Below are 57,671 nucleotides of genomic sequence, written 5' to 3' on the forward strand. Positions count from 1 at the left end.
GTAAAGAAACATTACATTTATTAATATTTAAATTAAACAATACATAAAATTATCATATGCAACATTACATTAACACTGATTTTGTACGATTTATCAGCGAGTAATTTTGTGATGGCGATCGATTGCGTTCATTTATTCTCGAGAAAAACGTATCGCACAGCGTTTTGTGTTGCTTGTCACAAAACGGGAAATATTCACCAGTGCCTTTTGCCAAATAAAGAAAGTTATCCCCTCCAATAAGGGGAAGGCCACTTCTCATTGCGAGCCTCCGGGTTACATCATTAACGCCATACTTAAATGCGCTGTCGCTTCATGAAGGGGGATTTGCACCCAGCAATGGTTTTCTTCATCACAAAAAGTGACCTCATTGTCGCTACCGTCGATAAGCAAAATAAAACGTGCCCCCTGGCGTTGCGCGTTCTTCTGCCGGGTCGATAAGCGTAGCGTGGAGCAATCATTGACAATGCTCAAATGCGGAAAATTACGCCTGAGTCGGCGGCCAAGCAGTATTGCCTGATCCCGTGCCCGTTCCTGGCTGGGTATGATGACAACATCGACATGCTTAGCGTAATCGCTGCTTTTTTTCGTCGCGGTGAGCAACTGCATAATCGGTTCCAGCATAAAAGCGAAGCCACATGCAGAGACAGGATGCCCAATTAGCCGGCTGGCACTATTGTCGTAACGCCCGCCCCGACACAGTAATTTATTGTGATGCAACGAATCCGCATACCATTCGAAAAGCTGGTCGTTATAGTCATTTACGGGGAAGAGATTTTTATCGTGGGTAAAAGGAATATTCAGTGCAGTCAGTGAGTCGCAAAGATGCGTAAAACGCTGACGGGATTGTAATGACAGGCATGCTTCAAGTTGCGGCGCTTTTTCTGCCAGCCGCAGCATCAAATTATCTTTATCACTCAGTAAACGCTCTGGATGTTGCTCCAGGCAAGCTAACTGCCTGGCATTAAGCAGTGATGCCAGCGGCTGATAGTATTGCTGCAAGTGACGGCGAAATTGAGTGAATTCCTCTACATTGCCTAATGAATTAATATTGAGTTCGACAAACGGCAACAGTTGTAGCGATTTGAAAAAATCATATTGTAAGGAAATAAGTTCAATCTCAATGCCGATATCTGGATAGCCAAACGCTTCCACACCCAATTGATGAAATTGGCTGATGTTCTGCTGGTTCTGACGACGGAACATTGCCCCCAGATACCATAATCGTGTGCCAATTTGTAAATTCTGATATTGCGATAAAAGCCGTAGACATCCCATCGTTCCATCGCCACGAAATAACGCCTGATGATTAAGCATTAGCTCATCACTTTCACCGGAAAAAGACCTCGTAGCGTTTTCTTCCAACCTTTCAAGAAGCGGCATACGGATCTCCTTGTAGCAATACTGCTGCAATAAATACTCTGCTTTTTTTTCCAGCCACTCCCAGTCCGCGGCGGGGTTCTGGTAATGCTTACGTGGGCGCCCACTTTTCCGTGGCCGCAGATTTCGCTGATATTTTTCTTCCAGCGACTGAGAGTAAGGCGTCGTTGCCAGTAGGCAGTTTTGCACCAGTGATGACTCAATACGCGTAATGACGGCTGGAACAATCATCCCCAGGCAAAAGCGCTGATAGGCACCTGAACGCTGCGCGGCATTTTCTCCGAGGCGCAGGTACTCCTCATGGGGAGTGATCCGCACTTCGGGGGAATCAGCAAAACTATGATGAGGTGTTTCATCTACACAATGGCATTCAACGTATTTTTTTGTCAGCAAGAAATAGGCATTGGGTTCGACGGGGCAGCAATTGTATCGACTATCCCAAAGCGTACCGTGGCGTTGGTGACGGTGGTTGAAGTAGTGGGTGTAACCTTTGGCGATATATTGCATAAAACGCCCGAGGCATTCTTTATCAGGGGCGGACAGAAATAAAAATATTTTCTTTGATGAAAGTGAATACGCATGTAATTTTATTGCATAGATACTCATTGCGGTATCGACGCATTGATAAAAGTACTGGTAATCCTCTTCACCTTTAAAAATAGTTTCATCATTATGCCCGCACAATTGCACGAGGTGAGGAATTCCATCGATAAATAATCGGTTTTTTCGTGGCATAGGAATAATGTGTAAATAATCTTTAAGTGGGCTAAATAGTGTTTTTATTAGTGCATAAGCCACGTCTGTTAATATATAAGAATTTCTAAAGAATCTTACAGGAGCTATCAAAAGACAACAAGAAGCCCTTTTGATAGCCCATTTCGCTTATTTCTGGTTAAGCTCATCAAGTCGTAATGCAATATCTTGAATCGCTAGTAAATTTTGCTGGTTATTTTGTAAATCCCAAAGCCGAATTTGTTGATCAGCATTAATGGTCAGAATAAAACGACAACCACTCTTAAGGGCATTTTGATGCTGTCGTTTAAGTTTGGTACCGCTACAATCAGTGAGGACACGTAAACCAGGCAAGTCTCGACGAAGCGCGCAAGCCAGCACTTGCACCTGTATACCCCCATCCTCCAGCTCACTGGTAATCACAACATCAGGATGGAATTGCCACTGAGGATTCAGGCCGTCATAAACCGTCTGCAGCAGAAGCAACAATCGTTCGATACCTATGGCAAACCCACAGGCGGGCAATTTCTTACCATTAAATAACTCAGCCAGACCATCATAACGACCACCACCGCAGACTGTCCCCTGAGAACCTAAGTCATCGGTAATCCATTCAAAAACAGTGCGTGAATAATAATCCAACCCGCGCACCAGTCGTGGGTTAATGTGATAGGTTATATCGGCATTGTCGAGCAGAGTCCGCAACGTATTGAAATGCCGCTGTGAATCATCTCCCAAAAAATCCAGTAAACGAGGTGCGTTTTCTATCATTTCTTGCATTTCAGGGTTTTTACTATCGAGGATACGCAGAGGGTTTACGTCCAGGCGCTTGATGCTGTCTTCGTCCAACACGTCTCTATGTTGAGTAAACCAACTCACCAGTTCCCTGCGATGTGCCTGGCGTTCTTCCGGCGTCCCTAATGAGTTAATTTCCAGCCGGACGTTCTGTGATATGCCTAAATCTTCAAATAGATCGCGCACCATAAAGATCAGTTCAGCATCAACATCAGCACCGGACATTCCGAAGGCTTCGACGCCAAACTGCGTGAACTGGCGTAACCGCCCTTTTTGCGGACGCTCGTAACGAAACATCGGCCCCTGATACCACAAACGCTGTGACTTGTTGTAACACATGTTATTTTCCAGGACCGCCCGCATACATCCGCTGGTCCCTTCCGGGCGCAAGGTAATATGCTCACCGCTTTTATCGGTAAAGTCGTACATTTCTTTTGAGACGATATCGGTCGCTTCACCCACCGCACGTTCAAAGAGCGCAACGGGTTCCAGGAGCGGCAGACGCATTTCCTGGTATCCATAACGAAACGCCATTTGATGAAATTTACGCTCCAGCCACTGCCACATCGGTGTTTCGTCAGGCAGCACATCGCGCATACCTCGTATGGCCTGAATTTTGCTCATGACAACTCCTTGCTTAATAAAGAAAAAGATTGTTCAGTCAAATTGTGCTGCGGGACACCCTTGTTCAGGCGATGGCGCCGGGCAACATAAAGAAGGTAAAGAGGGATGGTAATCATCTGTAAAATAATTCCCCATACCACGGTAGAGGCACTCTCTGTCATTAACGCCAGCGCAATAAAGCTCAACGCAACCAGACTAAGGCAGCAATAAGTCCAGAAACTGGCATCTCCTCCCCGGCGATGAACAACCATCATGACCGGCAGTGATACTGCAGCAAATGCATAGGGGAGTAAGCTGGCAGAGATGGCCAGGGTAATCACGCTCTGGAACTGGTTCTGCAGATTTGGCGACAATGTGAATAGCAGGAGTGCAGTCATCAGCGCTGCAGTAAAAACTAACCCACACCAGGGAACACCATGGCGGTTAGTACGGGCAAAAAAAGCAGGGAGCAAATTATCTTCCGCCGCAGCCCTGGGCACTTCCGTTTGCAGGATTTGCCAACCTGGCATCGCACCGAGGCAAGCGATAACAACCATGGCTGAAATAATCGCCCCAGCCGTACTGCCCCACATGGCTTTTGCGCTGTCGGCAAAAGGAGAGGAGGAGTTCATCAGCACATCATGGGGGAGCAGCCCCATCATGACATTGGTTGAACTGGCATAACATAACCCAGCGAGCCCCAACCCTAACAAGGTGGCCAGCGGTATAGTGCGGCGAGGGTTTTTCACTTGGCTAAACGAGACAGATGCAGACTCAATCCCCAGAAAACCCCATAATGAGATGGTTGCCGCGTTAATGATTGCCTGATGATCACTGACGCCACTAAGATTCCAGGCTGCCTGATAACGAGCAACGTCAAAATGCCCCCAGCCCATGACGCCGATGCTGAGGATCACCAGCACCATGCAACTGCCCGTAAACATTTGCATATAACCAACCCGCTTCGCGCCACGTAATCCCCAAAGAACAGAGCACCAAAGCAGCACAATGCATGCCGTCGTGCCATAAAATGGGTTGTGTAATACCGGGAAGAAGAAAGAGAGATATCCCACGCCGGCTAACAGCAGCGCGCAGTTGCCAATCCACGTTGACAACCAATAGAACAATGTCATTTGTAGGCCGATAAAGGGGCCAAAGCTGGCAGTAATACTGGCTATGATGCCGCCATTGCGCGGAAATAACTCACTCATTTTGCAAAAAATGAGCGCCAGGGCAGCAATCGCTAAAAACGCGAGCCCCCACCCCCAGACAGAGATTGAACCTATTCTCGCGAGCGTGGCAGGCAGCATAAACACACCGCTACCCATCATATTCGATGCTGTCATCATGGTCAGCGCAAGCAGGCCCATTTGGTTTGTCTTCGCGCAACATTTATCCATGCCAGTCCTCATTTAATAGATCATGGTGAGATGAACGGGACTTCTCCCGCGCATGTTCAGGGCCAAAGTTTGTCGTTACAACCCATCGGTAAAGCGGTAATCTCGTTGCAGGCTCTGTAAGAACAGAGCCTGACAGACGCAACCGATAATGATTGGTCTCGGCATCGGTTGCGGCGCTCCTGAGGGCAGTGATGATTATCACTGCCCTTTCTTCATGCGGCCTGTTGGTTCAGGTCGGCAATGACATCGTCAATCAGCTCATCAATCTTGCTGGAGTCAAGGTGGTGGGCAGTGGTAATCAGGTGAGCGATGTCACCGGAGGTGGCCAGACAGTGCTTCTTCCAGACGGCTTCTGACGGGCAAGGGAAAACCACGGTAATTGAGTTTTTATTGCGCCAGGCATCAATACCCGCAGCCTGTAAGCGATCGACTGCGTACTGCGCCATATTCAGGCTATGTTCAATGCGGCGTTGCCAGTCGCTCCAGGAGTGGCTGCGAATCGCTTCCCACATCATTAGCGGTGTGTGGCCGTTACGAGAACCAGAAATGGTTTTATCGTGTGCAGAGATGTAATCAATTTCGACAGAAATCCGGTCAACGTTTTTCCTTTTCGCTACCACAATGCCGCAGGGAATAGGCGAGCCAATCATTTTGTGGCCGGAAACGCCAATAGAATCAATACCATCAGCGAAGTTAAAAGGTTGCGGATCGTTCACAAACGGCAAAATCATACCGCTCAGCGCAGCATCAGCGTGTAGATAATAATCGTCACGTTTGATACCCAGCTGACCAATCCGTTGTTGGATCTCAGCAATATTATCAATAGCACCACGAACGGTTGTGCCGATATTTGCAAAAATAATCGGATGTTCTTCGTTGTCGCGTTGAATTTTACGAATCAAGTCATCATAGTCCATCTCGCCATTCGGTTGTGATTCCACCAGACTTGATTTAATGCGCAACAACTTAACAATTTTCGCAACGGAATAATGAGTATCTTTCGAGTAATAAAGCGTACCCTCTGGAAACAGTTCACGCCCCAGATAGCAGCCAAACATATTACCTTCCGTTCCCCCATTGGTAACGTAACCCCAGCTTTCTTCAAATGGGATTTTAAAAATCTTGGCGAAATACTCCATTACCTCTTTTTCAAAATCAAACGAGTTCAGCAAATAATTACAATACTCCCCCCAATCACCACAATTGTTTATAGAGAAACGCATAAACCGTTCCAGTATTGTGTAATCGAAGTCGGCTGACTCCGGGTAACCTATATTAAAATACTGATTTTTTACGCAATATGACCAAAAAGCATCAAGCTTATTCTGATCGACAATAGATAATGTCATTTTAAACTCCCGTGGATGAAAATAATACAGTTGGATACGTTTAGATACGTTTATCTAAATAAAGAATATCCTGACCTTTCTTACTACGTCCGGCGGCAACAAAAGAGAATAATGGAATAGTTACCATCATCATCAAGATGCCCCAGAATATGGAGTCGCTGCCAGAACCAAGCAAAGCAAAGATGCAGTAAATCATGCCAATAACAACCAACGTGCAGTAAAACATAAACGATCTTCCACGATTGGCTTTCTTTGAAACAAGAATAATTGGAAGCGAAATCAGGGCATACATATATGGCAGAAGTGAAGCAAACACCGACATTAGGATTACGGCCTGGAATTGCTTCGCCAAATTCGGAGATGCCGTCAAAAGCAAGACAATACTCATTAATACACCGGTAAAAATGAGGCTTTTCATCGGGACATCTTGCTTGTTGGTTTCTTCAAAGAATTTCGGGAAAAGTCCTTGTTGAGCACCTGCGCGCGGGCCTTCTGACTGAAGTATCAGCCAACCTGAAATGGAACCAAAGCAGGCAATGATGCTCAGTGCGGAAGCAATGTTCCCTGCCGTATTACCGAACATATAGCGTGCGGCATCAGCAAAAGGTGCGGCTGAATCTACCAGAACGTTATGTGGTACCAACCCCATAATAACGGTGCAGCTACCGACATAACATACGGAAGCGATTAATAATCCCATAACGGTAGCCCGAGGAACCGTACGTTCAGGATCTTCGACCTGACCGGTAGAAACGACTGCAGATTCAATACCAAGGAAGCCCCATAGTGCAATCGACGCAGCAGAAATTATTGCTGAGGAATCACTATGACCCGTTCCATTATAAACTTCAGTATAGAGCGACGGGTTAAACCAGAACCACCCAATAAATCCTACGCCTAAAATTACAATTAACCCGCAGGTTGCGGTAAACGATTGTGCCCGCCCTGCAACTTTGGCACCAAAACTAGCAAGAAAAACAAATGCCCACAGAATAATAATTGCGGCAATACAACCGTAAGTTGGATTTTTAAGCTCTGGGAAAAAGAAACTGAGATAGCCGACACCTGCGACCAATAATGCAACGTTACCTACCCATGCGCTGATCCAATAGCACATTGTTGTCTGAAACCCAATGAATGGGCCAAAGGCATCACTGGCATAAGCAACGATACCGCCGGTACGAGGTGTAATTAGACTGGTTTTAGCGAAAACTAGCGCAAGTGCAATAACACCGATGATGGTAAATACCCATCCCCATATTGAGATGGAGCCTATTCCTGCGAGATTAGTTGGCAACATAAATACGCCAGACCCCATCATATTTGATGCGGTCACTAACGTTAGGGCAATGACTCCCATTTTATGAGCAGAGCCTGAGCTTACTGTTCCCATAATGGTTTCCTATTAATTTAAAATTTTGCAATAAGTGGAAATTCGTACTGAATTCGTGGGCCATTGTTATGAATAGAAATGTCCATTATTGTGACAACAATCAAAAATAATAATGAATCAATTTTTTTTGAGAGGTACTCCTGCTCATTTTTTAACCGTTTTATTAGTAATTGACTCTGTCCCCTTTTATTCGACCTGAATAAAGCAAAGGCGACACTAAAATAATCAGGAAAAAAATCACGACGATCGTTTATTAATAATGTACTTTTTTGTTGATGGTGTTGTTTCAATGTTAACAATTATGAGTAATTTAAAGACACCTATTTATCACGCCAAAAACGGGCATTTCTGATATGGATAAAGTAGAAGGGTGTGATTCAAAAGAGGGAACATAATTTATGTTACAACGGATAGAACGATGACTCCCTGTGGGCTACGCCTTACAAAGCAAAAACCCCGCCGAAGCGGGGTTCTGTAAAGAGTGAAGCTGACCGATAAGCCGCGTTATTTTGAGCATAGCGTCGTGGACAGTCATTCATTTAGCCTGCCCAGAAAGCAAAAACCCCGCCGAGGCGGGGTTCTGTAAAGAGTGAAGCTGACNGATAAGCCGCGTTATTTTGAGCATAGCGTCGTGGACAGTCATTCATTTAGCCTGCCCAGAAAGCAAAAACCCCGCCGAGGCGGGGTTCTGTAAAGAGTGAAGCTGACTGATAAGCCGCGTTATTTTGAGCATAGCGTCGTGGACAGTCATTCATTTAGCCTGCCCAAAAAGCAAAAACCCCGCCGAAGCGGGGTTTTATAAAGAGTGAAGCTGACCGATAAGGCGGCTTCGTTCAACTGTACGTCAGGCATCTACGGCGCTGGAGTTGTCTTGTGTCGCAGACTGTATCGCACTTTGTGTGGCAGATAAAGCAGGTTAACAGACAAAAGAAAGGCCGGGGCAAAACCCAGCCGTTCAACTCACAGATTGAATTTGCCAAAGCAGGGTTACCCTACCTTTCGACCTTGCCGGAATGCTTCGCGCGCTTCGTTCAAGCTCATGATATTAGCTCCACCAGCATAATCAGGATCACTGCTCTGAACTGAATCATTTTCCCAGTCACAGACAGGGCATAATTCAAAACTTCCCTCTCCGCTAAACTCGAACAGCTCACAACAGGGGCATAACATCTTCGCCTCAAAAATTTGCGACTTATTCATCTCGAAAGCCGGGTTTTCCATTGGCTTTACGCCATTCTTTGACTTCTTGAACAACACCTTCAGGACTATCTTCGCGGTCATCACGGGGATAGTAAATGAGGTCCGATCCGTCAGGGTGTTCAGTCAAGCGCTTAAACTCCAATATGTTTTTAATGTCTTCGCTTTCAGAAGTATTCGCTACATCGAATAACTTACGGACAAATTCCAAAAATTCACTTTCTGTATAGTCGTTAATGCTGCTCACTTACTCACCTCGATGGATCTCAATGTGGCGTTTTGGCGTTACTACGCCCATGTTGTCGACGTCGTACACTTCACCACCTTCACTTATCGGCCTGATATGGTGGATATTGTATTTTATTTTGCCACCAACTTGTTCAGATTCTCTTGGCGCTGGAGCTTTACCTGCCCGAATATTTCCCAAGTTTCCTCGTTTAAATTGTTGGCTCAATTCAGGGTCTTTTGAAACTTCTAGCCAGAACGCTTCCCTGAATCTATCAAAGTTGGAGAATGTACGCCCACGCAGTTTATCGGCAATCTGAGATGGTATCGGTGATCCGTTGCCTTGATTCGCATCAGCTAACCAGGTGCCTGTGACCTTCTGGCCTTTGCCTGTGACTTGTCCCGGATTGTTTCGAATGTAGATATAAATCGGTGGGATATCTGATACCGGAAGGATCAGAATGTAATCCGCAAAATTTTTCTCATCCGGTGCAGGGGTTGTCGTACTGCTGATCTGTGTTCCATCGGGTAACGGATTAACAAGGATGGTTCCCGGTAGCCTTGGCGGTGTCTGGTTGCCTGTGTTTGATGGAGTGTCAACTCCCGAACTGTCCGGGGTCCAGATAAGGGTAACGGGGTTTTCTTCCTCAGTGGTGAAAGTGTAAGCCTCATAGCGGCGGTCCCATTCCATCTTACGGACTCGCACCATATCTTTACCCGGTGGCGTGTGATATCCACGCGGTACGGGATTTCCGTTGGTGTCATTCTCCCACGAATAGCGAACACGCGTAGGGGCTTCCCGCATTTGTGCAAGCCGCATACGGTCGATGAAGTCCTGTTCTCCTTCATTGAGTTTGCCAGGCATCATGCCTACTAAGAATCCGGCAACGGAGGCACCAGCGCCACCAGCGGCAATTTCCGCACCTCGTACAGCCCATGTTCCATATGTAGCAAATCGCCCGGCAACTTGTTCCAGAACGCCAGCACCTGCGGTGGCTGTTTGTGCTCTGGTCGCACTGGCAGCGGCTGCGACTGCGGCCTGATATTGCACCTCTTCGTGATTGCCGTTGAGCCACTTATACAGGGCGCTTCGCTTTTTCGGTTTTGGAATATCTTCCGGGGCTTGTGGTTTTTTCTTTGCTGTTTGTGCGTGTTGTGGGGCATCTGAATCTGTTACGGCGTCAACAGCAGGCGCTGCCCGGAAAAGGCCCATCTCTGCAAAATTAGTATGCGGTTCTTGTTGCTTCCCTGCATCAGTATTCCCTGAGCCACGCTCGCGGGATTTAGCGAAGACTGGGACAGGCAGCAGTGCAGCGGGGCTAGCCGCTGGTGATGAACTTGAGGAAACGATTGTCGGCGGTGTGGTTGCTGTTACTGGTGCCGACGTTCTGGAATCACTGCGCGATTCATAGGTTTGTACGGTTATTTGCGGGATGATTTTTGCATTACAGGGGCAACTGCTGAAGCTGTCCAGACTGCCTGCCACAAGGCGACCATCCGTTTTAATCCATCCAATGCCACCGACAATGCGGTAAGTATTGCCATCTTTACCACATGATACCCGGTCACCCATCCGGGCAACAGAAGTCCCATTGGTTCTTCTGTTTGGTGCTCCTTCCAGTACACGACCGCCACAAGTGGTGGGATCGTACATATGAAGAATGTATCCCTTAGCCATAATTCCCTCTACTTACAGTGCATTAATTCACATACAGCACGCATTGTACAAATAACATCCACACGCAGGAAGTTGTTTTCACTTAAAGTAAAACTATGTTTTAAATAATTTTCAGAGTGAATATTTCCTGATTTTTGATTCACTTTGTGAAGCATCAAAGGTTTTGCTATATGGGCAATGCTTCGACCTGGTGGCGTAGGTGAAGGTGTAAATACTGTTGCCACACTGGCCGAATCGCAGCCCAGGGACATGTAAAAAAAGCCACCTGAAGGAAGTCGGAAATGAAGGCAGTAGCGGTTGCCACGCTTCAGGATATTCGGGATGGAACTGCCGTTGGTGTGCCTCGTCTGTGTCACATTTTCACCGATGAAGGCCAGAGAGACACTAATGTAGTGTTTTAAACGAAGATGAAGCTGACCAATAAGCCGCGTTATTTTGAACATAGCGTCGTGGACAGTCATTCATTTAGCCTGCCCAGAAAGCAAAAACCCCGCCGAAGCGGGGTTTTATAAAGAGTGAAGCTGACCGATAAGCCGGGTTCTGTCGTGGACAGTCATTCATCTAGGCCAGCAATCGCTCACTGGCTCAAGCAGCCTACCCGGGTTCAGTACGGGCCGTACCTTGTGAACCCCTATTTGGCCTTGCTCCGGGTGGAGTTTACCGTGCCACGGACTGTTACCAGCCGCGCGGTGCGCTCTTACCGCACCCTTTCACCCTTACCTGATCCCACTTGCGTGGGCCATCGGCGGTTTGCTCTCTGTTGCACTGGTCGTGGGTTTCCCCCCCAGGCGTTACCTGGCACCCTGCCCTATGGAGCCCGGACTTTCCTCCCCTCCGCCCGTCTCCCCCGAAGAGGACGACGACGAAGCGGCGACTGTCTGGTCAGCTTCGGCGCGCAGTATAGAGGGTTCGTGCGCCTTTGTCACCCCGCACTACGCATTCCGATTGCCAGCGTGGCAGCGATATTCCTTGAAGCGCGGTAAATATTATCCGATGCTCCGCGGAAAGCGTCCTCCAGCGTGCCGATACGGGTTAATACGCTAAACACCGCATCAATGCCATATTGATGTACCACGTCCACATCGCGTGTCAGGCTACCGGCAATACCAATTACGGGTTTGTGGTACTTCTTCGCCACATTTGCCACACCAATCGGCACTTTGCCATGCACACTCTGGCTATCGATACGTCCCTCACCAGTGACCACCAGCGTACAATCGTGAATATGTTCTTCCAGATTGAGCGCCTGAATCACAATTTCGATACCACTGCGCAGCTCCGCGCCTAAAAAAGCCATTAACGCGGCCCCCATACCACCAGCCGCTCCCGCGCCAGGCACGTCTTTCACATCCACCCTGAGCGATTTTTTAATGATATCGGCATAGTGGGAGAGATTACGGTCCAGCTCAACAATGTGTTCCTCTGCCGCCCCTTTCTGCGGCCCAAAGATGCGGGATGCGCCAGTATCGCCCGTCAGAGGATTCGTCACATCACAGGCGACACGGATTGAACAGGTTTTTAAGCGCGGATCCAGCCCTGAAACATCGATGGCACTGAGACAATTCAGGCTGCCGCCGCCGTAACCGATTTCAGTACCGTTGGCATCACAGAGTTTTGCCCCCAGCGCCTGCACCATACCCGCACCGCCGTCATTGGTCGCGCTGCCGCCAATGCCGATAATGATACTTTTCGCGCCGCTTTCCAGCGCCTGCAAAATTAACTCTCCGGTACCACAAGATGTTGTCACTAATGGATTGCGTTTCTCAGGAGGAACCAACGCCAGGCCGCTGGCTGCCGCCATTTCAATAAACGCGGTTTTACCGTCACCGGACATGCCCCAGCAGGCATTCACTTTTTCGCCCAGAGGCCCCGTCACCAGGGCTGAACGTTCAGTCCCCTGCGTCGCGGCTATCATCGCTTTCACTGTTCCTTCACCGCCATCGGCAACCGGAACAGACACATATTGCGCATAGGGGAAAATTTCCCGAAATCCTTTTTCTATTGCCTGCGCTACCTCGGAGGCAGACAGGCTTTCTTTATAAGAGTCTGGGGCAATTACGATTTTCATAGTTATGTAGCCTGACTGTGCCGCGCAAGGCAAGAAATACAGGGCGCGCATCCGCGCCCTTCTTGTTAGCGAGTGACTTCCACTTTCGCCAGTTTTTCGTAGTAGCATGCCAACGCACTGTGGTCAGCCGTTCCCAGCCCGTCAGCGCGCAGCGCTTGCATCATCTCCATTACCACTGCGGTCAGCGGCAGCTGTGCGCCCACGCCGTGTGAAGTATCCAGCGCATTCGCCAGATCCTTGATATGCAGGTCGATACGAAAACCGGGTTTAAAGTTACGATCCATCACCATCGGCGCTTTGGCATCCAGCACGGTGCTGCCCGCCAGTCCGCCGCGAATAGCCTGATACACCAGATCCGGGTTCACGCCCGCTTTGGTCGCCAGGGTCAGCGCTTCAGACATCGCCGCAATGTTCAACGCCACAATAACCTGGTTCGCCAGCTTGGTGACGTTACCCGCGCCAATTTCGCCGGTATGCACCACGGAGCCCGCCATCGCTTTCAGCAGATCGTAATACTTGTCGAAAATCGCTTTATCGCCGCCAACCATCACCGACAACGTGCCATCAATCGCTTTCGGTTCGCCGCCACTGACCGGTGCATCCAACATATCCACACCTTTCGCTTTCAGCGCTTCGCTGATTTCACGGCTGGCTAATGGTGCGATGGAACTCATATCGATCAACACGGTGCCCGGTTTCGCCCCTTCAATGATGCCGCCTTCACCCAGCGCCACTTCCTTCACGTGCGGAGAGTTCGGCAGCATGGTGATGATCACATCACACTGCTCGGCAATGTCTTTCGCCGTGGCGGCGGTCTCTGCGCCTGCGGCGATGACTTCCGCAATCGCTTGTGGGTTACGGTCAGCAACCACCAGCGAGTAACCTGCCTTGAGGAGGTTTTTACTCATTGGTTTACCCATGATACCGAGGCCAATAAAACCAACTTTCATTGTCATGTCTTTATCTCTCTACTGTCGATGGTGGTTATTTCTTAAAGGAGTCAGCCAGCTTCTGTGTGGCCGAGCGGAATACGCCAAGATCGCTGCCAACGGCAACAAATGTCGCGCCCCACTCCAGATAACGACGGGCATCCGCCTCTACCGGGGCCAAAATGCCGCTGGGTTTGCCGTGTGCCTTCGCGCGGGCAAAGATGTGCTGGATTGCGTTCTGTACGTCAGGGTGGGAAGCATTCCCAAGATGACCTAATGCTGCAGCCAGATCGCTCGGGCCAACAAAAATACCGTCTACGCCGTCGGTCGCCGCGATGGCATCAACGTTATCGACACCCTGCTGGCTTTCGATCTGCACGATAATGGTGATGTTCTTATTCGACTGGGCAAAGTAGTCCGGCACGGTACCGAACATATTGGCGCGGTGGGAAACGGATACACCACGAATCCCCTCCGGCGGATAACGGGTAGATGCTACGGCGTTTACCGCCTCTTCTTCGGTCTCAACAAACGGGATCAGGAAGTTATAAAACCCAATATCCAACAGGCGCTTGATAATGACCGGCTCATTGGTCGGAACACGCACAACCGGTGCACTGATGCTACCTTTCAGTGCCATCAATTGCGGGATAAACGTCGAGACATCGTTCGGTGCATGCTCACCATCCAGCACCAGCCAGTCAAAACCTGCCAGACCTAATACCTCGGTACTGATTGGATTGGCCAGCGCGGACCAGCAGCCAATCTGCACCTGATGCGCCGCGAGGGCCGCTTTAAATTTGTTCGGAAATATCGTGTTATTCATCGCCTATACCTTTGTTTATTTCTGCAATTCCATACGTTTAATGTCACCGACAATAAACAGGTAGCAAACCATCGCCATCAGCGCCGAGCATCCTACAAACATCAGCGCAGCATTAAATGAGTGCAGCTCGCTCACCAGATAACCAATCACCAGCGGGGTTACGATGGACGCGACGTTGCCAAATACGTTAAATACACCACCACACAGACCGACTATTTCTTTCGGTGCAGTATCGGAAATCACCGGCCAGCCCAGCGCGCCGAAGCCTTTTCCGAAAAACGCCAGCGCCATCAACGCCACCACCAGGGTGGTATTATCGGTGTAGTTACACAGAATGATGGTCGACGCGAGCAGCATCCCAAGCACAATTGGCAGCTTACGCGCCAAAGTAATACTGGAACCGCGTTTAATCAGATAATCGGAGAACACCCCGCCCAACACGCCACCGGTAAATCCACACAGCGCAGGAATAGAAGCCACCAAGCCTACCTTCAGGATCGACATGCCTTTTTCTTGCACCAGGTAGATCGGGAACCAGGTCAGAAAGAACCAAGTGATGGTATTGATAAAATACTGTCCGAAGAACACACCCAGCATCATGCGATTAGTCAGCAACTGCTTGATATAATGCAGCTTAGGACCGCCAGATGCCGCATCGCCCGGCTTCTTGTGATCCATATCGACCACCGCGCCGTTGTCAGAGATAAACTTCAGTTCTTCTTGCGACATACGCGGATGCTCGGTCGGGTTATGGATCAGTTTCACCCACAGCCCGGTCAGTACAAAGCCGATCGCCCCCATCACGGTAAAGACATGTTCCCAGCCCCAGGCAAAAGTTAACCACCCCAACAGCGGGGAAAATAATGCCAGGGAGAAGTACTGCGCGGAGTTAAAAATTGCCGATGCTGTACCGCGCTCTTTCGTGGGGAACCAGGCGGCCACAATGCGTGCGTTAGCCGGGAAAGACGGCGCTTCAGAGAAGCCCAGCATGAAACGCATGATGAACATTGAAATACCCGCCCAGGCCAGTGGAAACATATCCACGAATCCCTGCAGGAAGGTAAACAGCGACCAGAAAAACAGGCTGTAAGTGTAGACTTTCTTCGAGCCGAACTTGTCGAGCAGCCATCCGCCGGGGATTTGCATCAGCAAATAAGCCCAGCCAAAAGCCGAAAAAATGTAACCCATTGATATGGCGCTAAGCTGTAGCTCTTTCGCCACTTCCGTACCGGCAATAGACAACGTCGCACGGTCCGCATAGTTAACGGCCGTAACAATAAAGATTATCAGCAATATTAAATAACGAGTGTGCGTGCCTTTCTTTTTCTCTACAACCGTATCCAGTATCATACTATTTACCTCGGGTTACCTCAGGCACATGTCTTTTATTATTATTTGGCAGGCATTTTAATAATTAATTACCGCCAATAAAAATACGCAATAATTTATCAGGTGCTATGAAACCGTGATTTAGTATAATCAGCGTGACACGGTTAATCATTGTGCAAATGCTCACTAAAGAAAAGTCATTAGAATATTCTCTTGGGCGGATGCACATAAGCATGGGCGCTAATGCACACATTTACGTATTGCCACCTCTGGCGGCGTGGTGTACCTGAGTTTAAGTGATCATGGTCACATTCTCAGATTTAATCTCCTGACATTCTTATTTCACAATACCAAGTCTTTATTGCTTTTAATTAGCTTCAATATAACAACACCCATACAATTATTATCACCACCTGGCTGGAGAATACTGGACAATGGCCGACATCGAAATTAGACAAGAATCGCCAACGGCGTTTTATATTAAAGTACACGACACAGATAATGTGGCGATTATTGTCAATGACAATGGTCTGAAAGCCGGGACACGTTTTCCGGATGGACTGACGCTGATAGAGCATATCCCCCAGGGCCATAAAGTGGCACTAACAGATATTCCTGCTCATGGCGAAATCGTCCGCTATGGTGAAGTAATAGGTTTCGCCGTTCGCGATATCCCACGCGGCAGCTGGATCGATGAATCTATGGTTGAACTGCCAAAAGCGCCGCCACTGGAAACATTGCCGCTGGCAACCAAAGTCCCGGAACCGCTGCCGCCGCTGGAGGGGTATACCTTCGAAGGATACCGCAATGCTGACGGCAGCGTCGGCACCAAGAATCTGCTCGGCATCTCCACCAGCGTGCACTGCGTGGCGGGCGTGGTGGATTATGTCGTGAAAATCATTGAGCGCGATCTGCTGCCCAACTATCCGAACGTCGACGGCGTGGTGGGGCTCAATCACTTGTACGGCTGCGGCGTGGCTATCAATGCCCCAGCCGCCATCGTGCCGATTCGTACAATCCACAATATTGCGCTGAACCCAAACTTCGGCGGTGAAGTAATGGTCATCGGCCTTGGCTGCGAAAAACTCCAGCCCGAGCGCCTGCTGGAAGGTACTCACGATGTGAAAAGTATTTCGGTAGACAGCGCCAGTATCGTCAGCCTGCAGGATGAAAAACACGTTGGTTTTAAATCCATGGTAGAAGACATTTTGCAGGTCGCTGAGCGCCATCTGGCAAAGCTCAATCAGCGCCAGCGCGAAACCTGTCCGGCTTCTGAGCTGGTAGTCGGCATGCAATGCGGCGGAAGCGATGCGTTTTCTGGCGTAACGGCCAACCCGGCAGTCGGTTTTGCCTCCGACCTGTTAGTTCGCTGCGGTGCGACCGTGATGTTCTCGGAAGTGACCGAAGTGCGAGATGCCATCCACCTTCTGACCCCGCGGGCAATTAACGAAGAGGTGGGCAAACGCCTGCTCGAAGAGATGGCCTGGTACGACAACTATCTCGATATGGGGAAAACTGACCGCAGCGCTAACCCCTCTCCGGGCAACAAGAAAGGCGGTCTGGCAAACGTGGTGGAAAAAGCGCTGGGCTCCATTGCCAAGTCTGGCAAGAGCGCGATTGTCGAAGTGTTGTCGCCGGGTCAGCGTCCAACCAAACGCGGTCTGATATACGCTGCTACCCCCGCCAGCGATTTTGTCTGTGGAACTCAGCAGGTTGCTTCCGGCATCACCGTACAGGTATTCACCACCGGTCGCGGTACGCCGTACGGTCTGATGGCCGTTCCGGTGATAAAAATGGCGACACGCACTGAACTGGCTAATCGTTGGTTTGATCTGATGGACATCAACGCAGGTACCATCGCGACCGGAGAAGAAACCATCGAAGAGGTAGGTTTGAAGCTATTCGAGTTCATTCTCGACGTGGCCAGCGGGCGTAAGAAAACCTTCTCGGATCAGTGGGGATTACATAACCAGCTGGCGGTATTTAACCCGGCACCGGTAACCTGATTTTTCACTGTTTTTTCTTCAGGAGCATGTCTACGGGCATGCTCTTTTTTTTGTCATAAACTTTCGCAACCCTCCCATTACTTTCGAAACTTTCATTTTTCAGATCAAAATCACAAAAAAACATTACGAAACCCTATACTTTATTTCGAAGAAAGAAATCGAAAGACTTCGGAGGAAGTATGTTTATCATTTCAAGCAAAACAATGCTGAAGAAGGCTCAACAAGAAGGTTACGCCGTCCCCGCATTTAACATCCACAATCTCGAGACCTTACAGGTTGTCGTGGAAACGGCTGCCGAGCTACGTTCTCCGTTGATCGTCGCCGGAACGCCAGGTACTTTTAACTACGCTGGTGTCGGTAATATAGTCGCTATCGCCAGCGAGCTGGCCAGAAGCTGGAACCTCCCCCTGGCAATTCATCTCGATCACCATGAAAGCGTCAGCGATATTGAAGCAAAAGTCTCCTCAGGGATTCGCTCTGTCATGATCGACGGCTCCCATTTACCGTTTGCCGATAACATCGCGTTAGTCAAACGCGTGACGGATTACTGCCACCGCTATGACGCCAGCGTTGAAGCAGAACTGGGACGCCTGGGTGGGCAAGAAGATGACCTGATCGTTGATGGCAAGGATGCACTTTATACCCACCCTGAGCAGGCTCGAGAGTTCGTAGAAAAAACAGGTATCGACTCACTGGCAGTCGCCATTGGCACTGCCCACGGCTTGTACACCGCAGAGCCAAAACTGGACTTTGAACGGTTAGATGAGATTCGTCAATGCGTTGATATTCCTTTGGTTTTACATGGCGCTTCCGGCCTGCCCCCTCAGGATATTAAACGCGCAATCGCCCTCGGGATCTGCAAAGTCAACGTCGCTACCGAACTCAAAATCGCCTTTGCTGACGCACTCAAAAACTACTTGAGCGCCCACACCGATGCGAACGATCCACGGCACTACATGGTGCCAGCAAAAGCGGCGATGAAAGAGGTGGTACGTAAAGTCATCGCCGACTGCGGCTGCGAAGGAAAGCTGTAAGTCCTTCATTAATTTGAATTGCATGGGTGCTGACAAAGGTTTGTTTTTAAAGCTGGATCACGAAAGATGCTTTTACCCTTTGCCTTCAATCCAAAAATATTATGAAGATAAACAAAAGATATCGGAGATAGAAGTGAAAGAAATAATCTCTCGTCATAAAGCGGGTGAACATTTGGGAATTTGTTCTGTTTGTTCAGCCCATCCGCTGGTGATTGAATCCGCATTACGTTTTGATCTCAATACAGACAGTAAAGTGCTGATCGAAGCGACATCAAATCAGGTCAATCAGTTTGGCGGCTATACCGGGATGAAGCCTGCCGATTTCCGTGACTTTGTGTATAACATTGCAGAACAAGTCGGTTTCCCTCGTGAAAGACTGATTCTCGGGGGCGATCACCTCGGTCCTAACTGCTGGCAAAATGAACCGGCAGCAGAGGCGATGGCGAAATCCGTAGATTTAATTAAAGCTTATGTCGCCGCTGGATTCAGTAAAATCCATCTTGATGCCTCTATGTCCTGTGCTGACGATCCCACACCGTTGGATCCGATGATTGTCGCCGAGCGCGCCGCTGTACTGTGCCAGGCCGCAGAAGCAACAGCCACTGAAGAACAGAAACGCCAACTAACTTACGTTATAGGGACAGAAGTTCCTGTACCTGGCGGAGAAGCCAGTACTATTGGTACCGTACATGTTACCCGCGAAGAAGATGCTGCCCGTACCCTGGAAACACACCAGGTCGCTTTTCGCGCATTAGGGCTTGAAGACGCATTAACCCGTGTGATCGCCATTGTCGTCCAGCCAGGCGTGGAGTTTGATCACACACAGATCATTCACTATCAACCACAAGCCGCAGAAGCGCTTTCTGCCTGGATCAAAGAGACGCCGATGGTCTATGAGGCGCACTCCACCGATTATCAAACCCGTCAAGCCTATCGTGACCTGGTACGTGACCACTATGCGATTCTGAAAGTAGGTCCCGCGCTGACTTTCGCCCTTCGCGAAGCTATTTTTGCGCTGGCGCAAATGGAAAATGAGCTGATCTCTCCGGAACAACGTAGCCGGGTGCTGGAGGTGATTGATGAAGTCATGCTGAATGAGCCGGATTACTGGAAAAAATACTATCGCCCAACCTGGAGCCAGGCGATGGTCGATATTCACTTCAGCTTGTCTGACCGTATTCGCTACTACTGGCCTCATCCGCGCATTCGTCAAAGCGTGGAAAAGTTAATTGCCAACCTGAACGGTGTGGCATTACCGCTGGGGCTAATTAGCCAGTTTATGCCCGTGCAGTTTGAGCGCCTGTCAGAAGGTACGCTCACGGCTACACCCCATAATCTGATTATCGACAAAATCCAGGACGTTCTGCGTGCCTATCGCTTTGGCTGCGCACCAGTCATCGCCTGAAATCTGGAGAATATATGAGCCAACTCTTTGTCCGAACCGGAATAAACTTTAGCTCGTGTCAGCATGCGCTGGTACACATTGGGGAGGAGATGCTGGCCAAAGGGGTCGTGCATGAAAGCTACCCGCAGGCCTTAATTGAACGTGAAGCCACATTCCCAACCGGGATAGCGCTGGAACGTCACGCCGTTGCGATCCCGCACTGTGAAGCCATTCATGCAAAATCGCCAGCTATCTATCTGATTCGCCCAGAGACGCCTGTCAACTTTCAGCAGGCAGATGATGATGAAGAGATAGCGGTCTCTTTAATTATTGCCTTAATCGTTGAGAACCCGACGGCTCAGCTAAAGCTGTTACGTCGCCTGTTCAGTGAGCTGCAAAACCCGAACACCATTGAAGCATTATTGAATGCGCCAGAGGCTGAACTGGCAATGATCTTTCGGGAAAAAATCCTTGAGCCTGAGTCTTGCGCGCAGGCTTGATAACAAACTGATAATAAAAGGAATACCCTATGAAACGTAAAGTAATTGTGGCGTGTGGCGGTGCTGTAGCAACTTCAACAATGGCAGCAGAAGAAATTAAAGAACTGTGTGAAGCCAACAATATCCAACTCGACCTGGTTCAGTGCCGTGTAACGGAAATCGAAACCTATATGGATGGAGCAGATCTTATCTGTACCACCGCCCGTGTTGACCGTACTTTTGGCGATATCCCTGTGGTCCACGGCATGCCTTTTGTTTCAGGCGTGGGTATCGAAGCATTGCAGCAAAAAATACTGACTATCCTCGTGGGGTGACGCCATGTTTAGCGAAATAATGCGTTATATCCTCGACTTAGGTCCGACTGTCATGCTGCCGCTCGTGATCATCATCTTCTCAAAACTATTGGGGATGAAGCTCGGGGATTGTTTTAAATCCGGTCTGCATATTGGGATTGGCTTCGTCGGTATCGGCCTGGTTATTGGCCTGATGCTGGATTCTATCGGGCCTGCCGCAAAAGCAATGGCGGAGCAGTTTCAAATCAATCTGCATGTCATTGATGTTGGCTGGCCGGGTTCATCACCGATGACATGGGCATCACAGATCGCCTTGATTGCTATCCCTGTCGCCATTGGGGTCAATATCCTGATGCTGGTCACCCGAATGACCCGGGTCGTCAATGTCGATATCTGGAACATCTGGCATATGACGTTCACTGGCGCAATGTTACATCTGGCGACGGGCTCATACTGGTTGGGCATCCTGGGCGTTGTCGTTCACGCCGCTTTTGTCTACAAACTTGGCGACTGGTTTGCGAAAGACACGCGCGACTTTTTCGGTCTCGAAGGTATTGCCATCCCACACGGCTCATCAGCCTATCTGGGGCCAATAGCGGTATTGGTTGATACGATCATTGAAAAAATCCCAGGCCTGAATCGCATTCATTTCAGTGCTGATGATGTACAGAAACGCTTCGGTCCTTTTGGTGAGCCAGTCACCGTCGGTTTTGTTATGGGCTTAGTGATCGGCTTGTTAGCCGGGTATGACATCAAAGCAGTATTGCAACTGGCGGTAAAAACGGCTGCCGTTATGCTGCTCATGCCACGCGTCATTAAACCGATTATGGATGGCTTAACACCTATTGCAAAGCATGCCCGTAAACGTCTGCAGGCGAAATTTGGCGGCCAGGAGTTCTTAATTGGTCTTGATCCCGCATTGCTGCTCGGCCATACATCGGTGGTTTCCGCCAGCCTGATCTTTATTCCGCTGACCATTCTGATTGCCGTCCTGGTTCCAGGTAATCAGGTTCTGCCCTTCGGTGATCTTGCTACTATTGGGTTCTTCGTAGCAATGGCGGTAGCCGTTCATCAGGGGAACCTGTTCCGCACGCTGATCTCTGGTGTCATCATCATGGGCATCACCTTGTGGATCGCCACCCAGACTATCGGCTTACACACCCAGCTTGCCGCCAACGCCGGGGCACTGAAAGCAGGTGGAATGGTCGCCTCTCTGGACCAGGGGGGCTCGCCGATCACCTGGTTACTGATTCAGCTCTTTACCTGGCAAAACGTCGTGGCGTTTGCCGTGATTGCCGTCATTTACTTCGCCGGTGTGCTATTGACCTGGCGCCGGGCACGTCGTTTTGTCACCGCCGAAAAAGCAGCCGCTATCTCAGAAAGCCAGCCCACATCTTAACTTCTGGGGAGCATTTGCTCCCCTTCACATTTCTGGAGACTCTTATGAAATCAGTGGTTATTCACGCTGAGGGAGACGTACGCGTTGAAGAACGTCCCATGCCCCAACTGCAAGCCGATAACGATGTATTGGTCAGGGTGGTTAGTTCAGGGCTTTGCGGTTCTGATATCCCGCGTATTTTTTCTCATGGTGCGCATTACTACCCAATAACGCTGGGTCATGAATTTAGCGGTTATGTTGAATCCTACGGCACCGGTGTGACTGATATGCAACCTGGCGACGCCGTTGCCTGTGTGCCGCTACTCCCCTGCTTCCACTGCCCTCAGTGTGAACGTGGTTACTTTTCGTTATGTAAGCAATATCAGTTTGTCGGTTCGCGTAGCGAAGGGGGCAATGCGGAATATGTGGTCGTAAAACGCGCCAATCTGTTCCGACTGCCATCAGATATGCCGATTGATGACGGGGCATTCATCGAACCCATTACCGTCGGTTTGCATGCCTTCCACCTGGCTCAGGGCTGCGAAGGTAAAAACGTGATTATCGTTGGCGCAGGGACTATCGGTTTGCTGGCGATGCAATGTGCCCGCGAACTCGGTGCAAAAAGTGTCACGGCAATTGATATCAACCCACAAAAATTGACGTTAGCGAAAGAGTTGGGAGCCACTCACGTATTTAATAGCCGGGAGATGAGTGCGGCGGAAATCTATTCCGCACTGGCAGATATGCAGTTCGATCAGTTGGTACTGGAGACAGCAGGAACACCACAAACCGTAGCCCTGTCTGTAGAAATTGCAGGCCCTCGCGCACAGGTGGCGTTAGTGGGTACATTGCACCAGGACCTGACGCTGACTTCCAGTGTATTTGGCCAAATACTGCGTAAGGAATTAACGATTCTCGGCAGTTGGATGAACTACTCCAGCCCATGGCCAGGAGAGGAGTGGGAAACCGCTGCACGCTTGCTGACCGAAAAACGTTTGCAACTGGAGCCGTTAATTGCCCATAGCGGCGACGCGGACAGTTTTGCCAAAGCGGTAACATCACTCAATGGCGCACCGATGCAGGGAAAAATTCTGCTCAAATTTGCCTGACCTCACGAGCCAGCAACCTGCGCTGGCTCACATTTCCTTTCGAAATTTAGCGTTCACCTTTCGCAATCCTTCGATTAAACTAGTGATAGTTAAATTATCAGGTAAATCAATATGAACTCATTTGAGAGAAGGAACAAAATTGTCGACCTGATTAATACGCAAGGCAGCGTACTGGTAATGGACCTTTCGAATACCTTTGGTATTTCTGAAGTGACCATTCGCGCTGACCTGCGGTTATTAGAGGAGAAAGGTCTTGTCACCCGTTTTCACGGCGGAGCGGCAAAACCGGGAAGCCACCTGGCTGAAGGCGACAATCAGGAAGTGATATTGGAAGAGCGGTATCAACTTGCCAGCGATCCGAAAAAAAGGATCGCCCAAGCCGCGACCGCAATGGTCGAAGAAGGTATGACCGTCATTCTGGATAGTGGAAGCACCACCTTGCTTATCGCGGAGGCGTTAAACCGAAAAAGTAATATCACCGTTATTACCAATAGCCTACCCGCCGCATTCACGTTGTCGGAAAACAAAGACATTACGCTGGTCGTCTGCGGTGGAACAGTACGCCATAAAACCCATTCGATGCATGGCACCATAGCAGAGCGTTCTCTACAAGGGATCAGTGCTGACCTGATGTTCGTTGGTGCCGATGGGATTGATGCCACAAATGGTATTACGACATTTAACGAAGGCTACTCCATTAGCAGCGTCATGGCAGCTGCCGCACATAAGGTCATCGCTGTGCTGGACGCGACAAAGTTCAATCGCCGTGGCTTTAATCAGGTACTGCCGATGGAGAAGATTAATTGCGTGATAACCGACGATAGCATCAGCAAGCAGGACAAATCAGCGCTCGCTAAAACAGGCGTTGAGTTACTGATCGTTTAGTTTTTTACCCGCCACATCCCGCCTTTCTTCGCGCCAACGCGTTGCAACTTTCCTTTTTGCTGCAACGCTTTCAGATAGCGCTCAACGGTACGGGATGAGATTTCACACTCATCAGCGATACTTTTGGCAGATCTGCCCGGCTGATTCGACAAGATTTGCAGAATACGTTTTTCTATATCCAGTAAATCAGGCGACATTTCTTCCGACATTTCTTCCGACATTTCTTCCGACATTTCTTCCGACATCGTCGGTGCTTGCCCTAATCCCTCTTTCAAAGCAGAGATGATATTTCCCAAAATAAATTCTATGAATGGCGTACAACTACTTTGCCGATCGCATTGCCCTAATACATGATAATACCGATCCTGCTGGTAATGGATCAGCGTTTCTACCGGCAGCCAGGCCAATTCGGCGCGCCACTCCCGCAGAATTAATGTTTGCCACAACCGCCCCATTCGCCCATTACCATCAGAAAAAGGATGAATAAATTCAAATTCATAGTGGAAAACAGCCCCAGCAATAAGCGGGTGGTGTTCTGTCGTTTTTAACCAACCCTGCAAGTCATTAACCAAGCGCGGAACTTGTGAGGCAGGAGGGGCCATATGGATAAGTTGTTTTTCCCTGTAGACACCGACATTCCCAGAACGCAATTGGCCAGGATTATCGACCAGCCCTAACATCAGGACCTGATGGGCCTGAAGGAGATCGGATAACCGTTCACTTTTCCACTCCGACATTTTTTCATAGGCCAGAATGGCATTTCTGACTTCCTGTATATCTTTAGCTGGCGCCAGAATTCGCTTACCTTCCATCAGAGCAGTGACCTGCTCTGTCGTCAGCGAATTATGTTCAATAGCCAAAGAAGCCTGGATTGTACGAATGCGATTCTCTTTGCGTAAAAGAGGAGATGTTCTACCCGCCATCGCCGCCCAATGCCCCATAAGCTCACCGATTTCAATCACCTGATTGAGTATCAATGGAGTGACAACGAATGGAGGCTGATATCCACCCACTTTTACTCTCCCTGCTGGCCCAGCGCATACTTATACAGCGCATTCTTTTTCACGCCGTGGATTTCTGCGGCCAGCGCAGCCGCCTTTTTCAGCGGCAGTTCTGCCTGCAATAAGGCCAGCGTACGTAGCGCATCAGCCGGAAGGTCGTCTTCTTGTGCTTTATGCCCTTCGACAATCAGCACCATTTCACCTTTACGGCGATTTTCGTCTTCTTTGACCCACGCCAGCAACTCACCCACCGGCGCACCATGAATGGTTTCCCAGGTTTTGGTCAGTTCACGCGCCAGCACGACATAACGAGATTCGCCCCAGACCGCTACCATATCTTCCAGGCTGTCCAGCAAGCGGTGAGTGGATTCATAAAAAATAAGCGTACGTGGTTCTGCTTCGATGGCTTTCATCGCATCACGACGCCCTTTAGATTTGGCTGGCAGGAAACCTTCATAGCAAAAACGATCTGATGGCAGACCTGCAGCACTCAACGCGGCAATCGCCGCACAAGGGCCAGGCAGAGGTACCACGCGGATCCCCGCTTCGCGACAGGTGCGCACCAGGTGATAACCAGGATCGTTAATCAACGGTGTTCCGGCATCGGAAACCAGCGCAATGTTTTGCCCTTCTTTCAGTTTCAATACCAGCGTTTCGGCTTTTTGCTGCTCATTATGGTCATGCAACGCAAACAAACGGGCGTTTATCGCGAAGTGTTGCAACAACAATCCTGTATGGCGGGTATCTTCAGCGGCAATTAAATCAACGGCTTGTAAAACTTCGAGCGCTCGTTGGGTAATATCAGCCAAATTTCCGATAGGAGTAGGTACAATAAAGAGTTGGCCTTGAGAATTATCCGCCGATTCGTGTTGTTTCATTGTGTCGTCCGTATTGCCGATTTAATATTGAGCATTGCGTAAAAAATATCACTGGATACAGTATGGTACCCTCAACATTTTCTCGTTTGAAAGCTGCACGCGCGCTGCCTGTCATTCTGGCAGCATTGATTTTCGCAGGCTGTGGCACCCAGGCGCCAGACCAGAGTGCTGCCCATATGCAGGGCACAGCACAAGCTGATTCCGGCTTTTATCTGCAGCAAATGCAGCAAAGCTCAGATGATAGCAAGACCAACTGGCAATTACTCGCCATTCGTGCACTGCTGAAAGAAGGCAAGAGCCAGCAGGCGGTCGAATTGTTCAACCAGTTGCCGCAGCAACTGAACGATACCCAACGTCTTGAACAGTCACTGCTGGCCGTCGAAATCAAACTTGCGCAGAAAGATATCGCTGGCGCACAGGCTCTACTGGGCCAGTTAAAACCAGCCGATTTCTCGCAAAACCAGCAAGCACGTTACTGGCAGGCGCAAATTGACGCCAACCAGGGACGCCCGTCGCTCACGCTGCTACGCGCGCTGATCGCGCAGGAACCGCTGTTGGCCGCCAACGATAAGCAGAAAAATATTGATGCAACCTGGCAGGCCCTGTCGTCAATGACGCCAGAACAAGCGCAAACGCTGGTCATCAACGCTGATGAAAACGTTCTACAAGGCTGGCTGGATCTCCAGCGCGTCTGGTTCGATAACCGTAACGATCCAAACATGATGAAAGCGGGTATTGCCGACTGGCAAAAACGTTACCCGCAAAATCCTGGGGCGAAACTGTTGCCTACGCAGCTCGTCAACGTCCAGAGCTTTAAGCCCGCCTCCACCAGCAAAATCGCACTGCTACTGCCTCTGAATGGCCAGGCCGCTGTTTTTGGGCGAACCATTCAGCAGGGCTTTGAAGCGGCAAAAAATATGGGTACTCAACCGGTCTCTGCACCTGTTGCCGCCGCACCTGCAGCTAACACTGGTGCTGATGCAACAACGGCACAACCACAGACGACTGACGGCGTCGCCAGTCCCGCTCAGGCTTCTGTCAGCGATCTGACCAACGATACGCCAGTACAACCAGCGGCCACAGTGCCTCAGACTGCGCCAGTACAACCGGCAACGACGGCCAGCGCGCCGGCGAATCCGTCCGCAGAGCTGAAAATCTACGACACGTCATCACAGCCGCTGAATCAGATCCTGGCTCAGGTACAGCAGGATGGCGCCAGCATCGTTGTCGGCCCGCTGTTGAAGAACAATGTCGAAGAGCTGATGAAAAGCAATACACCGCTCAACGTACTGGCGCTAAACCAGCCTGAGTCGGTGAAGAATCTGGCGAATGTTTGCTACTTCGCACTATCACCAGAAGATGAAGCGCGCGATGCCGCACGCCACATCCGTGAACAAGGCAAGCAAGCACCACTGCTGTTAATCCCGCGTAGCGCGTTAGGCGATCGCGTGGCTAATGCCTTTGCTCAGGAATGGCAAAAACTGGGTGGTGGTACAGTGCTGCAGCAGAAGTTCGGGTCGACCGCTGAGCTTAAAATGGGTGTCAACGGCGGGTCGGGGATTTCCCTGACGGGTAGCCCGGTAGCATCCTCTGTGCCTGCGCAACCTGGCGTGACGATTGGCGGTCTGACGATACCGGCAGCACCTACCGATGCCCAAATCACTGGCGGCAGCGGTCGTGTTGATGCCGTGTATATTCTGGCAACGCCGGAAGAAATTGCGTTTATTAAACCGATGATCGCCATGCGTAACGGCAGCCAGAGCGGTGCGACGCTGTACGCCAGCTCCCGCAGCGCGCAGGGTACCGCTGGTCCTGATTTCCGTCTGGAGATGGAAGGTCTGCAGTACAGCGAAATTCCCATGCTGGCGGGCGGCAACGAGCCACTCATGCAGCAAGCGCTGAGTGCAGTACGCAATGACTACTCGCTTGCGCGCATGTATGCAATGGGTGTTGATGCCTGGTCGCTCGCTAATCATTTCTCGCAAATGCGTCAGGTGCAGGGTTTCGAAATTAACGGCAACACCGGCGCGTTGACCGCAACGCAGGATTGCGTGATTAACAGGAAGTTATCATGGCTCAAATACCAGCAAGGACAGGTCGTCCCCGCCAGTTAACGAGCAAACAGACCGGTGATTCGTGGGAAACGACTGCGCGTCACTGGCTGGAAAGCAAAGGACTGCGTTTTCTCGCCGCCAACGTACGTGAACGTGGCGGCGAAATCGACCTGATAATGCGTGAAGGCAGGACCACCGTCTTTGTCGAGGTCCGCTACCGGCGGTCCGCCCAATTTGGCGGCGCGGCGGCGAGTGTGACCCGGAGCAAACAACACAAATTATTACAGACCGCCCGCTTGTGGCTTGCGCGCCACAATGGGAGTTTTGATACTGTGGATTGCCGGTTCGATGTGTTAGCCTTCACCGGAAATGATGTTGAGTGGTTTAAGAACGCGTTCAACGACCGCTCATATAGTTGAATCAGAACCTGCCCATCAGGCAAATAAAATAACCTGACGTGCCTGGTACTTAAGGATTAGCGTGTTAGACAGAATCAAAGTCTGCTTTACAGAAAGCATTCAAACTCAGATAGCTGCGGCTGAAGCACTCCCGGATGCGATCTCCCGTGCAGCCATGACGCTGGTTCAGTCCCTGCTCAATGGCAACAAAATTCTCTGTTGTGGTAATGGGACGTCCGCTGCCAACGCACAGCATTTTGCTGCCAGCATGATCAACCGTTTTGAAACAGAGCGACCCAGTTTACCTGCGATTGCACTAAATACTGATAATGTGGTCTTAACTGCGATTGCCAACGATCGCCTGCACGACGAAGTTTATGCAAAACAAGTCCGTGCGCTGGGACATGCAGGTGATGTTCTGTTGGCAATTTCTACGCGTGGTAATAGCCGCGATATCGTAAAAGCCGTTGAAGCAGCCGTTACGCGCGACATGACGATCGTTGCGTTGACCGGTTATGACGGAGGGGAACTGGCCGGATTGTTGGGGCCACAGGACGTTGAAATCCGCATCCCTTCACACCACAGCGCCCGCGTTCAGGAAATGCATATGCTGACGGTCAATTGCCTTTGCGATCTCATTGATAACACGCTTTTCCCTCACCAGGATGATTAAGGAGTACACATGAAGGCATTTTCGCCGCTCGCCGTCGTTCTCTCAGCGTTGCTGTTGCAAGGCTGTGTAGCTGCCGCCGTTGTCGGAACAGCAGCTGTCGGGACGAAAGCAGCAACGGATCCTCGCAGTGTCGGCACCCAGGTAGATGATGGGACCCTGGAATTACGCGTCAATACGGCGTTGTCGAAAGATGCCCAGATAAAGAAAGAAGCACGCATCAACGTGAGCGCATATCAGGGTAAAGTCCTGCTGGTCGGCCAGTCGCCGAATAGCGAACTTTCTGCACGAGCAAAACAAATTGCGATGGGTGTAGAGGGCACAACGGAGGTCTTTAATGAGATCCGTCAGGGCCAACCTATCGGCCTGGGCGATGCGTCCAACGATACCTGGATCACCACCAAAGTGCGCTCTCAGCTCCTGACCAGCGATCAGGTGAAATCATCCAACGTGAAAGTGACGACCGAAAATGGGGAAGTATTCCTGCTGGGCCTGGTCACTGAACGCGAAGCGAAGGCTGCGGCGGATATCGCCAGCCGGGTAAGCGGCGTGAAACGCGTCACTACCGCCTTTACCTTTATTAAGTAATACAGATGCCGGATAGCGACGCATAGGCGTCTTATCCGGCCTACAGGACGTAATCGTTTGTAGGTCGGATAAGCTCAGCCGACATCCGGCATGTTATTTCGCCCTTTCGCGTAGCTCGGAAGAGGTCAGGATCGAAACCCCTTCATGTTCAGGTGCCAGCGCCTCCATCAGCATGGCTTGCGCGACATCACGTGCCTTAATCGATTTCCAGTTTCCTGGCAGCAACCGGAACAACGGTGCCAAAAACATTTCATTTGCGCGTTGCTTCTCCCGTTCCCCCAGCAACATCGAAGGCCGGACAATCGTTAGCCGTGGCCATTTCTGAGCGATCAGCGCCTGCTCCATTTCCCCTTTCACCCGGTTATAAAAAAATGGCGAATGTGCATTGGCTCCCATCGAACTCACCACCAGCATATGCTGGGCACCAAGCCGGCGGCCCGTCAGAGCGGTGTCCACCACCAGCGTATAATCCGCGTGGATAAACGCCTCTTTGCTACCCGCTTCACGTCGGGTCGTACCCAGGCAGCAAAAAACAATATCGACCGGGTCAGTAACTTGCGCCAGCGCATCGCTTAACTGTGGATCGTGAGGATTATAGACCCCGACCGTATCTGCCAATGGTCGTCGTGTCGGTGCGGTGATAGCGTGGATTCGGGGTTCATTCAGCAACATCCGCAGCAAATTTCCGCCCACCAGCCCTGTGGCACCTGTTATTAACACCTGGCTCATTGCTTTTCCATCCCCGCATCCTCAATCGATCTTCTAACTATAGATCACGCAGCCAGAGCATCTTCTTGCCAAAGCCCAGCGTATTGTCAGTGAACTTGATTTCATCCAGCCGAATCTCCCACACGGGCGCTGACAGCATCCTGGCGACAGGGAAACGATGGTTATACGCTTTACGCGCAGCTTCGCTCTCTTCTCCCTCCAGGCGGCGGATTTCCCCTTTAAACTGAACGCCGCGAATCAACGCGACCGTTTTAGGCTGACCGTTTACCGTTCCGGCGACGCACGCACGCGGGCCAGACATCTGTGCATGGCGGGTCTTCTCTTCGGTGAGCACATAGAACGCAACCTTTTGCGCATCAAACAGATAAAACGCATTGGCGCACCACAATTCACCGTCATGGTGTACACACCAGGTCACGACGTGCTGCTTTGCCAACCAACGAGTCACCGCAGTCAGTGTTTCCATTTCTGTTCTCTTTTATACTGTAGGACTGAAAATTATCATGTCGATGGTAACAATGACACCCTGGTATCTGTATCTGATCCGTACCGCAGACAATGCCCTGTACACCGGAATAACCACCGATGTACAACGCCGCTATCAGCAGCATCAGAGCGGAAAAGGTGCGAAAGCGTTACGCGGGAAGGGAGAGCTCACTCTGGCATTTGCGGCGCAAGTCGGCGATCGCTCGCTGGCCCTGCGCATAGAGTATCGGGTCAAGCAGCTTACAAAACGCCAGAAAGAGCGCCTTGTGGAAGGTGAAGGGTTTGAGACTCTGCTGAGCAGTCTGCAAACCCCCGACACTTAAAAGCGATTGAAATGGTCGTGATATTCCACCAGGCCAGATACGCCCTCCAGCGCATCTTCCGCCAGGCGATGCACCTGGAATGCACTTTCTGTACCCGGCCAGCGGCAACGCAGGTCATGATGAGCCGCCAGTTCGAAGCCCAGGCGACTGTACAATGCCGGATCGCCCAGGGTAACCACCGCGGCGTAGCCAAACTCGTTAAGAGAATCCAGCCCTTCATAAACCAGCTGACGCGCCAGGCCTTGCCCACGGTAATTTTCATCTACCGCTAACGGTGCCATGCCGACCCACTGCAGATCTTCACCCTGCACATCAACAGGGCTGAATGCGACGTAGCCCACTACCTGACCTTCATCATCGGTAGCAACCAGACCCAACGTTAAGAAACCGTCTTCGCGCAGGTCGTGCACTAACTTCGCTTCCGCATCGCTTTCAAATGAACGACGCAGCAGCGCATCAATACCTGGGGCATCAATGGGTATTTCAACTCGAATCAGCATGCTTCACCTACCGAGGTCTGTTTGGTTTCTGGCGACGTTTTCATACCCGCCTCAACAAAATCCGCCAACTGCAGCAGCATGACACGTAACGCTTTCGGCATCTGCTCCAGTTCGATGGCGTCCATCAGATTTTTAACATACAGCCCTAATTCTGTATCGCCTTCGATCACCAGGCGACGCTGGAAGAAAAGCGTATCTGGATCCTGCTTACGCGCCACGATCATCAGGAGATCGCTGGCATCGGCGCTAAAACTCACATCAGCATCTGCGCTCTCACTGACGATAAGCTTGTCGTTCTCTACTGAGGTATACCATCTGAGACCAATATCGCGCACATGAATGCTCAGCCAGCGGCCGTTGAGAAACTCCAGCTCCCCATCGGCCAGCGCCTGACTAAACTGCCAGCTCAGGACCTGTTCCAGAACCTGGCGCTTCAGCGCAAAGGGCGTCAGTTTAACCGGTACACTCATCAGAGAAGGACCTAAATGTACTAAGCGTGAACGCAGTTTATCCAACACGAGCTTTACTCCCTGTTTCAATAGTCCTGCTATTTTGCCATATCAAATAAACGACATAGCGGCATAAATCAACAATTCGATGCGAAATTGTTACCTCTTTATTGGTGTCACCAATACGACTTTAACTGCCTCAAATCAAAAATTGTCTCAGCAAGGTTAACTAAAATCCCTCTTCGTTAACATTTTTGCGTCCTCAGGCGCAACTTTCAGGATAAATTATGGAGCTGCTCTGCCCTGCCGGAAATCTCCCGGCGCTTAAGGCGGCCATCGAGAACGGCGCTGATGCTGTCTACATCGGGCTGAAAGATGATACCAACGCCCGTCATTTCGCCGGCCTTAATTTTACCGAGAAAAAATTGCAGGAAGCGGTGAGTTTCGTTCATCAACATCGCCGTAAGCTGCACATTGCGATTAACACTTTTGCCCATCCGGATGGGTATGTACGCTGGCAACGTGCCGTGGATATGGCGGCACAACTGGGTGCGGATGCCCTGATCCTCGCCGATCTCGCCATGCTTGAGTATGCCGCAGAGCGCTATCCCCATATTGAGCGCCATGTCTCCGTTCAGGCATCTGCGACTAACGAAGAGGCAATTAATTTCTACCATCGCAACTTTGACGTTGCGCGGGTCGTACTGCCACGTGTGCTGTCGATTCATCAGGTGAAGCAACTAGCCCGCGTCACCCCAGTTCCGTTAGAGGTATTTGCCTTCGGCAGTCTGTGCATTATGGCAGAAGGTCGTTGTTACTTATCTTCTTATCTGACAGGTGAATCGCCAAACACGGTGGGTGCCTGCTCCCCTGCTCGCTTTGTGCGCTGGCAGCAGACCCCACAGGGACTGGAGTCACGGTTAAACGAAGTGCTGATCGACCGCTATCAGGACGGCGAAAACGCAGGTTACCCAACGCTGTGTAAAGGCCGCTATCTGGTCGATGGTGAACGCTACCATGCACTGGAAGAGCCAACCAGTCTGAACACACTGGAGCTGCTGCCCGACTTACTGGCCGCCAATATTGCGTCGGTCAAAATCGAGGGCCGTCAACGTAGCCCGGCCTATGTCAGCCAGGTCGCGAAAGTATGGCGTCAGGCGATCGACCGCTGCAAAGCCTCCCCGCAGAACTTCGTTCCACAGCCTGAATGGATGGAAACACTGGGCTCCATGTCCGAAGGCACGCAGACCACGCTTGGTGCGTATCACCGTAAATGGCAGTGAGAAAAGCAATGAAATATTCCTTAGGGCCCGTGCTTTACTACTGGCCGAAAGAGACGCTGGAAGATTTTTATCAGCAGGCCGCAACCAGCCAGGCCGACGTTATCTATCTGGGTGAAGCCGTGTGCAGCAAGCGCCGTGCTACGAAAGTGGGTGACTGGATAGATATGGCGAAATCACTCGCCGGCAGCGGCAAACAGGTGGTGCTCTCTACACTGGCGCTGGTGCAGGCCTCCTCTGAACTGGGAGAACTGAAGCGCTATGTGGAAAACGGCGACTTCCTGGTGGAAGCCAGCGACCTCGGTGTGGTTAACATGTGCGCCGAGCGCAAACTACCGTTTGTCGCAGGACATGCGCTCAACTGCTACAACGCGGTCACGCTGCGTATGCTGCTTAAACAGGGCATGGTGCGCTGGTGTATGCCAGTTGAACTGTCCCGTGACTGGTTGGTAAATCTGCTCAATCAGTGCGAAGAACTGGGTATTCGCAATCAGTTTGAAACCGAAGTCCTCAGCTACGGGCATCTGCCGCTGGCGTACTCTGCCCGCTGCTTTACCGCGCGTTCCGAAGATCGGCCAAAAGACGAATGTGAAACCTGCTGCATCAAATACCCCAACGGGCGTGATGTGCTGTCGCAGGAAAATCAGCAGGTCTTTGTCCTCAACGGGATCCAGACCATGAGCGGCTATGTCTACAATCTCGGCAACGAGTTGACATCGATGCAGGGGCTGGTTGATATCGTTCGTCTATCACCATTGGGGACGGAAACAATCGCGATGCTTGATGCTTTCCGCGCGAATGAAAACGGCAACGCCCCATTACCGCTTGCCGCCCACAGCGACTGCAACGGTTACTGGAAACGTCTGGCCGGGCTGGAGCTGCAGGCCTAGCCGGATGGCGGCAAAAGTGCCTTATCCGGCCTACAAAATAGTGCTCCCGTAGGTCCGATAAGCGCAGCGCCATCGGGCATTGTTTTTGCCGTCAGCCTCATAAGGCTCACTTTGTTAACAACATTCGCTAATCTTTAATGCAGTATTAAAAGATTAACCGGTAACAAAGTGAGCCGTTATGACTAACAAAACTATTCCGTTCTCGGTGCTGGATCTGGCGCCGATCCCTCAGGGTTCCTCCGCGCGAGAAGCCTTCTCCCATTCGCTCGAACTCGCACAGCTTGCTGAAAAACGCGGCTACCGCCGCTACTGGCTGGCAGAACATCACAACATGACCGGTATCGCCAGCGCCGCAACGTCAGTACTGATTGGCTATCTGGCTGCCCATACCACCACGCTACATCTGGGTTCTGGCGGCGTGATGCTACCCAACCATTCCCCGCTGGTGATCGCTGAGCAGTTCGGCACGCTAAACACACTGTATCCGGGGCGGATTGATCTCGGGCTTGGCCGCGCGCCAGGGAGCGATCAGCCAACCATGCGCGCACTGCGCCGCCATATGAGCGGTGATATCGATAACTTCCCACGAGACGTCGCTGAACTGGTGGACTGGTTCGACGCCCGCGATCCTAATCCCCATGTACGCCCGGTTCCCGGCTACGGCGAGCAGATCCCTGTCTGGTTATTAGGATCCAGCCTGTACAGCGCGCAGCTGGCGGCGCAGCTTGGTTTGCCGTTTGCTTTTGCCTCGCACTTCGCCCCGGATATGCTGCACCAGGCGCTGCATCTGTATCGCACGCAGTTCAAACCGTCGGCGCGGCTGGCAAATCCTTACGCCATGGTGTGTATCAACATTATTGCCGCCGACAGCAACCGCGACGCCGAGTTTCTTTTCACCTCAATGCAACAGGCATTTGTGAAACTGCGCCGGGGCGAAACCGGCCAGTTACCGCCGCCGGTAGAGAATATGCATCAACTGTGGTCTGCTTCTGAACAGTACGGCGTTCAGCAGGCGCTGAGTATGTCGCTGGTCGGTGATAAAGCGAAAGTGCGGCACGGTCTCGACGCGTTTTTGCGTGAAACCCAGGCCGATGAAATTATGGTTAACGGCCAGATCTTTGATCATCAGGCACGGCTGCATTCGTTTGATTTGGCGATGGATGTGAAGCAGGAATTGTTGGGGTAGTGCGTTGTTTTGCCCGGTGGCGCTTCGCTTACCGGGCCTACAGGATAAGTAGGCCGGATAAGGCGCAGCCGCTATCCGGCACAACAACATTACTGGTACACAGGCAACAGATTAAAGCTCGACAGAATGTGGATAACTGCGTTACCGATACCGAATACCAGAATCAGCGCAATCATCGGCTTGCCGCCCCAGACGCGGAATTTCGGGCTACCGAAACGCTCACGGGATTTACGTGCCAGCAACGCCGGGACAATTGCGGCCCAGATGGTTGCTGCGAGTCCTGCATAACCAATGGCGTACAGGAAGCCGTTCGGCCACAGCAGCCCACCGACAATCGGCGGCAGGAAGGTCAGCAGCGCGGTTTTAAAACGTCCTATACCAGAGTCATCAAATTTGAACAGATCTGCCAGATAGTCGAACAGACCCAGCGTCACTCCGAGGAACGAACTCGCCACGGCAAAGTTGGAGAACACCACCAACAGCAGATCCAAACTACGACTGTTCAGCACGCCGCTCAACGCCTGGACCAGCACATCAATATTACCGCCCTGCTGTGCAATACCGATAAACTCTGGGCGTGGGATATTGCCCATCGTCCCCAGCAACCATACGGTATACAGCACCAGCGCCAGCAGCGTACCGTAGACCAGGCACTTAACGATGGTCTTCGGATCTTTACCATAGTACTTCATCAGGCTCGGGACGTTACCGTGGTAGCCGAACGACGCCAGACAAAACGGCAGCGTCATCAACAGATACGGCGTATATGAAGCATTGCTCTCTGCCACGTTAAACAACGTGGTCGGCGTGACGTGCCCTAACAGGCTACCGAAAGTCAGGAAAAAGGTAATCACCTTCGCACCCAGCACAATCGCCGTCATGCGACTGACCGCTTTGGTGCTTAACCACACCACAAATGCTACCAGCAGAGCAAAGCCAAAACCTGCCGCACGCGCCGGAACGTTCAGCGACATCTCAGAGAAAGTGTGGTGCAGAATCGAACCACTCGCCGAGATATACGCGTAGGTCAGGATATAGAGAACGAAGGCGATCGAGATGCCGTTCACAACGTTCCAGCCTTTGCCCAGCAGATCTTTGGTGATGGTGTCGAAGCTCGAGCCAATGCGGTAATTGAGGTTAGCTTCGAGGATCATCAGCCCGGAGTGCAGCATGCAGAACCAGGTGAAGATCAGTGCCGCCATTGACCAGAAGAACCACGCCCCGGACATGACCACAGGCAGAGAAAACATCCCCGCGCCAATAATGGTGCCGCCGATGATCACCACGCCGCCAAGCAGCGAAGGTGATGTTTGGGTGGTGGTTAGTGTTGCCATTCAGCCATCTCTCCAGTCATTTGTATTGTGACTACATCTCAATGTGCTGCACTGTACCAGTACACGAGTACAAATGAAATAAAAAAAGCCCCAATCATTTCGATCAGGGCTGTATATATTACTTTACGCTTTTATACTCGTCATACTTCAAGTTGCATGTACGTTGGCTACGCTCATTCACCCCAGTCACATAGTTTTCTATGCTCCTGGGAACTCACTCTCTTGCCGCCTTCCTGCAACTCGAATTATTTAGAGTATAAGCTAAGAAGCTTATGCGTCACCGCCGAAACGACGACGACCAGCGGAGTCATCACGGCGCGGAGCAGAAGAATCATCACGACGCGGGCCACGGTTGCCTTCACGACGTTCGCCGCTGAAACGACGACCATCGCCACGACCGCCTTCACGACGTTCGCCGCTAAAGCCACGACCTTCACCACGACCGCCTTCACGACGCTCACCGCTGAAACGACCACCGCCACGACGCTCACCACCGGTGTGCGGTACTGCATCGCCAACCAGCTGCATGTTCATCGGCTTGTTCAGGATGCGAGTACGAGTAAAGTGTTGCAGCACGTCACCCGGCATACCTTTCGGCAGTTCGATGGTGGAGTGGGAAGCAAACAGCTTGATGTTACCGATATAACGGCTGCTGATATCACCTTCGTTAGCAATCGCGCCAACGATATGACGAACTTCAACACCGTCATCACGACCCACTTCAATACGATACAGCTGCATATCGCCAACGTCACGACGTTCACGACGCGGACGGTCTTCACCACCACGGTCATTGCGGTCACGCGGGCCACGATCGTTGCGGTCGCGCGGACCACGGTCATCACGGTCGCGGAATTCGCGTTTCGGACGCATCGGCGCATCTGGCGGCAGGATCAGCGGACGTTCGCCCTGAGCCATTTTCAGCAGTGCTGCGGCCAGTGTTTCGATATCCAGCTCTTCTTCCGGCTGCATTTTCGCCAGCAGAGCGCGGTACTGATCCAGATCGCTGCTTTCCAGCTGCTGCTGTACTTTCGCGGCGAATTTTTCCAGACGGCGTTTGCCCAGCAGGTCTGCATTCGGCAGCTCGACTTCCGGAATGGTCAGCTTCATGGTGCGTTCGATGTTACGCAGCAGACGACGCTCGCGGTTCTCAACGAACAGCAGCGCACGGCCAGCACGACCCGCACGACCGGTACGACCGATACGGTGAACGTAAGACTCAGAGTCCATCGGGATGTCGTAGTTAACAACCAGGCTGATACGCTCAACGTCCAGGCCACGGGCCGCAACGTCGGTTGCAATCAGAATATCCAGACGACCATCTTTCAGACGCTCCAGAGTCTGCTCACGCAGGGACTGGTTCATGTCGCCGTTCAGTGCAGCGCTGCTATAACCGCTACGCTCCAGCGCTTCTGCCACTTCCAGGGTCGCATTTTTGGTACGAACGAAGATAATCGCCGCATCAAAGTCTTCTGCTTCCAGGAAACGCACCAGCGCTTCATTTTTACGCATGCCCCATACAGTCCAGTAGCTCTGGCTGATGTCAGGACGTGTAGTAACGCTGGACTGAATACGGACTTCCTGCGGCTCTTTCATAAAGCGGCGGGTAATACGACGAATCGCTTCCGGCATGGTAGCAGAGAACAGAGCAGTCTGATGACCTTCCGGGATCTGCGCCATAATCGTTTCGACGTCTTCAATGAAGCCCATACGCAGCATTTCATCAGCTTCGTCCAGCACCAGACCGCTCAGTTTGGAGAGGTCCAGAGTACCGCGCTTCAGGTGATCCAGCAGACGGCCCGGCGTACCGACGACGATCTGTGGTCCCTGACGCAGGGCACGTAATTGCACGTCATAACGCTGGCCGCCGTACAGGGCAACCACGTTCACGCCGCGCATGTGTTTAGAGAAATCCGTCATGGCTTCTGCAACCTGAACCGCCAGTTCGCGGGTCGGTGCCAGCACCAGAATCTGAGGTGCCTTCAGCTCAGGATCAAGATTGTTGAGCAGCGGTAAGGAGAACGCTGCAGTTTTGCCGCTACCTGTCTGGGCCATACCCAGAACATCGCGACCGCCCAGCAGATGCGGAATGCACTCTGCCTGGATTGGAGATGGTTTTTCGTAACCCAGATCGTTAAGGGCTTCAAGGATAGGAGCCTTCAGGCCCAGATCTGCAAAAGTGGTTTCGAATTCAGCCATGTAGTACGTGTGCCTCAAAATTAATGGCGGCCAGTCTACATAACTCATCATGAAATTGATCTGCAATTTTCATTGAAAAGTGTGAACCGGCTCAAAGTAGGTGTATTAACGAACAACAACGCCCTCACCCGTGAAGGTGATGGCAATCAAAAAGATTACGGGCTGATGTGTACGTCAGCTATTGCTGGTCCGATTCTGCCAGGTCATCTTGGTCCTGGCCCAGGAGCGATAATTCCAACAATGCGTATCGGTGCTCAACAAAGTTATGAACGTTGTTAGCCACCGCCAGTTTGAACAATGCCGTAGCGTTGTCCAAATCCCCCAGACTTAGGTAGTACTTACCTAAATAGAAGTTGGTTTCACTGAGATGCTCAGCGAGCGAGGTGTTATCCGTTGCGTCCGCCTTCAGGCGTTCCATCAGCGTTGCTTCGCTAATGTTGCCCAGGTAGAACTCGACAATGTTCCATCCCCATTGCTCTTTATCCGATTTTTCGAAACGTTGCTTTAACGCTTCTTTAGCCTGCTTCTCATCGAGCTTCTGCTCGGCGAGATAAAGCCACAGACTGCGGAAAGGATCATTGGGATCGTCTTGATAAAACGCCAGCAGATCATCTTGCGCTAACTTGTCACGACCGCCGTAATACAATGCGATACCGCGATTCAAGTGCGCGTAGTTGTAAGTTGGATCAAGCTCAAGTACAGAATCAAACGCTTCATAGGCAGCATCAAAATTGCCTGCCTGCGTTAAATATATACCTAAGTAATTGAATACTTCAGGCATATCTGGTCGGATAGCCAGCGCTTGTGAAAAATCATTTCGCGCCAGTGCCCTCAGACCGAGACTATCATACAACACTCCGCGCTCATATAAAAGCTGTGCGCGTTCGTCATCGGTTAAAGCCCGACTGGCAAGAATTTGTTCCATACGTGCCAGAATCACTTCCTGCTGCAAAGTCGGTTGCAGTGGTACTGCGAGGACTTCACTCTTACGCCAGGCGGAATTACTGCATCCAGCCAGCGTGAGTGCTGTCGCAACGAAACACCAGCGCAAAAAAGGCTTCATTTCCCACTCCCGAAGACAACGATTGAATGAACGTCCAGGTTCCCCGGTTGCTAACAAGGCATCCTGCCGGGTTAAAGGCCCTCCGCTCTCACGGAGGGCAATGGCAACCTTACTCGCCCTGGCTTGCCGGAGCTTCCGGTTCGCCTGCAGGCTGAGACTGCTCAGTTGCTTCTTTAATGCTCAGACGTACACGGCCCTGGCGATCAACTTCCAGAACTTTGACCGGTACTTCCTGGCCCATCTGCAGGTAATCAGTCACTTTCTCAACGCGCTTGTCAGCGATCTGAGAGATGTGCACCAGACCTTCTTTACCGCCACCGATGGCAACGAATGCGCCAAAGTCAACGATACGGGTCACTTTACCGTTGTAGATACGACCTACTTCGATTTCAGCGGTGATTTCTTCGATGCGACGAATAGCGTATTTCGCTTTCTCGCCGTCAGTCGCAGCAATCTTCACAGTACCATCATCTTCGATTTCAATGGTGGTGCCGGTTTCTTCGGTCAGGGCACGGATAACAGAACCGCCTTTACCGATAACGTCTTTGATCTTGTCCGGGCTGATCTTAATGGTATGGATACGCGGAGCAAATTCAGAGATATCGCCGCGCGGCGCGTTGATCGCCTGTTCCATCACACCCAGGATGTGCAGACGTGCACCTTTAGCCTGGTTCAAAGCGACCTGCATGATCTCTTTGGTGATACCTTCAATTTTGATATCCATCTGCAGTGCAGAGATACCGTCGCGGGAACCCGCCACTTTGAAATCCATATCGCCGAGGTGGTCTTCGTCGCCCAGGATGTCAGACAGAACAACAAAGTTGTCGCCTTCCTTCACCAGACCCATCGCGATACCCGCAACGGCCGCTTTGATCGGCACGCCTGCGTCCATCAGCGCCAGGGAAGCACCACATACGGAAGCCATGGAAGAAGAACCGTTAGATTCAGTAATTTCAGAAACGACACGAACGGTGTACGGGAATTTATCCAGTTCCGGCATCACTGCCAGTACGCCACGCTTCGCCAGACGACCGTGACCAATTTCACGACGCTTCGGAGAACCGACCATACCGGTTTCACCAACACAGTACGGAGGGAAGTTGTAGTGGAACAGGAAGTTGTCGGTACGCTCGCCCATCAGTTCGTCGAGGTTCTGCGCATCACGGGTAGTACCCAGCGTTGCGGTAACCAGCGCCTGAGTTTCACCACGGGTGAACAGTGCGGAACCGTGAGTACGCGGCAGCACGCCAGTACGCACGTCCAGACCACGGATCATGTCTTTTTCGCGGCCATCGATACGCGGCTCGCCAGCCAGTACGCGGCTACGAACAACGTTTTTCTCGATAGCGTGCAGGATTTCACCCAGCTCGTTAGCGTCCAGGGTTTCATCTTCTGCAGTAAGCTGCGCGATGGTTTCAGATTTGATCACGTCAACCTGAGCATAACGCTCTTGTTTGTCAGTGATACGGTAAGCATCGCTCAGGCGCGCTTCTGCCAGTGCAGCAACGCGCGCGTTCAGCGCTTCGTTAACCGCTTCTGGCTGCCAGTCCCAACGTGGTTTGCCCGCTTCTTTAGCCAGCTCGTTGATGGCCTGGATAACAACCTGCTGCTGTTCGTGACCGAACACCACAGCACCCAGCATCTGGTCTTCACTCAGCAGTTCAGCTTCAGATTCAACCATCAGTACGGCAGCTTCGGTACCGGCAACAACCAGATCCAGTTTACTTTCTTTCAGCTCGTCCTGAGTCGGGTTCAGTACATACTGGTCATTGATATAACCAACACGCGCAGCACCGATCGGGCCGTTGAACGGAATACCAGACAGAGACAGCGCAGCGGATGCACCAATCATCGCCACGATATCCGGGTTAACCTGTGGGTTAACGGAAACGACGGTTGCGATAACCTGAACTTCGTTAACGAAGCCTTCCGGGAACAGCGGACGAACCGGGCGGTCAATCAGACGCGCGATCAGGGTTTCGCCTTCGCTTGGACGGCCTTCACGACGGAAGAAGCTACCTGGGATACGACCAGCAGCGTAGGTACGCTCCTGATAGTTAACGGTCAGCGGGAAAAAGTCCTGGCCTGGTTTCGCTTTTTTCTGGCCAACAACGGTAACGAATACCGCAGTGTCATCCATGCTAACCATAACAGCGGCAGTCGCCTGACGCGCCATCATGCCGGTTTCCAGCGTAACGGTATGCTGACCGTACTGGAATTTACGAACGATCGGATTAAGCAAAATAATATCCTTTCTCTATTTTTTTGACGGCACATTTATGTGCCATCGTTAATACCCGATCTTCTGCGCATCCTCGCGACTAATGACAACCCTAACCCATGCGTATTGGGTAAAGCCTCTCATTAGCCGCGCGAACCTCTGCAACGGAAGATCATTCATAGCAACAATACATTAGTTTCCAGCGAATTGCTGCCATCTGCTGGAAAAAAGGGGCCATGAAGGCCCCCTCTTTCTGAAACTCGAAAGAATTAGCGACGCAGACCCAGACGCTCGATCAGCGCGGTGTAGCGTGCAACATCTTTACGTTTCAGGTAGTCGAGCAGTTTACGACGCTGAGAAACCATGCGCAGCAGACCACGACGGCTGTGGTGATCTTTTTTGTGCTCTGCAAAGTGGCCCTGCAGGTGGTTAATCTGTGCAGTCAACAGAGCAACCTGAACATCGGTAGAACCGGTGTCGTTTGCATCACGACCGAACTCAGAAACGATTTTAGCTGTAGCTTCAGTACTTAGAGACATTTTAAAACTCCAAAGTATTAAGAATGAAAGGATGCCGATCTCTAATTCAGCAATCCCAGTGTATACACGTTATCTTTCAAACTGACTCTGCGTTGGCTGCGTCCGCTCACTTCAGCCACCTACTTGAGTAAGCCCCTGAGGATTCCCAGACTTGCCGCCTTGATGCAGCTCGAATGATATTGTGTACACGCCGCGCGAACTGTTAAATAATTAACGCGACGTTAAGCGGCAGTATTCTACTCGCAGCGCCTTCTTATCGCAAGACAGAGAGCGCTATGCAGGATATTCAACCACCAGTCGACGGGGGGCAACCCGACCTTCGTCATCCATTTCCCCCATGCCGATAAATTTACCGTCATCGCCTTCTGTCACACGCACCAGCCCTTCCAGTGGAGTGCCTGTCGTACGAACCGGATTACCATTTTTAAAGTAAACCGACGATGTTAAAGGCAGATTAACCACCGGATAATCCGATGCCGGACTGTCCATTGGCATCAGCAATGGATCAAGCAACTGCGCTGACGGAATGTTCTGTTGTTCAGCTTGTTCTACCAGTTCACGCAAATGTTCCAGCGTGACCATACGGTCAACCGGGTATTTGCTGACCGTCAGACGGCGCAGATACGTTACGTGTGCACCGCATCCCAGCTTCTCACCCAGATCGTCAATAATAGTACGAATATAGGTGCCTTTGGAGCAGTGAACTTCCAGCTCCAGTTCATTCCCTTCGTGGCGAATAAACAGCAGTTCATAAACGGTAATTGGGCGCGCTTCACGCGGCACCTCGATGCCTTGACGAGCATATTCGTACAGCTTCTTGCCCTGATATTTCAGCGCCGAGTACATCGATGGAATTTGCTCGATATCCCCGCGGAAAGTTTCCAGCACGCTCGCAAGCTGTTCCTCCGTAAAGGTCACCGGACGTTCCTGCACGATTTGTCCATCAGCATCAGAGGTATCCGTACGCTGACCCAGGCGGGCAATCACACGATAACGCTTGTCGGAATCCAGCAAATACTGTGAAAACTTAGTCGCTTCACCGAGGCAGATAGGCAGCATGCCTGTCGCCAGCGGATCCAACGCGCCAGTATGACCGGCACGGTTGGCATTGTAGATGCGCTTTACTTTTTGCAGTACGTCATTGCTGGACATGCCCTGAGGTTTGTCCAGCAGCAAAACACCATGAATGTCGCGACCACGACGACGAGGACGACTCATCAGTCCTCCTTGCTGTCGTCCGCTGGGTTCACACGACGTTCATCGTCATGCTTCACCACGCTGGTCACCAGGTTGGACATGCGCATCCCTTCGACCAGTGAGTTGTCGTAGAAGAAGGTCAGCTCAGGCACGATACGCAGGCGCATCGCTTTCCCCAGCAGAGAGCGGATGAAGCCAGAAGCTTCCTGCAGTGCCTTAATACCATTTTTCACGGCCGCTTCGTCCTGGTCGTTCAGGAACGTCACGAACACTTTGGCATAGGCCAGGTCACGGGACATCTCAACGCCCGATACGGTGGTCATCATACCAACACGCGGGTCTTTGATTTCGCGTTGCAGGATGAGCGCGATCTCTTTCTGCATCTCTTGCGCTACACGCTGCGGGCGACCAAATTCTTTCGCCATAATAAATTCTCCAGACAAAAAAGGGGCATTCAGCCCCTTTTGAAAATAATTCGGTGATTAGGCTGTAGGCCTGATAAGCGTAGCGCCATCAGGCATTACATTGCCGGATGTCGGCGTAAACGCCTTATCCGGCCTACACCCGAACAACCTTAAGCAATTGTACGTTTGATCTCGATGATCTCGAACACTTCGATCATATCGCCAACGCGAACGTCGTTGTAGTTCTTAACGCCGATACCACATTCCATGCCGTTACGGACTTCGTTGACGTCATCTTTGAAGCGGCGCAGGGATTCCAGCTCACCTTCATAGATAACCACGTTGTCGCGCAGAACGCGGATTGGGTTGTGACGCTTAATCGTACCTTCGGTAACCATACAGCCTGCGATGGCACCGAATTTCGGTGATTTGAACACATCACGAACTTCAGCCAGACCGATGATCTGCTGTTTCAGTTCCGGAGACAGCATGCCGCTCATCGCCGCTTTCACTTCGTCGATCAGATGGTAGATGACGGAGTAGTACCGCAGATCCAGGCTTTCAGATTCGATCACTTTACGTGCAGAAGCATCAGCACGGACGTTGAAGCCAACCAGAATCGCGTTGGATGCCGCAGCCAGCGTCGCGTCGGTTTCGGTGATACCACCCACGCCAGAACCGATGATCTTCACTTTGACTTCGTCGGTAGACAGTTTCAGTAAAGAGTCGGAGATCGCTTCTACAGAACCCTGAACGTCAGCCTTCAGTACGATGTTCACTTCGTGAACTTCGCCTTCGGTCATGTTAGCGAACATGTTCTCGAGTTTAGATTTCTGCTGACGGGCCAGTTTAACTTCACGGAATTTGCCCTGACGATACAGCGCAACTTCACGCGCTTTCTTCTCGTCACGAACAACAGTCACTTCATCACCTGCAGCCGGAACACCGGACAGACCCAGGATTTCCACCGGAATGGACGGACCTGCTTCCAGCACTTCCTGACCCAGTTCGTTACGCATCGCACGAACGCGACCGTATTCGAAGCCACACAGTACGATATCGCCTTTGTTCAGAGTACCCTCACGAACCAGGACGGTAGCAACCGGGCCGCGTCCTTTATCCAGGAAGGATTCGATAACCGCACCGCTCGCCATACCTTTACGCACAGCTTTCAGTTCCAGTACTTCGGCCTGCAGCAGGATAGCATCCAGCAGCTCGTCGATACCGGTACCGGCTTTTGCAGAAACGTGAACGAACTGGCTCTCGCCGCCCCACTCTTCCGGCATGATGCCGTACTGGGACAGTTCGTTTTTAACGCGATCCGGGTCGGCTTCTGGCTTATCAATTTTGTTCACTGCAACCACGACCGGCACGCCTGCCGCTTTCGCGTGCTGGATAGCTTCGATGGTCTGCGGCATCACGCCGTCGTCTGCAGCAACAACCAGAACAACGATATCCGTTGCCTGAGCACCACGAGCACGCATAGAGGTAAATGCGGCGTGCCCCGGGGTATCCAGGAAGGTGATCATACCGTTACCTGTTTCAACGTGATACGCACCGATGTGCTGAGTAATGCCGCCTGCTTCGCCTGAGGCCACTTTCGTAGAACGAATGTAATCCAGCAGAGACGTTTTACCGTGGTCAACGTGACCCATGATGGTCACTACCGGTGCACGCGGTTCAGCCGCCGCACCAGTGTCACGGTCGCTCATTACCGCTTCTTCCAGTTCGTTTTCACGACGCAGGATAACTTTGTGGCCCATCTCTTCGGCAACCAGCTGTGCAGTTTCCTGGTCGATAACCTGGTTGATGGTCGCCATGGCACCCAGTTTCATCATCGCTTTGATGACCTGAGAACCTTTAACTGCCATCTTGTTCGCCAGATCGCCAACGGTGATGGTTTCGCCGATCACAACGTCACGGTTAACGGCCTGAGCCGGCTTCTGGAAGCCCTGCTGCAGCGCGGAACCTTTACGCTGTTTACCGCCTTTGCCGCCACGAACCGCTGCACGCGCTTCTTCACGGTCAGCTTTAGATTCGGCGTGTTTATTGCCTTTCTTCGCCGGACGCGCAGCTTTCGCACTGCGAGTACGACCACGACCGCCTTCAACTTCACGATCGTTTTCGTCTTCTGCCTGGCGAGCGTGCTGAGAGGTGGTGACGTGATAATCGCTGGTATCTTCAACAGGTTCAGCGTTATTCACACCATTCTTCTCGTTTTCTTCTGCCATACGACGGGCTTCTTCAGCCACACGGCGCGCTTCTTCTTCAAGCTTGCGACGTGCTTCTTCTTCCGCTTTACGCTTCAGTTCTGCGGCTTCGTTTTCACGGCGGGCTTTTTCGGCCTGGGCGGTTTTTGTCATATCGTCGGTCTGTTGATTGCTCACTTTGTCTTTTTCCGCAGCTTCACGTTTCGCTTTATCAGCGGCTTCACGTTTAGCTTGTTCTGCGGCCTCACGTTCGGCTTTTTGTTGCGCCTCGCGTTTGGCAGCTTCTTCTGCCTCACGACGGGCTTGCTCTTCCGCTTCACGCTGCGCCTGCTCTTCCGCGGCAAGGCGTTCAGCCTCTTGCGGATCGCGTTTCACAAAGGTGCGTGTCTTGCGGACTTCGATTTGTACCGATTTACTTTTTCCACCGGTACCTGGAATATTGAGAGTACTGCGCGTTTTACGCTGCAATGTCAACTTATCCGGCGCTGAGCCATTTTCACGGTTCAGGTGCGCCAGTAAGGTTTGTTTCTCTTGTGCGGACACAGAGTCATCAGCAGACTTCGGGATACCTGCATCAGCAAATTGCTGTACCAGGCGCTCCACGGAAGTCTGTATCTCTGCAGCCAGCGTTTTTACGGTTACATCTGTCATACTGTTCCTTCCTGCTACAGTTTATTACGCTTCGTCGCCGAACCAGCAAATATTACGGGCAGCCATAATCAGCTCACCGGCTTTCTCGTCGGTCAACCCTTCGATATCAGCCAGATCATCAATGCCCTGTTCAGCGAGATCTTCCAGCGTACAAACACCACGGGCAGCCAGTTTGAAGGCCATATCACGATCCAATCCTTCCAGATTCAGCAGATCGTCAGCCGGTTTGTTATCACCGAGGCTTTCTTCCTGGGCCAGTGCCAGAGTGGTCAGTGCGTTTTTAGCACGCTCGCGCAGCGCTTCAACGGTCTGTTCATCAAGGCCGTCAATTTCCAGCAGTTCTTTCATTGGCACGTAGGCCAGTTCTTCCAGCGTCGCAAAACCTTCTTCAACCAAAACAGTCGCGAAATCTTCATCGATATCGAGATATTTGGTGAAGGTATCGATGGCCGCATGTGCTTCAGCCTGATGCTTAGCCTGCAGATCATCAACGGTCATGACGTTGAGTTCCCAACCGCTCAGTTGTGAAGCCAGGCGGACGTTCTGACCATTACGTCCAATCGCCTGAGCCAGGTTACCGGCTTCAACCGCAATATCCATGGTGTGTTTGTCTTCATCCACCACGATAGAAGCGACGTCTGCTGGCGCCATTGCGTTGATCACGAACTGCGCCGGGTTATCATCCCACAGGACAATATCAATACGCTCGCCGCCCAGTTCGGTAGAAACTGCCTGAACACGCGCACCGCGCATACCAACACAGGCACCGACCGGATCGATACGCTTGTCGTTGGTCTTAACGGCGATTTTCGCACGAGAACCCGGATCGCGAGCCGCCGCTTTAATTTCAATCACTTCTTCGCCAATTTCTGGCACTTCAATGCGGAACAGTTCGATCAGCATTTCCGGCTTGGAACGCGTCACAAACAGCTGCGCACCACGCGCTTCCGGGCGCACAGAGTACAGAACACCACGAATACGGTCGCCAGGACGGAAGTTTTCACGCGGCAGCATGTCTTCACGCAGGATCACAGCTTCAGCATTGCTGCCCAGATCCAGGGAAATGTTGTCACGGTTGACTTTCTTCACCACGCCAGTGACGATTTCGCCTTCGTGTTCACGGAATTGATCGACAACCATCGCACGTTCAGCTTCACGTACTTTCTGTACGATAACCTGTTTCGCGGTCTGAGTAGTGATACGGTCAAAGGTGACAGATTCGATCTGATCTTCAACGTATTCACCAACGTTCAGACTTTCGTCTTCAAAGCGCGCTGCTTCCAGCGTAATTTCTTTAGTTGGCTGAGTGACTTCTTCTACGATAACCCAACGACGGAAGGTATCGAAATCACCGCTTTTACGATCGATCTCTACGCGGACATCGATCTCTTGTTCATATTTTTTCTTTGTTGCTGTAGCCAGCGCACTTTCCAGCGCTTCAAAAATTTTCTCGCGTGGCAGCGCTTTCTCGTTGGATACGGCTTCAACAACAGCCAAAATTTCTTTGTTCATCGCGGGCTTTTCACCTCAATCCAGACTGTTAAAAGTGGGGAACCAGGTTCGCCTTCTGGATATTACTCAGCGCGAACACTTCATCTTTACCTTCGACTGTGACCGTGATCATCTCACCGTCCACCGCTTTGATAACGCCCTGCCATTTACGACGGTTTTGTACCGCCATACGAAGAACCAGCGTGACTTCTTCACCCAGGAAACGCACGTAGTGTTCAGCCGTGAACAGAGGACGGTCGAGACCCGGAGAGGAGACTTCCAGGTTGTAGGCAACAGTGATTGGGTCTTCGACATCCATCACCGCGCTTACCTGATGGCTCACATCAGCACAATCATCAACATTGATGCCATCTTCACTATCAATATAGATGCGCAGTGTGGATGTGCGACCGCGAATAAATTCGATGCCGACCAGCTCGTACCCCAAGGCTTCAACTGGCGCTGTAATCATCTCTGTTAATTTTTGCTCTAATGTGGACAAGCCCACCCCCAAGACATAAAAAAAGGGCCTAAAGCCCAGTTATTCTGTAGTCAGATAACAAAAAACCCCGATAAATCGGGGCTTTAGATAACTGAACCCTATAACCGCACCTGCGGTTCGGAGAACCTTCCGAAAGAATTTTTTTCAAATCCAGCTACGAAGGCCTAAGTCTTCACAGTATATTTGAAAAAGAACTCTAAGGGAAAGTGGTTGCGGGGGCCGGATTTGAACCGACGACCTTCGGGTTATGAGCCCGACGAGCTACCAGGCTGCTCCACCCCGCGCCTGAAACGTGGCAAATTTTACTCGTTTTGGGTAAAAAATGCAAATACTGCTGGGATTTGGTACCGAGGACGGGACGTAAAATCTGCGCACAGTATATTGATCCTCTATACGTTATGTCAACCTTGTTACTACTATGCAAATGAATGAATGCTAACCAGCACAAATACGACGGAGGACAGGAAAGATAAATCAGCCATCTACAGCGTTATTTAACGAAATTATCACTAAACTCTTCCTGTCATCCTTAAAAGATGATTAAATGAAAACTCATTTATTTTGCATAAAAATGCAATTAACATAAAAAACCGACCTCTTCACCAGTCTATCAAGCAGGGTTTTATTTTATGACGACGATTCTCAAGCATCTCCCGGTAGGTCAACGTATTGGTATCGCTTTTTCCGGCGGCCTGGACACCAGTGCAGCACTGCTGTGGATGCGACAAAAAGGGGCTGTCCCATATGCATATACTGCGAATTTGGGTCAGCCGGATGAGGATGACTATGACGCGATTCCTCGCCGTGCAATGGAATATGGTGCTGAGAATGCTCGCCTGGTTGATTGCCGCAAGCAGTTGGTTGCCGAAGGGATCGCCGCTATTCAGTGTGGTGCGTTCCACAACACCACCGGCGGACTGACCTATTTCAATACCACCCCACTGGGCCGCGCAGTGACAGGCACTATGCTGGTTGCCGCCATGAAAGAAGATGGCGTAAACATTTGGGGTGACGGTAGTACCTATAAAGGTAACGATATTGAACGTTTCTATCGCTATGGCCTGTTAACCAACGCCGAATTGCAGATTTACAAACCCTGGCTGGATACCGATTTTATCGACGAACTCGGTGGTCGCCATGAGATGTCCGAATTTATGATCGCCTGCGGCTTCGACTACAAGATGTCTGTCGAAAAGGCGTATTCCACTGACTCCAATATGCTCGGCGCGACTCACGAAGCAAAAGATCTGGAATTCCTGAACTCCAGCGTCAAAATCGTTAACCCGATTATGGGCGTTAAGTTCTGGGATGAGAGCGTGAAGATCCCGGCTGAAGAAGTGACCGTACGTTTTGAACAGGGCCATCCGGTTGCGCTAAACGGTAAGACCTTCAGTGACGATGTTGAGATGATGCTGGAAGCCAACCGCATCGGCGGTCGTCACGGTCTGGGCATGAGCGATCAGATCGAAAACCGTATTATTGAAGCAAAAAGCCGCGGTATCTATGAAGCTCCGGGGATGGCACTTCTGCACATCGCTTACGAGCGTCTGCTGACCGGTATTCATAATGAAGACACCATTGAGCAATATCACGCTCACGGTCGCCAGCTCGGTCGTCTGCTGTATCAGGGCCGCTGGTTCGACTCACAGGCGCTGATGCTGCGTGATGGTCTGCAACGTTGGGTAGCCAGCCAGATTACCGGCGAAGTCACGCTGGAACTGCGTCGCGGTAACGACTATTCAATCCTTAACACCGTGTCTGACAACCTGACCTACAAGCCAGAACGTTTGACCATGGAGAAAGGTGATTCCGTATTCTCGCCAGACGATCGTATCGGTCAGCTGACCATGCGTAACCTGGATATTACCGATACTCGTGAGAAGCTGTTCGGCTATGCGCAGTCTGGTCTGCTGACAGCCTCTTCCGCAACAGGTCTGCCACAGGTTGAGAATCTGGAAAACAAGGCGAAGTAAATATTCACCATCTTAAGGCCGCGAAAGCGGTCTTTTTTATGCGCAGAATATAGGGATGCTCTGTTGTCCCCGTAGGTCGGATAAGGTGTTTACACCGCCATCCGACATTATTACATCGCCTGATGGCACTACGCTTATCAAGCCTACGGAGCAGCCACAAATAACAGACGAAAAAAAAGACGCTTTGCAGCGTCTTTTCTTTGGAATATTGGTACTGAGGATGGGACTCGAACCCACAAGCCCGTTAGGGCACTACCACCTCAAGGTAGCGTGTCTACCAATTCCACCACCTCAGCACAGATACAACTATTAATGTGGGATATCGCTGGTCGGCTGAGCCGGAGCAGCTGGCTGAGTTTGCTCGGTTTTCGCCGGTGCACTCAGATTTTCCCACTCACTTCCTTTATTGGTCTTATTGCTGTTCATGTTACCCAGCACCAGACTGATAATGAAGAACAGAGTCCCTAACACAGCTGTCATACGGGTCATGAAGTTACCAGAACCACTTGAACCAAACAGTGTACCAGAAGCGCCTGCGCCAAAAGAGGCTCCCATATCAGCGCCTTTACCTTGCTGCAGCATGATCAAGCCAACAAGGCCAATTGCTACAATAAGGAAAACTACCAAAAGAGCTTCGTGCATAATCAACCTGTTCCTTGCGGAGTTGCCGCGTACCAATGCTTCGACCAATAAAGCGGGAATTTCAACTGTTTCCCACTGAAGCGGGTGTGAATACTAACCAAAGCGAATAACCTTCGCAAGGGCAATTTGTTAGCATTGTATCAAGTGCGGAAAAAATCGCCACATCAATCAAAAACGCAGCAACTTATCCCAGCATCGCTGCATTACTGACCGCTGCTCGTCAAGGTTTGCCCAAACAACAATAGGGATTTCACAAATCAGATCCGAATTTTCTGGCCAACAGTGAATAATTTCCTGATTCACCAACTCCTCAGCCACCATTGATTCGGGTAACCATGCCATTCCCATATGGCGCAGTACCATTTCTCGTATTGTTTCGCTTAGCCCAGTCTCAAACACTTTTTTCAACCGTGGACGCACTCGTTGTTCTGCCGGATCAATAATACGTCTGACAAAGGTGTAGTCGCTGTAGCATAGCCAGGGGATCGGGGTATGCGGATCATCCAGTCTGTCTGCGAGTTGCGCAGAAATCACCGGGATAAAACGCTCATATCGCCATAAAGAACGCTTCAGCCCTCCGGCAATCTCCAGCCCCGGTTGTGAAGAGGGTAAATCGTACGTCACCAGCATATCAATTTGCCGGTTTATCAGGGCATTAAAGTGATTATCAATCCCCTGAATGCTGGCATTTACCGTGAAGTTTAATTGCGGTTCACTCTGGCGCAGATAGTTGATCATATCAGGCAGGATATTGACTGACAGCGTATGCAGACTCACCATCACCAACGTATTGTCCGTCGCTGGCATCATCGCACACAGGTCATGGCGCGCCTCCGTGAGTGTGCTGAGGACTTGCCGGGCATAAGGTTCAAAACGTTCGCCATAACAGGTTAGCGTAACGGGCGTCGTGGTGCGGTCAAACAACGGGACCCCCAACATCTCTTCCAGCGCCTTTATACGTCGGCTTAACGCGGGCTGGGTGATATGCCGCTGTATCGCTGCCTGAGAGTAATTCCCATACTGACTCAACGCCAGAAAATCTTCTAACCACTTCGAATCCACGTCTCATTCCCCATCATGCCATAACCGTATCCACCGATAACAAATCGGCAATAGTCACAGTTATAGTAATGGCTTTAATGTGGACATCATAACAACAATATTCCGTTTCACCTGCCGACTCTCACCCTCGACGTTTGACAGGACCGATATGTTTACTTTACTGACCAATGCCCGCGTATTTTCCCCAGAGGATTTAGGCCTCTGCTCCCTGCTCATACATGCCGATCGCATTGTGGCTGTTGAAAAAGATATTGCACTCTTTGATGGCGTCAAAGAAGTCATCGATTGCCGCGGTAAGTGGGTAATTCCCGGAATTATCGATCAGCATGTCCATCTTACCGGCGGCGGCGGTGAAGCCGGCTTTGCCAGCCGGACGCCAGCCGTCAAACTGCGCGATCTGATTCAGGCCGGTATTACGACGGTCGTCGGCGTGCTGGGCACTGATGCGATATCCCGCTCCCCGAAAGATCTGTACGCCAAAATGCAGTCTCTCAACCTGGAGGGCCTGCGTGCGTATATGCATACCGGAGCCTACGCGGTACCCAGCCCGACAATTACACAATCTATTCGCGATGATATGGCATTTATCCCGGCAATCCTGGGTGTCAAAATCGCACTCGCCGATCACCGTGGCTCCTACCCCTCTTTCCAGGAGTTATTAAGAATAATCAGTGACATCCGCGTATCCTCACTTCTGGCCGGAAAAAAAGGGCTGCTGCACGTACACCTGGGCAATCTACCGGAAGGGATGTCACAGCTGATGGAACTGTGTGATGCCGGTATTCCGATTCACCACATTTCGCCGACGCATGTCGCGAGGACAGAAGCATTGTTCGAACAGGCTATCGCTTTCGCACATCGCGGTGGCCATATCGACGTAACGTCTGGCGGCAGCCGATTTATGCCCCAGGAACAAGCGATTCTCCACGCACTGGAATCACAGGTTCCTGCCGATCGTATCACCATTAGCTCTGATGGTAATGGCAGCGTGCCGCGCTTTAATGCGCAAGGCATCGTGGAAGGACTAAGCGCCGCGCCGGTAGCCGGCAACCTCAACCTGTTGCCTCGCCTGATTGATGTCGGTATTCCGGTATCTCAGGCGATCGCGATGTTGACGGCGAACGTCGCACGCTCGCTGGGTATTTCCGGCGGCGTACTTTGCGCAGGAGAACGTGCTGATATTTGCGTGCTCAATGACGACCTCTCACTGGCCCACTTGTTTGCCGCCGGAAAGCCGTTGCTGCGTGATGGTGAGTGTCTGGTCACCGGCAACTTTGAGTGAGGAGTTGAGAATGTCATTATTACTGGCGCTGGTCGCCATTATTTTTGCCGGGCGTCTGATCCTGAAAAAGTATCACCCTCAGTCGGTGTTGCTCTTAACCGGGATCGTACTCCTGCTTATCGCGCATTTTAGCGGGATGGCTACTCTCAGTAGCCTGGTAAAAAAAAGCACCGGATTTGGTCCCTTTGACGCCTTTGAGTTTATTCGCGATACCCTGAGCGTACGTCTTGGCGGTCTTGGACTACAAATCATGCTGATAGGTGGCTTTGCCACCTATATGTCGGCTATTGGCGCAAGTCAGGTGCTGGTGCGCGTCACATCCCGCCCCTTGCAACGTCTGAACTCCCCTTATCTACTGCTCGGGCTGGCCCTGCTGCTGGGCCAATTTCTGTCGCTGTTTATCAGTAGCGCCACCGGACTGGGTCTGCTTTTGATGGCAACACTTTACCCCCTGCTGACCCGTCTTGGCTGCAGCCGCGCCGCCGTCGCTGCGGTTATCGCCAGTACCTGTGCCGTTGAATTTGGCCCGGGCTCCGGGAACTCGGTTCTCGCCGCCAAAACGGCAGGTATCGAGGTAGTTAACTATTTTGTTCAGGATCAGTTACCGATTGTCGTTCCGGTTATTCTTTTCATCGCTCTGCTTCATATCGTTGTACAACGCTTTTTCGATCGCCGGGAGAATGGTGACAATGCCGCGCAGCAAATGCAGACATTAACCTCAACCGAAGAAGCCGAAGCGCCGGTTGCCTGGCTGTTCCTGCCAATGTTACCGCTGGTTTTAATGTTAGCGTGCAGTGATTTGCTGTTCAGCTCACTCAAAATTACGCTGGATACCGCCGTACTGATAAGCCTGGCCATTACTCTGATATGCGAATATTGCCGCCATCGTAAAGCTCGCGAAGTGATGGCTGGCGTACAAAAAGTTTTCGACAGTATGGGCAGTGTGTTTGCCACGGTAGTCACGCTGATTATCGCCGGTGAAGTTTTCTCCGCCGGTCTGAAAGCGATTGGCGCGGTTGATGCGCTGCTGTCACTCTCAGGAGAATTTGGCCTCAGTGCAGCGTCTATAATCTTGCTGATGACGCTAATCACCTTTGCGATTTCAGCGTTAATGGGCTCTGGGAATGCAGCATTTTTCTCCTTCGCCCCGATGGTGCCGGATATCAGCCGCCATATTGGCAGCGACGTGGCGGTTATGATGCTGCCGATTCAAATCTCAGCGGGCATTGGACGGACGTTGTCGCCTATTGCCGGCGTGATTATCGCCATCGCCGGGATCGCAGGTGTATCACCGGTGGATATCGTTAAACGCACCGCAATTCCGATGCTGGGAGGATGGTTGCTGATGATTGCACTGACATTCGCCCGATCCGGGCACTTGTTGGCGGTTCTCCCGTGGCTGGCCGTCCTCGTCCTATTGATGATCAGTGGCTACTTCTGGCAGCGCCGGCGTAAACAACCGCTTGCAGTACAGTAAAAAAAAGCCGGAGTCTCTCAGACTCCGGCTTTTGCACTTATGGATAGGGTTAAACGGCTTTCACTGCATCCGCAATGCGGTGCGCAAACTCCGTAACCTGTGCTTCGTCTTCACCTTCAACCATCACACGGATTAATGGCTCAGTGCCCGACTTACGCAGCAGTACGCGTCCACGGTTACCCAGTGCCGCTTCAACCTCTGCCATCACCGCTTTCACGCTTTCATGTTCCAGCGGATCGCCGCTGCCTGCGGTGTAACGTACGTTAACCAGCAGTTGCGGGAACATTTTCATGCCGCTGCACAGATCGTGCAGACTCATATGGTTACGCACCATCGCTGCCAATACCTGCAGACCCGCCACAATACCGTCGCCCGTGGTCGTTTTATCCAGCAGGATCACATGACCTGAGTTTTCCGCACCGATACGCCAGCCTTTTTCCTGCATTTTTTCCAGCACATAACGGTCGCCCACTTTCGCACGGGCAAACGGAATGCCCAGTTGTTTCAGTGCCAGCTCCAGTCCCATGTTGCTCATCAGGGTACCCACCGCGCCACCGCGCAGTTGCCCCTGGCGCAGCGCTTCACGAGCGATGATGTACATGATCTGGTCGCCGTCGACTTTATTACCCTCGTGATCAACCATAATGACGCGGTCGCCGTCACCGTCCAGCGCAATCCCCAAATCGGCTTTTTCCGCGATGACGCGCGCCTGCAGCGCACGAACATCGGTCGCGCCGACTTCTTCATTGATGTTCACGCCGTTCGGTTCACAGCCAATCGCAATGACGTTAGCACCCAGCTCGCGCAGTACATTTGGCGCAATGTGGTACGTTGCACCGTTAGCGCAGTCCACCACAATTTTAAGCTCGTTCAGGCTCAGTTCATTCGGGAATGTGCCTTTGCAGAACTCAATATAGCGCCCGGCAGCATCGACAATACGACTGGCTTTACCCAGCTCAGCCGAATCCACGCAGGTGATTGCTTTTTCCATCTCCGCTTCAATGGCTTCTTCAACTGCATCCGGCAGTTTGGTTCCGTCGATGGAGAAGAATTTAATCCCGTTGTCATAAAATGGGTTGTGTGAAGCGGAGATAACAATCCCGGCTTCAGCACGGAAAGCACGCGTCAGATAAGCGACGGCAGGTGTTGGCATGGGGCCTGTGAAAGAAGCTGACAACCCCGCGGCAGCCAGGCCCGCTTCCAGCGCAGATTCCAGCATATAGCCGGAAATACGCGTATCTTTGCCGATAATGATTTTGCGTGAACCATGACGTGCCAGCACTTTGCCTGCCGCCCAACCCAGCTTGAGCACAAAGTCAGGGGTGATTGGAGCGTCGCCTACACGACCACGAATCCCATCGGTGCCAAAATATTTACGATTACTCATAGCGTTTGTTTTCCTTTGCAGACAATGTGGCTTCCACCACACGCATCGCTTCTACGGTTTCTTTGACGTCATGGACACGAATAATCTGCGCCCCCTGCATTGCGGCAATGACCGC

53 protein-coding genes, 2 tRNA genes and 1 other RNA gene (1 of these 56 running past the window's edge) are annotated in these 57,671 nt (G+C 51.3%); 19 read left to right on the forward strand and 37 right to left on the reverse strand.

All coding sequences use genetic code 11. The features are described 5' to 3' along the window. Nucleotides 1–273 precede the first annotated feature (273 nt). The 14 genes from NNN64_RS05220 to garP form a co-directional block, all read right to left on the reverse strand. Entirely contained in the window at nt 274–2,175 is a 1,902-nt protein-coding gene (locus NNN64_RS05220) for an ATP phosphoribosyltransferase regulatory subunit (protein ID WP_271440711.1), read from the reverse strand. 84 nt (nt 2,176–2,259) lie between these two features. Beyond that, a complete protein-coding gene (gene hisS, locus NNN64_RS05225) occupies nt 2,260–3,528 on the reverse strand; it encodes a histidine--tRNA ligase (protein ID WP_202037669.1) in 1,269 nt (422 codons plus the stop codon). Next, complete coding sequence (locus tag NNN64_RS05230) at nt 3,525–4,907, reverse strand: amino acid permease (protein WP_271440712.1); 1,383 nt, start codon at nt 4,905–4,907, stop codon at nt 3,525–3,527. Before NNN64_RS05230 ends, hisS begins: the two co-directional genes overlap by 4 nt. A 212-nt stretch (nt 4,908–5,119) precedes the next feature. Continuing rightward, nucleotides 5,120–6,256 carry a histidine decarboxylase gene (locus tag NNN64_RS05235; protein WP_271440713.1) on the reverse strand — a complete coding sequence of 379 codons (1,137 nt, stop codon included), beginning with the start codon at nt 6,254–6,256 and terminating at the stop codon, nt 5,120–5,122. 40 nt (nt 6,257–6,296) lie between these two features. Beyond that, on the reverse strand, nt 6,297–7,649 hold the full coding sequence (gene hdcC, locus NNN64_RS05240; protein ID WP_005131726.1) for a histidine-histamine antiporter: 1,353 nt from the start codon (nt 7,647–7,649) through the stop codon (nt 6,297–6,299). Nucleotides 7,650–8,636: 987 nt separating this feature from the next. Continuing rightward, on the reverse strand, nt 8,637–8,849 hold the full coding sequence (locus NNN64_RS05245) for a CPCC family cysteine-rich protein (protein WP_271440714.1): 213 nt from the start codon (nt 8,847–8,849) through the stop codon (nt 8,637–8,639). Beyond that, entirely contained in the window at nt 8,842–9,093 is a 252-nt protein-coding gene (locus NNN64_RS05250) for a bacteriocin immunity protein (RefSeq protein WP_149608060.1), read from the reverse strand. Before NNN64_RS05250 ends, NNN64_RS05245 begins: the two co-directional genes overlap by 8 nt. Then, nucleotides 9,094–10,749, reverse strand: coding sequence for an S-type pyocin domain-containing protein (locus tag NNN64_RS05255; RefSeq protein WP_271440715.1), 1,656 nt, complete (start codon nt 10,747–10,749; stop codon nt 9,094–9,096). It lies immediately after the preceding gene. Nucleotides 10,750–10,757: 8 nt separating this feature from the next. Continuing rightward, nucleotides 10,758–11,210 carry a hypothetical protein gene (locus tag NNN64_RS05260; protein ID WP_271440716.1) on the reverse strand — a complete coding sequence of 151 codons (453 nt, stop codon included), beginning with the start codon at nt 11,208–11,210 and terminating at the stop codon, nt 10,758–10,760. 52 nt (nt 11,211–11,262) lie between these two features. Further along, nucleotides 11,263–11,639: RNase P RNA component class A (gene rnpB, locus NNN64_RS05265), an RNA gene on the reverse strand. 32 nt (nt 11,640–11,671) lie between these two features. Then, the gene (garK, locus tag NNN64_RS05270; RefSeq protein WP_271440717.1) at nt 11,672–12,817 is read right to left on the reverse strand and encodes a glycerate 2-kinase; all 1,146 of its coding nucleotides are present in this window, start codon (nt 12,815–12,817) and stop codon (nt 11,672–11,674) included. A 65-nt stretch (nt 12,818–12,882) separates the two neighbouring features. Further along, nucleotides 12,883–13,773 (reverse strand): 2-hydroxy-3-oxopropionate reductase, encoded by an 891-nt coding sequence (gene garR, locus NNN64_RS05275; RefSeq protein ID WP_271440718.1) that lies wholly within the window; start codon nt 13,771–13,773, stop codon nt 12,883–12,885. 28 nt (nt 13,774–13,801) lie between these two features. Continuing rightward, complete coding sequence (gene garL, locus NNN64_RS05280; protein ID WP_271440719.1) at nt 13,802–14,572, reverse strand: 2-dehydro-3-deoxyglucarate aldolase; 771 nt, start codon at nt 14,570–14,572, stop codon at nt 13,802–13,804. A gap of 15 nt (nt 14,573–14,587) precedes the next feature. Next, the gene (gene garP / locus NNN64_RS05285; RefSeq protein WP_271440720.1) at nt 14,588–15,922 is read right to left on the reverse strand and encodes a galactarate/glucarate/glycerate transporter GarP; all 1,335 of its coding nucleotides are present in this window, start codon (nt 15,920–15,922) and stop codon (nt 14,588–14,590) included. A 413-nt stretch (nt 15,923–16,335) separates the two neighbouring features. Here garP and garD point away from each other — a divergent pair, with 413 nt between their 5' ends. The 8 genes from garD to NNN64_RS05325 all read left to right on the forward strand — a co-directional run bounded on the left by garD (nt 16,336) and on the right by NNN64_RS05325 (nt 24,490). After that, complete coding sequence (gene garD, locus NNN64_RS05290) at nt 16,336–17,907, forward strand: galactarate dehydratase (protein ID WP_271440721.1); 1,572 nt, start codon at nt 16,336–16,338, stop codon at nt 17,905–17,907. A gap of 179 nt (nt 17,908–18,086) precedes the next feature. After that, nucleotides 18,087–18,941, forward strand: coding sequence for a tagatose bisphosphate family class II aldolase (locus tag NNN64_RS05295; RefSeq protein WP_271440722.1), 855 nt, complete (start codon nt 18,087–18,089; stop codon nt 18,939–18,941). A 133-nt stretch (nt 18,942–19,074) separates the two neighbouring features. After that, a complete protein-coding gene (gene gatZ / locus NNN64_RS05300) occupies nt 19,075–20,346 on the forward strand; it encodes a tagatose-bisphosphate aldolase subunit GatZ (RefSeq protein WP_271440723.1) in 1,272 nt (423 codons plus the stop codon). Between the two features lie 14 nt (nt 20,347–20,360). Continuing rightward, a complete protein-coding gene (gatA, locus tag NNN64_RS05305) occupies nt 20,361–20,825 on the forward strand; it encodes a PTS galactitol transporter subunit IIA (protein ID WP_271440724.1) in 465 nt (154 codons plus the stop codon). A gap of 29 nt (nt 20,826–20,854) precedes the next feature. After that, the gene (gatB, locus tag NNN64_RS05310; RefSeq protein WP_003828616.1) at nt 20,855–21,139 is read left to right on the forward strand and encodes a PTS galactitol transporter subunit IIB; all 285 of its coding nucleotides are present in this window, start codon (nt 20,855–20,857) and stop codon (nt 21,137–21,139) included. A gap of 4 nt (nt 21,140–21,143) precedes the next feature. Continuing rightward, entirely contained in the window at nt 21,144–22,517 is a 1,374-nt protein-coding gene (locus NNN64_RS05315) for a PTS galactitol transporter subunit IIC (protein ID WP_271440725.1), read from the forward strand. A 44-nt stretch (nt 22,518–22,561) separates the two neighbouring features. Beyond that, nucleotides 22,562–23,605: a galactitol-1-phosphate 5-dehydrogenase gene (gene gatD / locus NNN64_RS05320; RefSeq protein WP_271440726.1), complete on the forward strand. Its 1,044-nt coding sequence runs from the start codon at nt 22,562–22,564 to the stop codon at nt 23,603–23,605. Between the two features lie 111 nt (nt 23,606–23,716). Then, entirely contained in the window at nt 23,717–24,490 is a 774-nt protein-coding gene (locus NNN64_RS05325; RefSeq protein WP_048213375.1) for a DeoR/GlpR family DNA-binding transcription regulator, read from the forward strand. On the opposite strand, the gene NNN64_RS05330 is transcribed toward NNN64_RS05325, so the two are convergent. Both NNN64_RS05330 and rsmI read right to left on the reverse strand, forming a co-directional pair. Next, a complete protein-coding gene (locus NNN64_RS05330; RefSeq protein WP_271440727.1) occupies nt 24,487–25,503 on the reverse strand; it encodes a Fic family protein in 1,017 nt (338 codons plus the stop codon). The genes NNN64_RS05325 and NNN64_RS05330 overlap by 4 nt on opposite strands. A 2-nt stretch (nt 25,504–25,505) precedes the next feature. Next, nucleotides 25,506–26,369, reverse strand: a complete 864-nt coding sequence (gene rsmI / locus NNN64_RS05335; RefSeq protein ID WP_271440728.1) for a 16S rRNA (cytidine(1402)-2'-O)-methyltransferase — start codon at nt 26,367–26,369, stop codon at nt 25,506–25,508. Nucleotides 26,370–26,431: 62 nt separating this feature from the next. On the opposite strand from rsmI, the gene NNN64_RS05340 reads away from it, so the two are divergent. The 4 genes from NNN64_RS05340 (at nt 26,432) to dolP (ending at nt 30,079) form a co-directional block, all read left to right on the forward strand. Continuing rightward, the gene (locus tag NNN64_RS05340; protein ID WP_271440729.1) at nt 26,432–28,483 is read left to right on the forward strand and encodes a penicillin-binding protein activator; all 2,052 of its coding nucleotides are present in this window, start codon (nt 26,432–26,434) and stop codon (nt 28,481–28,483) included. After that, nucleotides 28,441–28,842 (forward strand): YraN family protein, encoded by a 402-nt coding sequence (locus tag NNN64_RS05345; RefSeq protein WP_271440730.1) that lies wholly within the window; start codon nt 28,441–28,443, stop codon nt 28,840–28,842. The genes NNN64_RS05340 and NNN64_RS05345 overlap by 43 nt, the downstream gene beginning before the upstream one ends. Nucleotides 28,843–28,903: 61 nt before the next feature. After that, complete coding sequence (diaA, locus tag NNN64_RS05350) at nt 28,904–29,494, forward strand: DnaA initiator-associating protein DiaA (protein ID WP_003024948.1); 591 nt, start codon at nt 28,904–28,906, stop codon at nt 29,492–29,494. 9 nt (nt 29,495–29,503) lie between these two features. Beyond that, nucleotides 29,504–30,079 carry a division/outer membrane stress-associated lipid-binding lipoprotein gene (gene dolP, locus NNN64_RS05355; RefSeq protein WP_048213381.1) on the forward strand — a complete coding sequence of 192 codons (576 nt, stop codon included), beginning with the start codon at nt 29,504–29,506 and terminating at the stop codon, nt 30,077–30,079. 93 nt (nt 30,080–30,172) lie between these two features. Here dolP and NNN64_RS05360 read toward each other — a convergent pair whose 3' ends face one another. Together NNN64_RS05360 and NNN64_RS05365 are read right to left on the reverse strand one after the other, a co-directional pair. Further along, nucleotides 30,173–30,808, reverse strand: coding sequence for an NAD(P)H-binding protein (locus NNN64_RS05360; RefSeq protein ID WP_271440731.1), 636 nt, complete (start codon nt 30,806–30,808; stop codon nt 30,173–30,175). Between the two features lie 37 nt (nt 30,809–30,845). After that, the gene (locus NNN64_RS05365; RefSeq protein WP_271440732.1) at nt 30,846–31,274 is read right to left on the reverse strand and encodes a YhbP family protein; all 429 of its coding nucleotides are present in this window, start codon (nt 31,272–31,274) and stop codon (nt 30,846–30,848) included. Between the two features lie 37 nt (nt 31,275–31,311). On the opposite strand from NNN64_RS05365, the gene NNN64_RS05370 reads away from it, so the two are divergent. Then, entirely contained in the window at nt 31,312–31,617 is a 306-nt protein-coding gene (locus tag NNN64_RS05370; RefSeq protein WP_271440733.1) for a GIY-YIG nuclease family protein, read from the forward strand. Here NNN64_RS05370 and NNN64_RS05375 read toward each other — a convergent pair. After that, the gene (locus NNN64_RS05375; RefSeq protein ID WP_137382408.1) at nt 31,614–32,117 is read right to left on the reverse strand and encodes a GNAT family N-acetyltransferase; all 504 of its coding nucleotides are present in this window, start codon (nt 32,115–32,117) and stop codon (nt 31,614–31,616) included. The two genes, NNN64_RS05370 and NNN64_RS05375, sit on opposite strands and share 4 nt — an antisense overlap. Next, the gene (ubiT, locus tag NNN64_RS05380; RefSeq protein ID WP_271440734.1) at nt 32,111–32,635 is read right to left on the reverse strand and encodes a ubiquinone anaerobic biosynthesis accessory factor UbiT; all 525 of its coding nucleotides are present in this window, start codon (nt 32,633–32,635) and stop codon (nt 32,111–32,113) included. Before ubiT ends, NNN64_RS05375 begins: the two co-directional genes overlap by 7 nt. A 218-nt stretch (nt 32,636–32,853) precedes the next feature. Here ubiT and ubiU point away from each other — a divergent pair, with 218 nt between their 5' ends. The 3 genes from ubiU (at nt 32,854) to NNN64_RS05395 (ending at nt 35,922) form a co-directional block, all read left to right on the forward strand. Next, nucleotides 32,854–33,849, forward strand: coding sequence for a ubiquinone anaerobic biosynthesis protein UbiU (gene ubiU / locus NNN64_RS05385; protein ID WP_137382410.1), 996 nt, complete (start codon nt 32,854–32,856; stop codon nt 33,847–33,849). Between the two features lie 8 nt (nt 33,850–33,857). Further along, entirely contained in the window at nt 33,858–34,736 is an 879-nt protein-coding gene (locus NNN64_RS05390) for a U32 family peptidase (protein ID WP_271440735.1), read from the forward strand. A 178-nt stretch (nt 34,737–34,914) separates the two neighbouring features. After that, nucleotides 34,915–35,922 (forward strand): luciferase-like monooxygenase, encoded by a 1,008-nt coding sequence (locus NNN64_RS05395; RefSeq protein ID WP_271440736.1) that lies wholly within the window; start codon nt 34,915–34,917, stop codon nt 35,920–35,922. Between the two features lie 89 nt (nt 35,923–36,011). On the opposite strand, the gene mtr is transcribed toward NNN64_RS05395, so the two are convergent. The 12 genes from mtr to NNN64_RS05455 all read right to left on the reverse strand — a co-directional run bounded on the left by mtr (nt 36,012) and on the right by NNN64_RS05455 (nt 50,017). Next, nucleotides 36,012–37,256, reverse strand: coding sequence for a tryptophan permease (mtr, locus tag NNN64_RS05400; RefSeq protein WP_271440737.1), 1,245 nt, complete (start codon nt 37,254–37,256; stop codon nt 36,012–36,014). A 270-nt stretch (nt 37,257–37,526) separates the two neighbouring features. Continuing rightward, nucleotides 37,527–39,455, reverse strand: a complete 1,929-nt coding sequence (locus tag NNN64_RS05405) for a DEAD/DEAH family ATP-dependent RNA helicase (protein ID WP_137382414.1) — start codon at nt 39,453–39,455, stop codon at nt 37,527–37,529. Then, nucleotides 39,448–39,528 carry a protein YrbN gene (gene yrbN / locus NNN64_RS05410; RefSeq protein WP_010723222.1) on the reverse strand — a complete coding sequence of 27 codons (81 nt, stop codon included), beginning with the start codon at nt 39,526–39,528 and terminating at the stop codon, nt 39,448–39,450. Before yrbN ends, NNN64_RS05405 begins: the two co-directional genes overlap by 8 nt. A 105-nt stretch (nt 39,529–39,633) precedes the next feature. Then, a complete protein-coding gene (nlpI, locus tag NNN64_RS05415) occupies nt 39,634–40,518 on the reverse strand; it encodes a lipoprotein NlpI (RefSeq protein WP_003024982.1) in 885 nt (294 codons plus the stop codon). Between the two features lie 109 nt (nt 40,519–40,627). After that, the gene (pnp, locus tag NNN64_RS05420) at nt 40,628–42,760 is read right to left on the reverse strand and encodes a polyribonucleotide nucleotidyltransferase (protein ID WP_271440738.1); all 2,133 of its coding nucleotides are present in this window, start codon (nt 42,758–42,760) and stop codon (nt 40,628–40,630) included. 248 nt (nt 42,761–43,008) lie between these two features. Continuing rightward, nucleotides 43,009–43,278 (reverse strand): 30S ribosomal protein S15, encoded by a 270-nt coding sequence (gene rpsO / locus NNN64_RS05425; RefSeq protein WP_000059465.1) that lies wholly within the window; start codon nt 43,276–43,278, stop codon nt 43,009–43,011. Nucleotides 43,279–43,551: 273 nt separating this feature from the next. After that, complete coding sequence (gene truB / locus NNN64_RS05430; RefSeq protein ID WP_271440739.1) at nt 43,552–44,496, reverse strand: tRNA pseudouridine(55) synthase TruB; 945 nt, start codon at nt 44,494–44,496, stop codon at nt 43,552–43,554. Further along, nucleotides 44,496–44,900, reverse strand: coding sequence for a 30S ribosome-binding factor RbfA (gene rbfA / locus NNN64_RS05435; protein WP_003024988.1), 405 nt, complete (start codon nt 44,898–44,900; stop codon nt 44,496–44,498). The genes truB and rbfA overlap by 1 nt, the downstream gene beginning before the upstream one ends. Before the next feature lie 149 nt (nt 44,901–45,049). Then, nucleotides 45,050–47,740 (reverse strand): translation initiation factor IF-2, encoded by a 2,691-nt coding sequence (infB, locus tag NNN64_RS05440; RefSeq protein WP_271440740.1) that lies wholly within the window; start codon nt 47,738–47,740, stop codon nt 45,050–45,052. A 24-nt stretch (nt 47,741–47,764) separates the two neighbouring features. Next, nucleotides 47,765–49,252, reverse strand: coding sequence for a transcription termination factor NusA (gene nusA / locus NNN64_RS05445; protein WP_260861734.1), 1,488 nt, complete (start codon nt 49,250–49,252; stop codon nt 47,765–47,767). A 28-nt stretch (nt 49,253–49,280) separates the two neighbouring features. Further along, nucleotides 49,281–49,733 carry a ribosome maturation factor RimP gene (gene rimP / locus NNN64_RS05450; protein WP_003024996.1) on the reverse strand — a complete coding sequence of 151 codons (453 nt, stop codon included), beginning with the start codon at nt 49,731–49,733 and terminating at the stop codon, nt 49,281–49,283. 207 nt (nt 49,734–49,940) lie between these two features. Further along, a tRNA-Met gene (locus NNN64_RS05455) sits at nt 49,941–50,017 on the reverse strand. Between the two features lie 345 nt (nt 50,018–50,362). Between NNN64_RS05455 and argG the strand changes: the two genes are divergently transcribed. Further along, the gene (argG, locus tag NNN64_RS05460) at nt 50,363–51,706 is read left to right on the forward strand and encodes an argininosuccinate synthase (RefSeq protein ID WP_005131837.1); all 1,344 of its coding nucleotides are present in this window, start codon (nt 50,363–50,365) and stop codon (nt 51,704–51,706) included. 209 nt (nt 51,707–51,915) lie between these two features. Here argG and NNN64_RS05465 read toward each other — a convergent pair. The 3 genes from NNN64_RS05465 to NNN64_RS05475 form a co-directional block, all read right to left on the reverse strand. After that, nucleotides 51,916–52,002, reverse strand: a tRNA-Leu gene (locus NNN64_RS05465). A 13-nt stretch (nt 52,003–52,015) separates the two neighbouring features. Further along, on the reverse strand, nt 52,016–52,348 hold the full coding sequence (gene secG, locus NNN64_RS05470; RefSeq protein ID WP_006687886.1) for a preprotein translocase subunit SecG: 333 nt from the start codon (nt 52,346–52,348) through the stop codon (nt 52,016–52,018). Between the two features lie 168 nt (nt 52,349–52,516). Continuing rightward, nucleotides 52,517–53,410: a LysR family transcriptional regulator gene (locus NNN64_RS05475; RefSeq protein ID WP_271440741.1), complete on the reverse strand. Its 894-nt coding sequence runs from the start codon at nt 53,408–53,410 to the stop codon at nt 52,517–52,519. 148 nt (nt 53,411–53,558) lie between these two features. Between NNN64_RS05475 and iadA the strand changes: the two genes are divergently transcribed. Both iadA and dcuC read left to right on the forward strand, forming a co-directional pair. Then, on the forward strand, nt 53,559–54,692 hold the full coding sequence (gene iadA / locus NNN64_RS05480) for a beta-aspartyl-peptidase (RefSeq protein ID WP_271440742.1): 1,134 nt from the start codon (nt 53,559–53,561) through the stop codon (nt 54,690–54,692). A 10-nt stretch (nt 54,693–54,702) separates the two neighbouring features. Further along, nucleotides 54,703–56,169, forward strand: coding sequence for a C4-dicarboxylate transporter DcuC (dcuC, locus tag NNN64_RS05485; RefSeq protein ID WP_271440743.1), 1,467 nt, complete (start codon nt 54,703–54,705; stop codon nt 56,167–56,169). Between the two features lie 49 nt (nt 56,170–56,218). Here the strand turns inward: dcuC and glmM are convergent, their stop codons facing one another. After that, nucleotides 56,219–57,556, reverse strand: a complete 1,338-nt coding sequence (glmM, locus tag NNN64_RS05490; protein WP_101741911.1) for a phosphoglucosamine mutase — start codon at nt 57,554–57,556, stop codon at nt 56,219–56,221. Next, nucleotides 57,549–57,671 carry the 3' end of a dihydropteroate synthase gene (gene folP, locus NNN64_RS05495; RefSeq protein WP_048213410.1) on the reverse strand. Its footprint extends 726 nt past the window's final position, so only the last 123 of its 849 coding nucleotides appear in the window; its start codon lies beyond the right edge, outside the window; it ends in the stop codon at nt 57,549–57,551. Before folP ends, glmM begins: the two co-directional genes overlap by 8 nt.

Origin of the sequence: Citrobacter sp. Igbk 14, from assembly GCF_028069825.1 — a bacterium.
Taxonomy (GTDB): Bacteria; Pseudomonadota; Gammaproteobacteria; order Enterobacterales; family Enterobacteriaceae; genus Citrobacter.

What these genes read in the sequence shown, in the direction of transcription:
- NNN64_RS05255 (WP_271440715.1), bottom strand. Translation starts at nt 10,749, where the DNA reads ATGGCTAAGGGATACATTCTTCATATGTACGATCCCACCACTTGTGGC.
- hdcC (WP_005131726.1), bottom strand. Translation starts at nt 7,649, where the DNA reads ATGGGAACAGTAAGCTCAGGCTCTGCTCATAAAATGGGAGTCATTGCC.
- NNN64_RS05365 (WP_271440732.1), bottom strand. Translation starts at nt 31,274, where the DNA reads ATGGAAACACTGACTGCGGTGACTCGTTGGTTGGCAAAGCAGCACGTC.
- mtr (WP_271440737.1), bottom strand. Translation starts at nt 37,256, where the DNA reads ATGGCAACACTAACCACCACCCAAACATCACCTTCGCTGCTTGGCGGC.
- hisS (WP_202037669.1), bottom strand. Translation starts at nt 3,528, where the DNA reads ATGAGCAAAATTCAGGCCATACGAGGTATGCGCGATGTGCTGCCTGAC.
- NNN64_RS05315 (WP_271440725.1), top strand. Translation starts at nt 21,144, where the DNA reads ATGTTTAGCGAAATAATGCGTTATATCCTCGACTTAGGTCCGACTGTC.
- garR (WP_271440718.1), bottom strand. Translation starts at nt 13,773, where the DNA reads ATGACAATGAAAGTTGGTTTTATTGGCCTCGGTATCATGGGTAAACCA.
- NNN64_RS05295 (WP_271440722.1), top strand. Translation starts at nt 18,087, where the DNA reads ATGTTTATCATTTCAAGCAAAACAATGCTGAAGAAGGCTCAACAAGAA.
- NNN64_RS05345 (WP_271440730.1), top strand. Translation starts at nt 28,441, where the DNA reads ATGGCTCAAATACCAGCAAGGACAGGTCGTCCCCGCCAGTTAACGAGC.
- argG (WP_005131837.1), top strand. Translation starts at nt 50,363, where the DNA reads ATGACGACGATTCTCAAGCATCTCCCGGTAGGTCAACGTATTGGTATC.
- glmM (WP_101741911.1), bottom strand. Translation starts at nt 57,556, where the DNA reads ATGAGTAATCGTAAATATTTTGGCACCGATGGGATTCGTGGTCGTGTA.
- truB (WP_271440739.1), bottom strand. Translation starts at nt 44,496, where the DNA reads ATGAGTCGTCCTCGTCGTCGTGGTCGCGACATTCATGGTGTTTTGCTG.
- NNN64_RS05390 (WP_271440735.1), top strand. Translation starts at nt 33,858, where the DNA reads ATGAAATATTCCTTAGGGCCCGTGCTTTACTACTGGCCGAAAGAGACG.
- secG (WP_006687886.1), bottom strand. Translation starts at nt 52,348, where the DNA reads ATGCACGAAGCTCTTTTGGTAGTTTTCCTTATTGTAGCAATTGGCCTT.
- garD (WP_271440721.1), top strand. Translation starts at nt 16,336, where the DNA reads ATGGCCGACATCGAAATTAGACAAGAATCGCCAACGGCGTTTTATATT.
- ubiU (WP_137382410.1), top strand. Translation starts at nt 32,854, where the DNA reads ATGGAGCTGCTCTGCCCTGCCGGAAATCTCCCGGCGCTTAAGGCGGCC.
- NNN64_RS05375 (WP_137382408.1), bottom strand. Translation starts at nt 32,117, where the DNA reads ATGCTGATTCGAGTTGAAATACCCATTGATGCCCCAGGTATTGATGCG.
- garK (WP_271440717.1), bottom strand. Translation starts at nt 12,817, where the DNA reads ATGAAAATCGTAATTGCCCCAGACTCTTATAAAGAAAGCCTGTCTGCC.
- yrbN (WP_010723222.1), bottom strand. Translation starts at nt 39,528, where the DNA reads ATGAAAATTGCAGATCAATTTCATGATGAGTTATGTAGACTGGCCGCC.
- gatB (WP_003828616.1), top strand. Translation starts at nt 20,855, where the DNA reads ATGAAACGTAAAGTAATTGTGGCGTGTGGCGGTGCTGTAGCAACTTCA.
- NNN64_RS05325 (WP_048213375.1), top strand. Translation starts at nt 23,717, where the DNA reads ATGAACTCATTTGAGAGAAGGAACAAAATTGTCGACCTGATTAATACG.
- NNN64_RS05370 (WP_271440733.1), top strand. Translation starts at nt 31,312, where the DNA reads ATGTCGATGGTAACAATGACACCCTGGTATCTGTATCTGATCCGTACC.
- NNN64_RS05340 (WP_271440729.1), top strand. Translation starts at nt 26,432, where the DNA reads ATGGTACCCTCAACATTTTCTCGTTTGAAAGCTGCACGCGCGCTGCCT.
- NNN64_RS05360 (WP_271440731.1), bottom strand. Translation starts at nt 30,808, where the DNA reads ATGAGCCAGGTGTTAATAACAGGTGCCACAGGGCTGGTGGGCGGAAAT.
- NNN64_RS05395 (WP_271440736.1), top strand. Translation starts at nt 34,915, where the DNA reads ATGACTAACAAAACTATTCCGTTCTCGGTGCTGGATCTGGCGCCGATC.
- dolP (WP_048213381.1), top strand. Translation starts at nt 29,504, where the DNA reads ATGAAGGCATTTTCGCCGCTCGCCGTCGTTCTCTCAGCGTTGCTGTTG.
- iadA (WP_271440742.1), top strand. Translation starts at nt 53,559, where the DNA reads ATGTTTACTTTACTGACCAATGCCCGCGTATTTTCCCCAGAGGATTTA.
- gatD (WP_271440726.1), top strand. Translation starts at nt 22,562, where the DNA reads ATGAAATCAGTGGTTATTCACGCTGAGGGAGACGTACGCGTTGAAGAA.
- NNN64_RS05230 (WP_271440712.1), bottom strand. Translation starts at nt 4,907, where the DNA reads ATGGATAAATGTTGCGCGAAGACAAACCAAATGGGCCTGCTTGCGCTG.
- NNN64_RS05235 (WP_271440713.1), bottom strand. Translation starts at nt 6,256, where the DNA reads ATGACATTATCTATTGTCGATCAGAATAAGCTTGATGCTTTTTGGTCA.
- garL (WP_271440719.1), bottom strand. Translation starts at nt 14,572, where the DNA reads ATGAATAACACGATATTTCCGAACAAATTTAAAGCGGCCCTCGCGGCG.
- infB (WP_271440740.1), bottom strand. Translation starts at nt 47,740, where the DNA reads ATGACAGATGTAACCGTAAAAACGCTGGCTGCAGAGATACAGACTTCC.
- NNN64_RS05245 (WP_271440714.1), bottom strand. Translation starts at nt 8,849, where the DNA reads ATGAATAAGTCGCAAATTTTTGAGGCGAAGATGTTATGCCCCTGTTGT.
- NNN64_RS05405 (WP_137382414.1), bottom strand. Translation starts at nt 39,455, where the DNA reads ATGGCTGAATTCGAAACCACTTTTGCAGATCTGGGCCTGAAGGCTCCT.
- nusA (WP_260861734.1), bottom strand. Translation starts at nt 49,252, where the DNA reads ATGAACAAAGAAATTTTGGCTGTTGTTGAAGCCGTATCCAACGAGAAA.
- rpsO (WP_000059465.1), bottom strand. Translation starts at nt 43,278, where the DNA reads ATGTCTCTAAGTACTGAAGCTACAGCTAAAATCGTTTCTGAGTTCGGT.
- garP (WP_271440720.1), bottom strand. Translation starts at nt 15,922, where the DNA reads ATGATACTGGATACGGTTGTAGAGAAAAAGAAAGGCACGCACACTCGT.
- nlpI (WP_003024982.1), bottom strand. Translation starts at nt 40,518, where the DNA reads ATGAAGCCTTTTTTGCGCTGGTGTTTCGTTGCGACAGCACTCACGCTG.
- rsmI (WP_271440728.1), bottom strand. Translation starts at nt 26,369, where the DNA reads ATGAAACAACACGAATCGGCGGATAATTCTCAAGGCCAACTCTTTATT.
- dcuC (WP_271440743.1), top strand. Translation starts at nt 54,703, where the DNA reads ATGTCATTATTACTGGCGCTGGTCGCCATTATTTTTGCCGGGCGTCTG.
- gatA (WP_271440724.1), top strand. Translation starts at nt 20,361, where the DNA reads ATGAGCCAACTCTTTGTCCGAACCGGAATAAACTTTAGCTCGTGTCAG.
- NNN64_RS05260 (WP_271440716.1), bottom strand. Translation starts at nt 11,210, where the DNA reads ATGACTGTCCACGACGCTATGTTCAAAATAACGCGGCTTATTGGTCAG.
- rbfA (WP_003024988.1), bottom strand. Translation starts at nt 44,900, where the DNA reads ATGGCGAAAGAATTTGGTCGCCCGCAGCGTGTAGCGCAAGAGATGCAG.